The organism is Embleya sp. L77, from assembly GCF_055557415.1.
This window is the reverse complement of sequence record NZ_CM145709.1, coordinates 346,030-402,663: the sequence shown is the minus strand read 5'-3', so window position 1 is coordinate 402,663 and position 56,634 is coordinate 346,030. Positions and strand designations below refer to the sequence as shown.

At 72.2% G+C, this 56,634-nt stretch carries 50 protein-coding genes and 1 pseudogene (2 of these 51 cut by a window edge); 27 read left to right on the top strand and 24 right to left on the bottom strand.

The features are described from left to right. Positions 1 to 632, top strand: the 3' portion of a protein-coding gene (locus tag ACZOOI_RS01575; protein ID WP_465279023.1) for a helix-turn-helix transcriptional regulator. It extends 475 nt beyond the left edge of the window; the window shows 632 of its 1,107 coding nt (coding positions 476-1,107); the start codon falls outside the window, past its left edge; it ends in the stop codon at positions 630 to 632. A 914-nt stretch (positions 633 to 1,546) separates the two neighbouring features. Here ACZOOI_RS01575 and ACZOOI_RS01570 read toward each other — a convergent pair. Then, positions 1,547 to 2,170 (bottom strand): GNAT family N-acetyltransferase, encoded by a 624-nt coding sequence (locus ACZOOI_RS01570; protein WP_465279022.1) that lies wholly within the window; start codon positions 2,168 to 2,170, stop codon positions 1,547 to 1,549. 404 nt (positions 2,171 to 2,574) lie between these two features. On the opposite strand from ACZOOI_RS01570, the gene ACZOOI_RS01565 reads away from it, so the two are divergent. The 4 genes from ACZOOI_RS01565 to ACZOOI_RS01550 all read left to right on the top strand — a co-directional run bounded on the left by ACZOOI_RS01565 (position 2,575) and on the right by ACZOOI_RS01550 (position 7,240). Beyond that, positions 2,575 to 3,336, top strand: coding sequence for a globin domain-containing protein (locus ACZOOI_RS01565; RefSeq protein ID WP_465279021.1), 762 nt, complete (start codon positions 2,575 to 2,577; stop codon positions 3,334 to 3,336). Positions 3,337 to 4,058: 722 nt separating this feature from the next. Further along, on the top strand, positions 4,059 to 5,456 hold the full coding sequence (locus ACZOOI_RS01560; RefSeq protein ID WP_465281327.1) for an alpha/beta hydrolase: 1,398 nt from the start codon (positions 4,059 to 4,061) through the stop codon (positions 5,454 to 5,456). A 282-nt stretch (positions 5,457 to 5,738) separates the two neighbouring features. Next, a complete protein-coding gene (locus ACZOOI_RS01555; protein WP_465279020.1) occupies positions 5,739 to 6,566 on the top strand; it encodes an ATP-binding cassette domain-containing protein in 828 nt (275 codons plus the stop codon). Then, positions 6,563 to 7,240, top strand: a complete 678-nt coding sequence (locus tag ACZOOI_RS01550; RefSeq protein WP_465279019.1) for an ABC transporter — start codon at positions 6,563 to 6,565, stop codon at positions 7,238 to 7,240. Before ACZOOI_RS01555 ends, ACZOOI_RS01550 begins: the two co-directional genes overlap by 4 nt. 22 nt (positions 7,241 to 7,262) lie before the next feature. Here ACZOOI_RS01550 and ACZOOI_RS01545 read toward each other — a convergent pair whose 3' ends face one another. Then, positions 7,263 to 7,919 carry a pyridoxamine 5'-phosphate oxidase family protein gene (locus ACZOOI_RS01545; protein WP_465279018.1) on the bottom strand — a complete coding sequence of 219 codons (657 nt, stop codon included), beginning with the start codon at positions 7,917 to 7,919 and terminating at the stop codon, positions 7,263 to 7,265. Between the two features lie 167 nt (positions 7,920 to 8,086). On the opposite strand from ACZOOI_RS01545, the gene ACZOOI_RS01540 reads away from it, so the two are divergent. From ACZOOI_RS01540 to ACZOOI_RS01530, 3 genes are all read left to right on the top strand, one after another. Beyond that, entirely contained in the window at positions 8,087 to 9,394 is a 1,308-nt protein-coding gene (locus ACZOOI_RS01540; protein WP_465279017.1) for an aminotransferase class I/II-fold pyridoxal phosphate-dependent enzyme, read from the top strand. 172 nt (positions 9,395 to 9,566) lie between these two features. Then, a complete protein-coding gene (locus ACZOOI_RS01535; RefSeq protein WP_465279016.1) occupies positions 9,567 to 10,859 on the top strand; it encodes a sensor histidine kinase in 1,293 nt (430 codons plus the stop codon). A gap of 56 nt (positions 10,860 to 10,915) precedes the next feature. After that, positions 10,916 to 11,560, top strand: coding sequence for a response regulator (locus tag ACZOOI_RS01530; RefSeq protein WP_391585998.1), 645 nt, complete (start codon positions 10,916 to 10,918; stop codon positions 11,558 to 11,560). 139 nt (positions 11,561 to 11,699) lie between these two features. Here ACZOOI_RS01530 and ACZOOI_RS01525 read toward each other — a convergent pair whose 3' ends face one another. The 6 genes from ACZOOI_RS01525 to ACZOOI_RS01500 form a co-directional block, all read right to left on the bottom strand. Then, the gene (locus ACZOOI_RS01525) at positions 11,700 to 11,942 is read right to left on the bottom strand and encodes a hypothetical protein (RefSeq protein WP_465279015.1); all 243 of its coding nucleotides are present in this window, start codon (positions 11,940 to 11,942) and stop codon (positions 11,700 to 11,702) included. 448 nt (positions 11,943 to 12,390) lie between these two features. Then, entirely contained in the window at positions 12,391 to 13,983 is a 1,593-nt protein-coding gene (locus tag ACZOOI_RS01520; protein WP_465279014.1) for a sensor histidine kinase, read from the bottom strand. Beyond that, positions 13,980 to 14,741 carry a response regulator transcription factor gene (locus ACZOOI_RS01515; RefSeq protein ID WP_465279013.1) on the bottom strand — a complete coding sequence of 254 codons (762 nt, stop codon included), beginning with the start codon at positions 14,739 to 14,741 and terminating at the stop codon, positions 13,980 to 13,982. The genes ACZOOI_RS01520 and ACZOOI_RS01515 overlap by 4 nt, the downstream gene beginning before the upstream one ends. A gap of 195 nt (positions 14,742 to 14,936) precedes the next feature. Further along, the gene (locus ACZOOI_RS01510) at positions 14,937 to 15,689 is read right to left on the bottom strand and encodes a hypothetical protein (protein WP_465279012.1); all 753 of its coding nucleotides are present in this window, start codon (positions 15,687 to 15,689) and stop codon (positions 14,937 to 14,939) included. 333 nt (positions 15,690 to 16,022) lie between these two features. Beyond that, positions 16,023 to 18,749: an AAA family ATPase gene (locus tag ACZOOI_RS01505; RefSeq protein WP_465279011.1), complete on the bottom strand. Its 2,727-nt coding sequence runs from the start codon at positions 18,747 to 18,749 to the stop codon at positions 16,023 to 16,025. Positions 18,750 to 18,997: 248 nt separating this feature from the next. Beyond that, entirely contained in the window at positions 18,998 to 19,801 is an 804-nt protein-coding gene (locus tag ACZOOI_RS01500) for an enoyl-CoA hydratase (RefSeq protein ID WP_355538447.1), read from the bottom strand. A 264-nt stretch (positions 19,802 to 20,065) separates the two neighbouring features. On the opposite strand from ACZOOI_RS01500, the gene ACZOOI_RS01495 reads away from it, so the two are divergent. Further along, positions 20,066 to 20,770 carry a class I SAM-dependent methyltransferase gene (locus ACZOOI_RS01495; protein ID WP_465279010.1) on the top strand — a complete coding sequence of 235 codons (705 nt, stop codon included), beginning with the start codon at positions 20,066 to 20,068 and terminating at the stop codon, positions 20,768 to 20,770. Between the two features lie 11 nt (positions 20,771 to 20,781). Further along, on the top strand, positions 20,782 to 21,459 hold the full coding sequence (gene lipB / locus ACZOOI_RS01490) for a lipoyl(octanoyl) transferase LipB (protein ID WP_465279009.1): 678 nt from the start codon (positions 20,782 to 20,784) through the stop codon (positions 21,457 to 21,459). Positions 21,460 to 21,940: 481 nt separating this feature from the next. Here the strand turns inward: lipB and ACZOOI_RS01485 are convergent, their stop codons facing one another. Then, positions 21,941 to 22,474: a DinB family protein gene (locus tag ACZOOI_RS01485; protein WP_465279008.1), complete on the bottom strand. Its 534-nt coding sequence runs from the start codon at positions 22,472 to 22,474 to the stop codon at positions 21,941 to 21,943. Between the two features lie 68 nt (positions 22,475 to 22,542). Further along, positions 22,543 to 23,034: a MarR family winged helix-turn-helix transcriptional regulator gene (locus ACZOOI_RS01480; protein WP_465279007.1), complete on the bottom strand. Its 492-nt coding sequence runs from the start codon at positions 23,032 to 23,034 to the stop codon at positions 22,543 to 22,545. Positions 23,035 to 23,256: 222 nt separating this feature from the next. Between ACZOOI_RS01480 and ACZOOI_RS01475 the strand changes: the two genes are divergently transcribed. The 4 genes from ACZOOI_RS01475 (at position 23,257) to ACZOOI_RS01460 (ending at position 28,206) form a co-directional block, all read left to right on the top strand. Further along, positions 23,257 to 23,550, top strand: a complete 294-nt coding sequence (locus ACZOOI_RS01475; protein WP_465279006.1) for a YciI family protein — start codon at positions 23,257 to 23,259, stop codon at positions 23,548 to 23,550. A gap of 272 nt (positions 23,551 to 23,822) precedes the next feature. Continuing rightward, positions 23,823 to 25,508 (top strand): prenyltransferase/squalene oxidase repeat-containing protein, encoded by a 1,686-nt coding sequence (locus ACZOOI_RS01470; protein ID WP_465279005.1) that lies wholly within the window; start codon positions 23,823 to 23,825, stop codon positions 25,506 to 25,508. Further along, entirely contained in the window at positions 25,505 to 26,554 is a 1,050-nt protein-coding gene (locus ACZOOI_RS01465; RefSeq protein ID WP_391585986.1) for a terpene synthase family protein, read from the top strand. Before ACZOOI_RS01470 ends, ACZOOI_RS01465 begins: the two co-directional genes overlap by 4 nt. 362 nt (positions 26,555 to 26,916) lie before the next feature. Further along, on the top strand, positions 26,917 to 28,206 hold the full coding sequence (locus tag ACZOOI_RS01460) for an acyltransferase (RefSeq protein ID WP_465279004.1): 1,290 nt from the start codon (positions 26,917 to 26,919) through the stop codon (positions 28,204 to 28,206). On the opposite strand, the gene ACZOOI_RS01455 is transcribed toward ACZOOI_RS01460, so the two are convergent. After that, positions 28,143 to 28,685 carry a hypothetical protein gene (locus ACZOOI_RS01455; protein WP_465279003.1) on the bottom strand — a complete coding sequence of 181 codons (543 nt, stop codon included), beginning with the start codon at positions 28,683 to 28,685 and terminating at the stop codon, positions 28,143 to 28,145. The two genes, ACZOOI_RS01460 and ACZOOI_RS01455, sit on opposite strands and share 64 nt — an antisense overlap. A 163-nt stretch (positions 28,686 to 28,848) precedes the next feature. Between ACZOOI_RS01455 and ACZOOI_RS01450 the strand changes: the two genes are divergently transcribed. Next, positions 28,849 to 30,018: a winged helix DNA-binding domain-containing protein gene (locus tag ACZOOI_RS01450; protein WP_465279002.1), complete on the top strand. Its 1,170-nt coding sequence runs from the start codon at positions 28,849 to 28,851 to the stop codon at positions 30,016 to 30,018. A 28-nt stretch (positions 30,019 to 30,046) separates the two neighbouring features. Here the strand turns inward: ACZOOI_RS01450 and ACZOOI_RS01445 are convergent, their stop codons facing one another. Beyond that, positions 30,047 to 30,877 carry a helix-turn-helix transcriptional regulator gene (locus ACZOOI_RS01445; RefSeq protein ID WP_465279001.1) on the bottom strand — a complete coding sequence of 277 codons (831 nt, stop codon included), beginning with the start codon at positions 30,875 to 30,877 and terminating at the stop codon, positions 30,047 to 30,049. A gap of 184 nt (positions 30,878 to 31,061) precedes the next feature. On the opposite strand from ACZOOI_RS01445, the gene ACZOOI_RS01440 reads away from it, so the two are divergent. The 3 genes from ACZOOI_RS01440 to ACZOOI_RS01430 all read left to right on the top strand — a co-directional run bounded on the left by ACZOOI_RS01440 (position 31,062) and on the right by ACZOOI_RS01430 (position 33,068). Beyond that, a complete protein-coding gene (locus ACZOOI_RS01440; RefSeq protein ID WP_465279000.1) occupies positions 31,062 to 31,829 on the top strand; it encodes an SDR family oxidoreductase in 768 nt (255 codons plus the stop codon). 130 nt (positions 31,830 to 31,959) lie between these two features. Further along, positions 31,960 to 32,658 (top strand): hypothetical protein, encoded by a 699-nt coding sequence (locus ACZOOI_RS01435; protein ID WP_465278999.1) that lies wholly within the window; start codon positions 31,960 to 31,962, stop codon positions 32,656 to 32,658. A gap of 53 nt (positions 32,659 to 32,711) precedes the next feature. Continuing rightward, a complete protein-coding gene (locus ACZOOI_RS01430) occupies positions 32,712 to 33,068 on the top strand; it encodes a VOC family protein (RefSeq protein ID WP_391585979.1) in 357 nt (118 codons plus the stop codon). Between the two features lie 76 nt (positions 33,069 to 33,144). On the opposite strand, the gene ACZOOI_RS01425 is transcribed toward ACZOOI_RS01430, so the two are convergent. The 3 genes from ACZOOI_RS01425 to ACZOOI_RS01415 all read right to left on the bottom strand — a co-directional run bounded on the left by ACZOOI_RS01425 (position 33,145) and on the right by ACZOOI_RS01415 (position 37,155). Continuing rightward, on the bottom strand, positions 33,145 to 34,281 hold the full coding sequence (locus ACZOOI_RS01425; RefSeq protein ID WP_465278998.1) for a protein-L-isoaspartate O-methyltransferase family protein: 1,137 nt from the start codon (positions 34,279 to 34,281) through the stop codon (positions 33,145 to 33,147). Positions 34,282 to 34,381: 100 nt separating this feature from the next. After that, entirely contained in the window at positions 34,382 to 35,737 is a 1,356-nt protein-coding gene (locus ACZOOI_RS01420; RefSeq protein ID WP_465278997.1) for an NAD(P)/FAD-dependent oxidoreductase, read from the bottom strand. A 137-nt stretch (positions 35,738 to 35,874) separates the two neighbouring features. Next, positions 35,875 to 37,155 carry an MFS transporter gene (locus tag ACZOOI_RS01415; RefSeq protein WP_465278996.1) on the bottom strand — a complete coding sequence of 427 codons (1,281 nt, stop codon included), beginning with the start codon at positions 37,153 to 37,155 and terminating at the stop codon, positions 35,875 to 35,877. Between the two features lie 296 nt (positions 37,156 to 37,451). Between ACZOOI_RS01415 and ACZOOI_RS01410 the strand changes: the two genes are divergently transcribed. Together ACZOOI_RS01410 and ACZOOI_RS01405 are read left to right on the top strand one after the other, a co-directional pair. Next, positions 37,452 to 38,057 (top strand): HD domain-containing protein, encoded by a 606-nt coding sequence (locus ACZOOI_RS01410; protein WP_465278995.1) that lies wholly within the window; start codon positions 37,452 to 37,454, stop codon positions 38,055 to 38,057. A gap of 178 nt (positions 38,058 to 38,235) precedes the next feature. Next, a complete protein-coding gene (locus tag ACZOOI_RS01405; protein WP_465278994.1) occupies positions 38,236 to 38,733 on the top strand; it encodes a hypothetical protein in 498 nt (165 codons plus the stop codon). A gap of 423 nt (positions 38,734 to 39,156) precedes the next feature. On the opposite strand, the pseudogene ACZOOI_RS01400 reads toward ACZOOI_RS01405, so the two are convergent. Continuing rightward, positions 39,157 to 39,447, bottom strand: a pseudogene (locus ACZOOI_RS01400) (aminotransferase class IV); the annotation flags it as partial. A gap of 401 nt (positions 39,448 to 39,848) precedes the next feature. Here ACZOOI_RS01400 and ACZOOI_RS01395 point away from each other — a divergent pair. Then, a complete protein-coding gene (locus ACZOOI_RS01395; protein ID WP_465278993.1) occupies positions 39,849 to 40,892 on the top strand; it encodes a phosphotransferase in 1,044 nt (347 codons plus the stop codon). A gap of 501 nt (positions 40,893 to 41,393) precedes the next feature. After that, positions 41,394 to 41,972 (top strand): dihydrofolate reductase family protein, encoded by a 579-nt coding sequence (locus tag ACZOOI_RS01390; RefSeq protein WP_465278992.1) that lies wholly within the window; start codon positions 41,394 to 41,396, stop codon positions 41,970 to 41,972. Positions 41,973 to 42,033: 61 nt separating this feature from the next. On the opposite strand, the gene ACZOOI_RS01385 is transcribed toward ACZOOI_RS01390, so the two are convergent. Both ACZOOI_RS01385 and ACZOOI_RS01380 read right to left on the bottom strand, forming a co-directional pair. After that, positions 42,034 to 42,894, bottom strand: a complete 861-nt coding sequence (locus ACZOOI_RS01385; protein ID WP_465278991.1) for a hypothetical protein — start codon at positions 42,892 to 42,894, stop codon at positions 42,034 to 42,036. Between the two features lie 489 nt (positions 42,895 to 43,383). Next, complete coding sequence (locus ACZOOI_RS01380) at positions 43,384 to 44,253, bottom strand: ATP-grasp domain-containing protein (protein WP_465278990.1); 870 nt, start codon at positions 44,251 to 44,253, stop codon at positions 43,384 to 43,386. Between the two features lie 353 nt (positions 44,254 to 44,606). Between ACZOOI_RS01380 and ACZOOI_RS01375 the strand changes: the two genes are divergently transcribed. Further along, complete coding sequence (locus ACZOOI_RS01375; RefSeq protein ID WP_465278989.1) at positions 44,607 to 45,395, top strand: histidine phosphatase family protein; 789 nt, start codon at positions 44,607 to 44,609, stop codon at positions 45,393 to 45,395. A gap of 486 nt (positions 45,396 to 45,881) precedes the next feature. On the opposite strand, the gene ACZOOI_RS01370 is transcribed toward ACZOOI_RS01375, so the two are convergent. Both ACZOOI_RS01370 and ACZOOI_RS01365 read right to left on the bottom strand, forming a co-directional pair. Further along, positions 45,882 to 46,709, bottom strand: a complete 828-nt coding sequence (locus ACZOOI_RS01370) for an SDR family NAD(P)-dependent oxidoreductase (RefSeq protein ID WP_465278988.1) — start codon at positions 46,707 to 46,709, stop codon at positions 45,882 to 45,884. Next, complete coding sequence (locus ACZOOI_RS01365; protein ID WP_465278987.1) at positions 46,706 to 47,917, bottom strand: LLM class flavin-dependent oxidoreductase; 1,212 nt, start codon at positions 47,915 to 47,917, stop codon at positions 46,706 to 46,708. Before ACZOOI_RS01365 ends, ACZOOI_RS01370 begins: the two co-directional genes overlap by 4 nt. A gap of 359 nt (positions 47,918 to 48,276) precedes the next feature. Here ACZOOI_RS01365 and ACZOOI_RS01360 point away from each other — a divergent pair, with 359 nt between their 5' ends. Then, positions 48,277 to 49,962, top strand: a complete 1,686-nt coding sequence (locus ACZOOI_RS01360) for an ABC-F family ATP-binding cassette domain-containing protein (protein ID WP_465278986.1) — start codon at positions 48,277 to 48,279, stop codon at positions 49,960 to 49,962. 393 nt (positions 49,963 to 50,355) lie between these two features. Beyond that, positions 50,356 to 50,868 carry a DUF6228 family protein gene (locus tag ACZOOI_RS01355; protein ID WP_465278985.1) on the top strand — a complete coding sequence of 171 codons (513 nt, stop codon included), beginning with the start codon at positions 50,356 to 50,358 and terminating at the stop codon, positions 50,866 to 50,868. Positions 50,869 to 50,928: 60 nt separating this feature from the next. On the opposite strand, the gene ACZOOI_RS01350 is transcribed toward ACZOOI_RS01355, so the two are convergent. After that, positions 50,929 to 51,921 carry an asparaginase gene (locus tag ACZOOI_RS01350; RefSeq protein ID WP_465278984.1) on the bottom strand — a complete coding sequence of 331 codons (993 nt, stop codon included), beginning with the start codon at positions 51,919 to 51,921 and terminating at the stop codon, positions 50,929 to 50,931. A 306-nt stretch (positions 51,922 to 52,227) separates the two neighbouring features. Beyond that, positions 52,228 to 52,443 (bottom strand): hypothetical protein, encoded by a 216-nt coding sequence (locus ACZOOI_RS01345; protein WP_465278983.1) that lies wholly within the window; start codon positions 52,441 to 52,443, stop codon positions 52,228 to 52,230. Between the two features lie 530 nt (positions 52,444 to 52,973). On the opposite strand from ACZOOI_RS01345, the gene ACZOOI_RS01340 reads away from it, so the two are divergent. Then, positions 52,974 to 53,489, top strand: a complete 516-nt coding sequence (locus ACZOOI_RS01340) for an NUDIX hydrolase (protein ID WP_465278982.1) — start codon at positions 52,974 to 52,976, stop codon at positions 53,487 to 53,489. Positions 53,490 to 53,648: 159 nt separating this feature from the next. Further along, positions 53,649 to 54,446, top strand: coding sequence for an exodeoxyribonuclease III (locus ACZOOI_RS01335; RefSeq protein WP_396010193.1), 798 nt, complete (start codon positions 53,649 to 53,651; stop codon positions 54,444 to 54,446). 133 nt (positions 54,447 to 54,579) lie between these two features. Here the strand turns inward: ACZOOI_RS01335 and ACZOOI_RS01330 are convergent, their stop codons facing one another. Then, the gene (locus ACZOOI_RS01330) at positions 54,580 to 55,737 is read right to left on the bottom strand and encodes a nucleotidyl transferase AbiEii/AbiGii toxin family protein (protein WP_465278981.1); all 1,158 of its coding nucleotides are present in this window, start codon (positions 55,735 to 55,737) and stop codon (positions 54,580 to 54,582) included. A 4-nt stretch (positions 55,738 to 55,741) separates the two neighbouring features. Continuing rightward, positions 55,742 to 56,634 carry the 3' portion of a helix-turn-helix transcriptional regulator gene (locus ACZOOI_RS01325; protein WP_465278980.1) on the bottom strand. The gene runs 67 nt beyond the window's last position, so only the last 893 of its 960 coding nucleotides appear in the window; its start codon lies beyond the right edge, outside the window — the gene reads right to left on this strand; it ends in the stop codon at positions 55,742 to 55,744.

Here is a 56,634-nt window from a genome sequence, read left to right as displayed (position 1 = left end):
TCCGCTGGGCCGAGCCGCACGAGAACACGCGGGTGGTGGACCCGTACGGCGTGGTGCTCAAGGCGGGTTCCTGGTACCTCGTGGCCGGACACGGGGAGGGGCCCGTCGACGCGGGTGCGGGCTCGGGGCCGCGCAGGGGCGTGGAGGCGGTCGGGGGTGGTCCGGCCGGAGGTTCGCCGGGCGGCGGCGGAGACGGAGCGCGGATCCGTACCTATCGGGTGTCGCGGATCCTGGATGTCGAGGCCCTCGCGGAGACGTTCGAGCGACCGGTCGGGTTCGCGTTGGCGACGTACTGGGAGGACTACCTGGACCGGTTCGACCGCCGCCGACATCGCGCGTCGGCGACCGTGCGGGTGTCCCCGATCGCGATGAAGCGGCTGGCGGACGTGCTGGAGCCGGTCGTCGTACGCGCGGCTCGCACGAGCGCGACCCGGCCCGACTCCGACGGCTGGGTCGAGGTCGTCCTCCCGATCGAGTCGGTCGACTCGGCGATCACGACCCTCCTCCCGTTCGGCGGCGAGGCGGAGGTGCTCGGGCCACCGGAACTACGGGCGGGGATGCGCGCGGCCGCGGCGGCCTTGGCACAGGTGTACGGGTGTCGCGACTCGGGCGCCGGGACGCCTGGGTGGTGATCGGGCGATTCGTGAAGATCTGCCGATGCTCCGCAGAGGCCCCGCAGAGGCCCGGCCGAAGATCCGCCGAAGATCCGCCGAAGAGATGACCGCAAACCAAACGGATGCGGGACTTCCGGATATTGCATTCTTTGCCGTGGCTATACGTATCCCGGCGAGCGGGAGCCGGTTCGAGCGTGCACAATCAAGCCTTTGCCTGTCGATCATGAACGACGCCGAGCCCCGATGGGGCCGACGCTTCGTGCCGCCGGCATGACCATTTCGTGCGCAACCGACGCGTTGGCGAAGCGGGTTGTTGCTCGGAGCACAACCCGGAGTCGCGGACGACGAAGCCGGATCGTAGGGTCTCGTGCATCGTGATCCGCAACCGGCCGAGCTGCGTGCGCGGCCGGTCGGCGGGGTTGTGGAGTTGTGAGGCTTTGGAGGAACGGGGAGGCCAGGTCACCAGGAAGCCGGACGCCACTGTCGCGATGAGGTTCGGCGACACGGTCGTCGGGCGGCGGTCGATGGGCAACCGATGCAGTGGAACACCGTCGTCGGGTGTCGGTCGCGTCGGGCGAGGATCGTCGTCGGACAGCCGGCGCGCCGCTTGCCGGATTCTGCCGGATCCGGTCGGATCTCCGAGGAAGACGGGCCTGCGGTCCGGGGTGTTCAGGCCCTCGGGCCCGGTCGGGACCGGACGCCGCCGGGACGACTGGCTCGGCTGCCGGCCGATCGAGTGGATCGAGAGACCACCGGATCGCATGGTTGGACGCCGGAGTGATCAAATGTCCGAGTGACTCTGCGGGGCGCACGTCCGATCCGCCCGCGTCCCGCAGTTGGCCCGATGATCGGGCCGGGCCAGGGCCCGTCCATCCCGATCCCGCCGCGTCGCGCCCGGCGGGATCGGGGGACGGGCTCCGGTGCTTACGGCGTCATCGGGCGGGCGTCGTGGTGCTCGGCGCGGGATCGAAGACAGGCCCTGGGCCGAGATCGCGCGACCAGGCCACCTCGCGGTCGAGATGTCCGCTCGCGCGGAACAGGGCCACCTGGTGCGTGTCGGCCAGGACCGCCGCCAGCCGGGTGCGGTCGGCCGGCTCGAAGCCCAACCGCCGCCAGAACGGACCCGACCGCCGACTGAACAACCACGCCCGCCGGGCCCCGGCCGCGGCGGCGCGACCCAGTACGAAGCGAGCCAGTTCGAGCCCCAGACCTCGCCCCCGAGCATCCTGATCCACCGCGACGCTACGAATCAGCGCATGATCACCGGCGGCCGACAACTCGTACCCCGCGCTGCCGCACACCCTGCCGCCGTCCCGAAGCAGCCACAAGCGCACTCCGGCCGCATCGAGCCCACCGAGCGTGAGATCGGCCCGAACCAGGAAGTCGAGCACATCGGGAAGGTCGGCGGGAACGAAGGGCACAAGGGCGGACGCGGCGGTCCCGACGGCCGGTACACCGCCGCCGGCACACGCGGTTCCCCGGTCGGTGCCGGTTGGTCCCCCGTAGCCCCCGGCGTGGATGGCCTCGTCCGTATTCGCGGCTGCCCCGACGCCCATGTCGCCGAGTCCAGGAAGCAATCGCCGGCACGCAGCGAGCAACCCGGGGTGGCGAACGACTCGACACCGACCCCGGAACGTGTCCGCGACCGGGGCCGGAACCCCGAGGAGGGGCCGACGAGCCGCCGGATCTGCTGCTCGATATCGTCGGCGGACCGCAACTGGCGGTTGACTGTGGGCTGTTGGCGCCCGGGGGCATCGTGCGGGGTGCGCGCCTCGGGCCCGCGCGGATCGGTTCGGCGGCGGAGGCGATGATGAGCGGAGGGGGCGCGGGCGATCGGTGGGCGGGCGGGGTGGATTGCTCTACGCGGTCGGCGAAATCACCTCGCGTCGATGATCGGCGGGCGAGTGATCATGCCTATGGTTGACGCGATCGAACCAGCGTCTTGCATGGGGGACCGTTCATGATCGTCGAATACATCCGCTACACGATTGCCGAAGCGGACAGTGCCGAGTTCGAGGCCGCGTATGCACGCGCCGCCGAGTCGCTCGCGGCTGCGCCGGAGTGTGTGGACTACGAGTTGAGCAGATGTCAGGAGGAGGCGTCCGCCTACATCCTGCGGATCCGTTGGACCTCGACGGACGCGCACCTGAACGGCTTCCGCAAGGGCGAGCACTTCGCCGCGTTCTTCGCCGCGATCCGGCCGTATGTCACCGCGATCGAGGAGATGCGGCACTACGCGGTGACCGACGTGGTGGGCAAGGGCGGTTCGACCCCGACGCTGTACGAGTGGGCCGGTGGCGCGCCCGCGTTCGAGCGACTCTTCGGCACGTTCTACGAGCGGGTGGCCAAGGACGAGATCCTCGCCCCGGTGTTCGCGAACATGGACCCGCACCACGCCGAGCACGTGGCGTCCTGGCTGGGCGAGGTCTTCGGTGGCCCGTCCCGGTACAGCACCGAGTTGGGCGGCCACCGGCACATGGCCTCGAGGCACCTGGGTCGGGGGATCACCGAGACGCAGCGCCGTCGGTGGGTCGCACTGCTCCTGGAGACGGCCGACGACGTGGGCCTGCCGGCCGACCCGGAGTTCCGCGGTGTGCTCGCGTACTACCTGGAGTGGGGCACCCGGATGGCGATCCTGTACTCCGGTCCCAACCCGCCGCCGCTTCCGGAGTCGCCGATGCCGCGTTGGGACTGGGGGCAGACTCCGCCGTACCTGGGCTGACCCGATCCGGTCGACCCATCCCCGCCGGGCCCGGAACGGGCCCGGCGGGGATGGGTCCGGTCCATGCGCGGTCGCCGAGGACTGGGGCTCCTCGGCGGCCGGCACAAGACGCGTTTCCACGCGCGGCCGGCCCGCGCTCGACCCATGCAGCCGGTTCACCGCCACCCGTGCGCGGATCGTGCTCCCGCGGCGAGGGTGGTTCGGGGCCGGCCGCCGGTGGAATACCAAAGGGATCCAGGACGGATCGAACACCCGGTGGCGATCGAGCAACCCCCAGCCCAAACCTTCGGATCCGCTACACGCGTCGGCCACGGAGCGCAATCGCTCGACTCCTTGCGCAATCATCCATATATGCGGCCAAACGGGCGCGGCGCGTGGTAAACCCAAAATCTGGGTAATGGTAACCACTCCGCTTGGCAAGGATTCCCGCTTCGAGTCGACCGCCCCCTCGTCGCACCGGTCATCGACACGGCAGCATCTGCGGCGTCGATGTCACTCGTGACAGATCCGTCACATGGAGGAACACCCACGTGAAGAGACACACTCTCGTCGCGTTCGCAGCCGCCACTACCTTGGTGGGCGGGCTCCTGACCCTCGCGCCGCCGGCTTTGGCGGACGACTCGCCCGCACCCCAGGCCGAGTCCGCATCCACCCCCATTGCCTGGAAGAACTGCGGCAGCTCGAACTACCCGACGCTGGAATGCGGTTCACTCCAGGTCCCGATGGACCACAGCAACCCCGGCGGTCGGCAGATCACCATCGCGGTGTCCCGGATTCCGCACACCGCCGCGAAGTCGCTCGGCCCGCTGCTGGTCAACCCCGGCGGCCCCGGCGCGCCGGGTCGAGGGCTGGCCGGCTACGTCGCGAAGAACCTGCGCCCCGAGGTGGCCGCGCAGTTCGACGTGATCGGCTTCGACCCCCGCGGCGCGGGTGCCAGCGAGCCGCACCTGGACTGCGTACCGGGCTTCAACAACCCGGTCCGTCCGGACACCGTCCCGGACAACTTCGGTGACGAACTGACCAACATCAAGCGGGTGTACGAGTACGCCCAGGCGTGTGGCGACAAGTACGGCGACTTCCTCAAGCACATGAACACGCCGGCCTCGGCCGCGGACATGGACTCGATCCGCGCCGCCCTCGGAGCCAAGCAGATCAGCTACTTCGGGTACTCGTACGGTACTTACCTCGGTGCGGTCTACGCCAAGCTGTTCCCGAGCCGGGTCAAGCGACTGGTGCTGGACAGCATCGTCGACCCGAGCAAGGACAGCATCTGGTACGGCGGCCAGCTCACCCAGGACGTCGCCTTCAACAACAACATGAAGGCCTTCTTCGGTTGGGTCGCCAAGTATGACGCGAACTACCATCTGGGGACCGACCCGGCCAAGGTCGAGCAGGCCTGGTACACGATGCGCGACAAGCTGAGCAAGAACCCGGCCGAGGGCGTCGTCGGTGGCGCCGAGGTCGAGGACGCGTTCGCGCAGGGCGGCTACAACGACTCGACCTGGGCCGAACTGGCCGAAGGCTTCTCGGGATACGTGGTCGACAACGTCACCGCTCCGCTGCGTACCGCGTACGAGGATCTGGCGGCGGCGAGCCCGGGCAACGACAACATCAACAGCGGCTACCTGGCCACCCAGTGCCGGGACGCGGCTTGGCCCAAGGACTGGGCGACCTGGCACCGGGACGCGGTGCGGACGTACGCCAAGGCGCCGTTCCTGACCTGGAACAACGTCTGGTTCAACGCGGCCTGCGCGTTCTGGCCGACGTCGAGCCTCAAGCCGGTGAACGTCGCCAACGACAGGCTGCCCAAGACCCTGCTGTTCCAGGCGACCAACGACGCCGCGACCCCGTACGAGGGTGGCGTCACGATGCACCGCCTGCTCCGTGACTCGGCCCTCGTGGTCGAGCAGGGCGGCCGCAACCACGGCATCTCGCTCAGCGGCAACAGCTGCCTGGACGACTACCTGAACGAGTACCTGGTCACCGGCAAGACTCCGAAGGGCAGGGGCCACGGCCCGGCCGACGCGGTCTGCGGGAAGCTCCCCGACCCGGTACCGAACCCGGCGGAAGCGGACCTGAAGACCGCCGCCGCGCCGAAGCTCTCCAAGACCGCCCTGTAGGTCGGCAACACGGCAACACGGCGACACGGCGCCACGGCAACACCGCGCCACGGCACCACGAACGCCAAGGCAAGGTGCCACGGCGCCACGCCGACGCGACAACCGCACTGCGCGTACATCCGGGCCCGCCGCGAAATCGGCGGGCCCGGGTGCGTTCCCAGGCGGCCCCCGAACTCCCGCCAACCGCGCGGTGGTTCGGGCCCGCCCCGCTCGCCGGTGCGATGTTGCCGACCTCCCCTGCCGTAAGGTCTGCTGCCGAGGTTCCGGTGAAGGGGGACGGCGGTGCACCTGACGGGTGTCGGCAAGCGATATGCCCTGCGCGGCCCATGGGTGCTGCGCGGAGTGCACCTACAGCTGCCGCGCGGTGGGCTGGTCCGGGTCGAAGGCGACAACGGCAGCGGCAAGTCCACGCTGTTGCGGGTCGTCGCCGGGGTCTGCGAACCGACCACGGGCAGCGTCACCGAACGCGGCTCGGCCGCCTACGTCCCCGAACGATTCCCGCCCGAACTGCCGCTCACCGCCCTGCGATACCTCACCCACCTGGGCCGACTGCACGGTCTCACCGGCCGGGAGAGCCGGCGACGGGCCGAGGACTGGGCCGAGCGGCTGGACTTCGCGGACAAGGTACGGGCGCCGCTGCGCGGGCTGTCCAAGGGCACCTGCCAAAAGGTGGCGGTCGCCCAGGCGTTCATGGCCGAACCGGATCTGCTGGTCCTGGACGAGGCGTGGACCGGACTCGACGCCCCCTCGCGCGACGTGCTGGACGGTTGTGTCGTCGAGCGGGTCGAGGCCGGCGCGACCGTGGTCTTCGTCGATCACGACTCGCGCCGCCTGGCGGACGAGGTGACCGACACGTACCGGGTCGAGGCGGGTGCGGTCGCGCCCGCGATCTCCACCGCGAACGCGATCCGGGTGGTGATCGACATCGACAGCGGCCACCGGCCCGAACTCGACCGTCTGCCCGGCGATCCCGTCCGTGAGGAGACACGACCGGGCGTGCTTCGGCTGCACAGCACCACGGCGCACTCCGACGCGTTGTTGCGCCATCTGCTCACCGCCGTGCCCGGGGTCAGCGTGCGCGCGGTGCACCGGGAAGGAGACGGCGCGTGATCTCCGCCGTGGTGCGTTATCAGGCCGCCCTGGTGTTGCGGTCCCACCGATGGGTGCCGCCCGCGCTGGTCTACGCCGCGGTGATGGCGATCGGCGCGGCCGGCGGCGACCCGCTGCTCGCCTCGTTCGCGTGGGCCGCCGCCGCGATCATGCCGATTGCGGTGTGGCTCACGCGGGTGTCCGTCACGGTCGAGCCCGCGGCGGCCCGGCACACCACCTCGGCCGCGGTCGGACCCGGCCGTGCGCATCTCGCCGCGCTGTTGGTCGCCCTGGTCCTGACCTGTGTGCTCGCCGCGCTGTGTACCGCGGCCCTGGTCGCCTCGACCGACCGGATCGCCGATCACGCCACGCACGGCGTGAGTCGGGGCGAGGCGATCGCCGCCGGAGCGGTGGCCCAACTCGTCACCATCCTGGCGGGCGTCGCGATCGGCGCGCTGACCAACCGCCCGCTGATGCGGCGTCCCGCGTACGCCGTCCCGCTCGCGGCGCTGGCCACCCTGACCGCACTGGTGGTCACGGGCAGCCCGGCGGCGCGCGTCCTGGAGGTGGTCACCGAAGCCGCCAAGCACGACCGGGTCGCCCTGCCGATCACCCAACTCGCCATCGTGGCAAGCGTGTTCGTGCTGTCGGCCGCAGCCGCCTGCCGAGTCGCGTCCCGGGTGGAACACGACTGAGCCGCACTGTTTCGGTACCGGGTCAGGATGCGCCGAGCCACTCGGCCAGGTAGGGCGGGATCTCCTGGTCCCGGTCCGGGCGGATCGGGCCGCGGGTGGTGGTCAGCGGGACCACGCCGGCGTAGTGCGGCAGGTCGAGGTCGTCGGGGTCCTCGGCCAGGCCGTGGTCGCGGATCTTCGCCGCGACCCGGTCCAGTTCCAGTCGGAAGACCGCGGTCTGCGCGTTCTCCTTCGGGTTGGGCTGGCGGACGTCGTCGGCGCGACCCGGGACCAGGTGGTCGATGATCACCCGGTACGCGTGCAACTGCTCGTCCGGGTCGGTGACGTGCACCAGCGGGCCGTGTGCGATCACGCAGCGGTAGTCCATCGAGTGGTGCATCGCCGAGCGGGAGAGCACCACCGAGTCCACGTGGGTGACCGAGACCGCCACCGGCAGGCCCGCGGCGCCGCTCGCCCGCGCGGCCAGTGCGAGCTGTCCGCCGCTGGAGGTGTGCAGGTACAGACGCTCGCCGTCGCGGCCGAACGCGAGCGGGAGCAGCTGCGGCAGGCCGTCGAGGGTGAACGAGACGTGGGCGAGGAAGCCGGCGTCGAGGATCGCGTGTACCGCTTCGACGTCGTAGTGCATGCGGTCGCGGTGCCGATGCGGGGTGGTGGCCGCGGTGACGGGGTAGTCGGTCATCCCGAAGATCCTTTGTACTAGTTCAAAACGTTGATTGGAGTAGTACAATAGAGCGGGCTCGGGGGAGGATGTCAACGGCATAATCCGACGATCCGCCGGATGTGGAATCCGCCGCCCGGAATCCGGCAGCCGCACCCCGCAGCGCGACGCCCAGACGCAGGAGAACCATGGCCACCACCGGTCGCACCGCCGCCGACATCGCCGCATCCGTCGAACGCGACCTGCACGCACGCGAACTCGCACCCGGCGACGCGCTGCCGCCGGTGCGGGCACTCGCGGCCGAACTGGGCGTCAACGCCAACACCGTCGCCGCCGCGTACCGCACCCTGCGCGAGCGCGGCATCGTGGAGACCCACGGTCGGGCCGGCACCCGGATCCGGGCCCGCCCGGCGACCACCCGGCGCGACGACCTGGGCCCCGGCGTGCCACCCGGCACCCGCGACCTGTCCAACGGCGAGCCCGACCCCGCGCTGCTGCCGTCGCCGGCCTTTCCCGACCCGAGCGGCTGGCGACCGCTCTACCTGCACGGCGCCCTGTACGAGCCGTTCGCCGACGCCGCCCGGGCGGTGCTGCGCGCCGGCGGCGTGGACACCGCACACCTGGCCGCCACCTCCGGTGCACTGGACGGCATCGAGCGCGCGCTCACCGCGCACCTGCGGCCCGGCGACCTGGTCGCGGTCGAGGATCCGGGCTGGGGCAACCTGCTCGACCTGCTCGCCGCGCTGAACCTGACCCCGCGGCCGATCCCGGTCGACGACGAGGGCCCCGACCCGGCCGCGACCGAGGCCGCGCTGCGCGCCGGCGCCCGCGCGTTCGTGGTCACCGCCCGCGCGCAAAACCCCACCGGCGCCTGTGTGTCGGCCGAACGGGCCGCCGCGCTGCGCCCCATCCTGGCCGCGCACTCGCACGTGGTGCTCCTGGAGGACGACCACGGCAACGACATCTCCGGCCTGGACCTGCACACCCTCACCGGGATCGGCAAACACTGGGCGCACATCCGCTCGGTGTCCAAGGCATACGGGCCGGACCTGCGCTGCGCGATCCTGACCGGCGACGCGGTGACCGTCGACCGGATCGGCGGCCGCCAGCGGCTCGGCCCCGGCTGGGTCAGCCACGTCCTGCAACACGCGGTCGCGCACGCGTGGACCGACCCCGACGTGGCCGAGCGGATCCGACTCGCGCGCGAGACGTACCGGGTGCGCCGTACCCGACTGATCGACGCGCTGCGCGCCCGCGGAGTGGCCTCGGTCGGCCGGACCGGGATCAACGTGTGGATCGAGGTGCCGGACGAGACCACGGCCGTGGCCGGCCTGCTCGCCCGGGGTTGGGCGGTCGCCCCCGGCTCGCGATTTCGGATCACCTCCGCGCCCGGCCTGCGGATCACCGTGTCCACCCTCAGCGCCGAGGAGACCGAGCGGTTGGCCGACGCGGTGGCCCTGGCGGTACGGACCGGGACCCGGCGGCAGACGCGGTGAATCCTCGGGGCGGGTCATCGCGAGGGCGAATCATCCGATATGAATCCGGTCTGAGAGGTGGGGCAAACCGAACCACCAGGTCGGGGGGTGTCACCCTCGATCCGGGTGCCCCGCGCCGGGGAGCATGAGCACACTCCACCATCACGACCGTTACGCCCCCGAGGATGCCCCCATGCACACGTTCCTGAAGGCCCCGTTCACGAGACGAACGTGGGCCGAGGCCGGCTACGCGATCCTCACCTTCCCGCTCGCGATGTTCGGCTTCGCCGCGATCTTCCTGTTCGCGGTGTTCGGGGTCGCGCTGACCGTCACCCTGGTCGGCCTGCCGATCCTGGCCCTCGCGGTGATGGGTGCCCGGGCCTGGGGCGGTGTGCACCGGGGGCTTGCGCGCGCCATGCTCGGGGTCGAGACGCCGCCGCTGCGAACGTTCCGGCCCAAGCGCGGCCCGCTCGGGCTGCTGGGTTCCTCGCTGGGCAACGCCGAGGGCTGGCGGGCGATCGCCTACCACGTGCTCAAGTTCCCGCTGAGCGTGCTGACGCTCCTGGTGACCGGCACGTTCTGGTGCTACGGGCTGGTCATGCTGGCGTACCCGCTGCTCCTGGTCGTGTTCGACCCGCACACCACCGACGCGCACGGCGTCGATCGCCGCTCGGGCATACAGATCAACGAGCTGTACTTCGACACCTGGCCGCTCGCGCTGCTGGTGAGCCTGTCCGCCATCCCGATCCTGCTCATCGCCCCCTGGGCGGTCCGCGGGGTCGTCCACCTCGATCGGCTGCTCATCCCCGCCCTGCTCGGGCCGACCAAGTCCGCGCAGCGGGTGGCCGATCTGGAGGAGACCCGGGCGATCGCCGTCGACGACTCGGCCGCGACGCTGCGCCGGATCGAACGCGACCTGCACGACGGCGCGCAGGCCCGACTCGTCGCGCTCGCGATGAACCTCAGCATGGCCAAGGAGAAGTTGGACACCGAGGACACCGAGCGACCGATGGACGTGGACCGCGCCCGCACGCTCGTGGACAGCGCGCTGGGCAACGCCCGCGAGGCGATCGTCGAACTGCGCGACCTCGCCCGGGGCATCCACCCACCGGTCCTGGACCAGGGCCTGGACGCCGCGCTGGCCACCCTGGCAGCGTGCAGCGCGGTCCCGGTGCAGGTGCACACCGACATCGACGTGCGTCCGCCCGCCACGATCGAGACCATCGCGTACTTCTGCGCCGCCGAACTGCTCACCAACGTCGCACACCACTCCGGCGCGAGTGTGGCGACGGTCGAGGTACGGGTCCGGGACGGCCTGTTGCGCATGACGGTCACCGACAACGGCAGCGGCGGGGCGAACGCGAGCAAGGGAAGCGGCCTCACCGGCCTGGTCGAACGCGTACGCACGGTGGACGGCTCACTACGGATCGTCAGTCCGCCGGGCGGGCCGACCGAGGTGACGGTGGAACTGCCGGCCCGCGGGTGAGTACCGGCCGGGATATCGGGACCGAGGGGTGGTCGGGGCATGGGACGATCGAGCCCATGCGCATCGTCATTGCCGAGGACGCCGCGATCCTGCGGGACGGCCTGGTTCAACTGCTCCTCGACCGCGACCACGAGGTCGCGGCCGCCGTCGCGGACGCCGACGCCCTGCGGGCGGCGGTGGTCGAGCACAAACCGGACGTGTGCGTGGTCGACATCCGGATGCCGCCGACCCACACCGACGAGGGCCTGCGGGCCGCGATCGACATCCGCCGGAGCCACCCCGGCATCGGGGTGTTGGTCTTCTCGCAGTACATCGAGACCCGATACGCCGCACAACTGCTCGGCGGCAACGCGGCGGGCGTGGGCTACCTGCTCAAGGAACGCGTCGTGGACACCCGGGACTTCACCGACGCGCTGGAACGGGTCGCGGCCGGCGGCACCGCGCTGGACCCCGAGGTGGTCACCCAGCTGTTCGGCGCCGGACTGCGCAGCGGCGGCCTGAGCACGCTCACCCCGCGCGAGCACGAGGTGCTCGGGCTGATGGCCGAGGGCCGGACGAACGCGGCGATCGCGAAGAAGCTGGTGGTGACCGAGCGCGCGGTGGAAAAGCACGTCGGCAACATCTTCACCAAGCTCGACCTGCCGCCTTCGGACACCGATCATCGCCGGGTGATGGCGGTGTTGCGCTACCTACAGCTCTGAGCGCCGGCCGGCTCCGAGCGCCGGCGCCGTGGTGGAGCGGTGTGGGATGTCCGGATCGCCCCCTCCGTGATCCGCGCATCCCACGCCGTCCTCTGGCCGAGCGCGGCATCGGCCGCAGCGGCCCCCGGGGCGGATCTCCTCAGGGCAGTGCCGGTTCCGCGACCCGCACGTCGGCCCTCGTACAGTCGACCGCGTTCCGCGCGCCGAGCACGATCGAGGTGAACGCGGCCGGTCCGGGGCCGGCCGCGGGCGTGATCGTGCCCACCTCGTGCGTGCCGAAGCCGGTCTCGTCCGCACCGTCCGCGCTCAGTGCGACGATCGCCGACACCAGCGCCGCCAGGATGCCCGCCGTCGCCGCGGGCACGGCGAGTCCGCGAGTCACCCGACCGCTCTCACCGGCCGGGCGGCACGCCACGCCCCGCGCACCCGTGTAGCGGTGCTTCGCCGCCGCCACTCCGGCGCCGAATGCCAAGGCGTGGCCCGGTCGTTCCGGAGGCAGGTCGCCACCCCCGGCCGGATGTGCCGCTCGTCCGTCGCGCTCCACCAGGGGATGCGCGCCATCGAACCCGTGCCGCTCGGGTCGCCGTCGAACCTGGTCGGCGCCGTGGCCGGCTGCGGGTCCCGCCGCAGCAGCCGCGAGCACGGGGCGGGCGCCCGGTGGCCGCCGCCACCGGGCGTTCCCGCATACGCCAAGGGCGCGCCAAGCCGCGCCCCCGTGGGCACCGGATCGGTGGGAGCCACGCTTTCGCTGCGGTCGAATACACGCATGCGCGACCTCCCCCGAAACGCCGTGCCCGCCCCACCCCGGGCGGGCACGGCGTAGCGCGAGGCTAGGGCCGTTCCTTGTGGGTTTCCTGTGAACGGGCCGCCGGGGAAGGGATTTTCCCGGCGGACCGGGGCGCCGCGCGGGATCTGGGTACGTCGGCGCGCGTCCGGGACACGGCCGACGCGGGCCGGGTGTCCGACGCGCCGGGCGTGGGCGGATTCGCCGGCCCCGGGGTCCGGATGCCCAACCAGGCGCGCTCCCGGGCCGCGACCGGGTCGGCCCGCAGCGGCAGGACCACCTCGATCCGGGTGCCCCGTCCCGACGGCGGTACCCCGACGGTGACCCGGCCGCCGTGCAGCGCGACCTGCTGGGCCACCAGGGTCAAACCCAGTCCGGCGCCGGGGCTGTTCGGGCCGCGCCGAAAACGCTCGAAGACCACCTCGCGCAATTCCGGTGCGATGCCGGGCCCGTCGTCGTCCACGCACACCACGCCGCAGTCCATCCCGGGCAGCACCTTCACCAGCACCCGACCCGCCCCGTGCACCAGCGCGTTGCCCACCAGGTTGTCCACGAGCAGGCGCAGCCCGGGTGCGAGCCCGTACACGACCACCTCGTGTGGCGCCTCGACCCGCACGTCGACCGTCTCGGGGGCGGTCGACTCCTCGGCGCCGGGCCGGCGGGTCGGCGCGGCCCGGACCGCCGCGTGCGCGATCTCGCCCAACTCGACCGGCCCGAAGGCCGATGCGTCCACCAGATCGCCCTGGGCGAGTGCGCGCAGCGCGGTCAACACCGACAACACCCGTTCGTGGCCCACCCGTAGGTCCGCGACCACGTCCTCACGCTCGGTCGAGGCCAGATCCGGATAGGTGGCCAGCACGTCCAGATCGGTACGCATCCCGGTGAGCGGGCCGCGCAGTTCGTGGTCGACGGTGGCGGCGAACGAGCGTGCGGTCTCCAGCGCTTCGCGGGTGCGCGCGGTCTGCGCCGCGTACCGGCCCAGCACGTCGTCGAGGGTGCGGCCGAGTTCGTCCACCTCGACCACGCCGGACGGCACATGCACCGCGTCGTGCGCGCCGTCGTCCGGATCCAGCCGGGCCGCCCGGCGGCGCAGCGCGCGCAGCGACCGGGTGGCCGCGGCGCCGGCGGCGAGTCCGGCCAGCCCGGACAGCGGCACCGTGAACGCGGTGACCACGTACACCCGGCGGCGCAACAGCGCGGCCTGCGCGGCCGGTTCTCCCGAGGGCACGAATACGTACAACGAGCCGCCCGGCAGCGGCCGGGTCACCATCCGCCACGAACGCCCACCCGCGTGCACCGTCACCGGGGACGGCGCACGCGCGGGCAACTGCGCATCCTCCGGCGGCTGGGGGCCCACCAACAGCGGCCCCTGCGGGGTGTCGAGGCGGAGGCCGACGTCCAGGGCCAGGCCCAGGATCCGGTACTGCCGGGTGCGGATCGCCTGTTGGCGATCGTCCAGGTCGGCCCGGGCCAGGATCCGTGCGGGTGGGGTCAGGCGGTCGGCCCGTTGCTGGAGCTGCTGCTCCTGACGTTGCATCAGGTCGTGTCGGGCCCAGCGCACCACGAGGGTTCCCGCGCCCAGCACGAGCAGGGGCACCAGGACGGCGACCGACAGCGCGACCCGGGTGGAGAGCTTCATCCGGAACCGCCCGAGGCACGCAGGACGAAGCCGACCCCGCGCACGGTGTGCAGCACGCGGGGTCGGCCGCCGGCCTCCAACTTGCGGCGCAGGTAGCTGACGAACGTGTCGACCACGTCCGTGCGCACATCGAAGTCGTAGCCCCAGACCCGGTCCAGCAGTTGATCCCGGGTCAGCACCAGGCCGGGGTTGCGGGTGAAGACCTCCAGCAGCGCGAACTCACGGCGGGTCAGCTCCAGCGCGGCGCCGTGGCAGGTCGCGACGTGCGCGGCCACGTCCACCGCGACCGGGCCGACCCGCAGGACCGGCTCGCCGGCGCCGACCGCCGGGCGCCGGCGGAGTAACGCCCTTAATCGAAGGTCGAGTTCGCGCAGATCGAAGGGTTTCACCAGGTAGTCGTCGGCGCCGCTCTCCAACCCCGCGATGCGATCGGCGGTCTCGTCGCGCGCGGACAACATCAGGACCGGCGTCTCGGTGCCCCGGGCCCGCAGCGCCGCGCACACCTCGATGCCGCTGACGCCGGGCATCGCCACGTCCAGGACCACCACCTGCGGGTCGAGCGTGCCGGGCGGGATCGACGCGGCGGGCACGATCGGCGGTGCGGGCGCGATCAGTTCGAGTGCGCGGCCGCCGTCGGGAGCCAGGCTGACGCGGTACCCGGCCAGGCGCAGGCCACGCTCCAGGGCACGCCGGATGGAGGGGTCGTCGTCCACGACCAGGACGTGCGGCGGCTGGTCGGTGTCCGGTTCCGCGGTCACCGGGTCGCGGCCTCCGTTTCCGCGGCGGATGCATGCGGTATATGCCGCCGGCCGAACGCCTCGATGCGATGTGTGCTGCCCATGTCGTCGGCTCGACCCATGTCGTCCCCCGGAAGGCTGTTGCCGCTGTCGCCGAAGTTGTCGGTGCACAACCTATGGCGGGAAAGCATGTGCTGTACGGCGAATGACGGCTCGTCAACGAGGTGGTGGGGAAGGGGCGTCGGGGTGGTCGGGGGGTGGTGTGGGGGGTGGGGCGGGCAGGGTCGCCCGGGGCGTGTCCGTCGCCGTGGCGGACATCCAGCGGAACCAGTTCGTGCGGGTGATCGGGATCTGCGGGTTGTGCAACAACCACAACACGTGCCCGGCCTGATCCCGGGTCCACGGCTCGCCGGAGACCTGCGCCTTCGCCAACCGGGCGCGCAGGTCCTCGCCGTCCACCACGCGGGCGATCCGCGAGTACTCGCGGTCCTTGCAACGATGCCGGCGGTACAGCACGAGTTCGACGAGGTCGATCAGGCGGGCCCGGGCCGCGGCGTGGTGCCCGGGGACGGCGAGCAGCCGGATCAGCCGCTGCTTGGTGCTCCAGACCTTGGCGTGCCGGGTCCATTCGACCGGGTACCGGGCCTCCCATTCCAGATAGGTCAGCGCGTACGGCAGCCCGCCCCAATCGGGCACCTCGGCGGGCTCGGGCGGCTCGGCGAGCAGGGCCGCGGCGGGCGTGCGCAGCCACGCGGTGCGAAAGCGCCGCCAGGCCGCCTCCTCGGCGGTGACCGAGCGGGGTACCCGCAGCACGATCGCGTCGTAGGCGGCGCGGGCCTCGCGGGTTTCCCGGGTCACCTCCAGATACCGGTCCAGGGCGCGTCGGTGCGCGATCTCGTCGTCCGACACGAGCGCGCGCATCCAGCCCAGCCGGGTGTCCCAGTCCTCGATCGCGCCGCGTTCCGTCACGCCGACGATCTACCCAGGTGTCCGCAGAACAAGTCCGCCATCGGGCGAGCCGCGCCGGGGAACTCGTCGCGATGGATCACGGGGTGTCCGCCTCGACGGGTCTCGGGGGCCCGGGCCGCGGCGCGTGCGGTGCCCACGGCGCCGGATGTGTCCGCTTCGGAGCCCGGTGAGCGGACGATCGCCGTGCGTGAGGGTCGGCGGTCCGGCCGCCGAGGGCTCGGAGCCGATGCGCCGGCGGGGGTGCTCGGGCGGTGGGTGCTCGGGCGGGGCGCTCGGCGGGGTGCCCCGGCGCGGGCCGGGGTGGTGATGGGATTCGCCGGCCCGGCGGCCGGGTCAGGCGCTGCCCGTGGCCAGTTGGGGGGTGCGGGTGATGCGGCCGGTGAGCGCGAGCGGTGGGGTGTTGGGGTGGGTGGGGCGCGGGGGGAGGGCGGCGACGCCGGAGCGGTTGGGGCCGGCGGTGGCGAGTTCGGCGCGGATGCGCACCTCCATCAGGGCGCCGGCGGGTGCGGCCAGTGCCTTGGCGAGGAGTTCGCAGGCGGCCTCGGTGCGGCCCTCGGCGCGTTCGACCACTGCAAGCGCGTAGAGCGCGTAGGCGCCGACGGGGGTGAGCCCCTTGGTGCCGGTCAGCCGCAGGGCCTGCCAGGCCCCGTCGCGCGCCTCGGCGATCCGGCCCTGGGTGGTCGCGGCCATCGAGAGCGCGGCCAGGAACCACGCGGCCAGCGTCCCCTGCCCGGTGGAGCGGGCGAGCCGCAGGCCCTCGGCGGCGTGCGTCTCGGCCTCCACGGCCCGCCCGGACAGCGCGCCGGCCACCGCGAGCGGCATCAGGGCCGCGGCGAGGGCGCCTCGGGCGCCGTGGGTGCGCAGTACCGCGGCCTCGTCGAGGAGGACCTCGTAGGCGGCCTGGTCGGTGGCCGCCGCGTGGACCGCCAGCGGGGTGACCTCCCACAGCGCGATGCCCAGGCCGTACAGCCGGGCCCGGGTGGCCGGGGCGACCATCGCGGGCGAAACGCCGTCGGCGCCGAGTGCGGCCACGACGGTGCGCAGCGGGTCGTCGTCGGCCAGGGGGAGGGCGGACAGGGCGGCGCGGGCCTGGGTGGTCCGGGCGCGGTCGCCCGCCTCCCATGCGGCGCCGGTCGCGGCGAGCAGGAGCGCGGCGCGACCATGGGCCGCCTCCAAGAGCAGTGCTCCCGCTTCGGAGCGGTGTCCTTCGGCGTGCCGCAGGGCGGCGCGGAGCCGGATCGCGGTGCCGGACGAGTGCGCCGAGGCGCCCTCGTCGACGACGCCGGCCAGATCGGTGGCGTCGGCGGTGTCGAGCAGGGTGCGGGCACGGGCCGGGAAGCCCGCCTCCCATGCGGCGTAGGCCGCGGCCACATAGCGGCGGCGGGCCACGGGGGCGTCCGAGGTCAGTCGGGCGGCCTGCTCCCAGGTCGCGGCGGCGGCGCCCGCGCCGAGTTCGCGGCGAGTGCGGCCGGCGCCGGCTTCCAGGGCGGCGGCGAGGTCGGCGTCGGGGCCGGTGGCGAGCGCGGCCAGGTGCCACGGTCGCCGGTAGGCGAGAGCACCGCTCGCGGCGTAGACCAGTGCTCCGTGCAGTGAGCGGCGCTCCGCGGGGGTGAGCGAGCGGCGCACCTCTTCGCGTGCCGCCGCGTTCCGGAACCGCACCCGGTGTTCGGCGGCATCGACCAGCCCGGCCCGCAGCACCGCGAGCCGAGCGCCCCGCCCGATGCCGATCCGGCGGCCGGCGACGGCCAACTGGTCCAGGTCGGCGGCCGGTTCGAGCGCGGCCAACGCAAGCAGCCGACGCGCATCCTCGGGCAACGCCGCGAACGGCACGTCCCCACCCGCGACCGCCGCACCGGAACCCGGCCGGCGCGCCCCCGCCCCGGCGGCGCCCCGGGAGGTCTCCGTCGCCGGCCGCGCTGCCGCAACCGCGTCGAAGTGCCCGACGCCGTCCGGGAGTCGCCTGCCTGCGGCGCCGACTCCGTCGCCGGCGGCCACCGTTGCCTGCTCGGCGGCGTCGGGGGCGGGGGCGGGGAACACGCCGTCCGCCGCGCGGGTTTCCGGCCGACCGCGACGGGTGTCTGCTGTCGGGTGGCTGGTCACGGGGTCCGTCGCGCGGGTTGTGCGGTCGGTGGCGGTGGCGGTGGGCGTGTTGGTGTCGGTGGTGTTGACGGTGGCCGTGGCCGTGGCGGCGTCGGTGCCGGTAGCGGTGCCGGTGTCAGCGGCGGTGCCGGGGCCGGAGGGCAGGCCGGTGGAGGCCGCCCCGTCCGCGGCTGAGCTGTCGCCGACCCTGCGGTCCGAGGCTGCTCGTTCGGCTGCACCGGGCTCGACCCCGCTGCCATCGGTCGCGCTGCTGCCCGCCGCGCTGCCGACCATGGCTCCGGGCGTGCCTTCGCCCGCGGTGCGCGCGGTGCCCGCGATGCCCGACGCGCCCGCCAAGTCGGCGATCCGCTCGCCCGCGCCTTCGCCCGACGCGCCCCCCGGCGCCGGCGCCTCCGCCACGCCCGCGCCGCTCGCGATCCGCTCGCCCGCGCCCCCGGCCGGCTTCGCCGCTGCCGAGTTCGCGTCCGCACCTTCCCGCGTCGCGCGAAGGACGGCGATCGGCACACCCTCGGCGCGCCGCGCGATGTAGGCGACGACCGCCGCCGAGGCCGCGTCGAGCCAGTGGGCGTCGTCGACGAGGACCAGGACCGGTTGTTCTCGGGCGGCGATCAGGACCAGCGAGCAGGCCGCCGCGGCCACCACACCGCGATCGGCCGCGCCGAGAGCCAGGCCGAGCGCGATGCGCAGCGCCTGGGCCCGGGTGTGTGGGAGTCGGCCGATTCTCGGGTGCAGGCCGGCCAGCAGTTGGCGCAGTGCGGTGTAGGGGAGGGCGCCCCCGCCGCGCGGTCCGGCCGTGCGCAGCACGGTCATCCCCTTCGCCTGCCACATCGCCTCGCCCAGGAGCGTCGTCTTGCCCGCCCCCGCGGCCCCGCGCAGCACGACCGCTCCGCCGTCACCGGCGCGCGTCCGTTGCAGCAGTGCCGTGACGGCGGCCAGTTCGTCGTTCCCTCCGTGAAGCACGGAAACTCTCCTCGCATCTCGCTCACACCCCCGTGGTGTGGCCGGCGGCCCCGCCGGATCCGGCCGGACCGCCGCACTATGAGCCTGAGCTTGCCCGTTCCCGGTCAACACATGTTCAACATTCACTCAACGTGTGAAGTCCGGACCAAGTAATTACGGACATGTGACACCGACATGGGGTCGACGTCACGCCGGCATCCGGCTGAATATCCGTCAGTCTTTCGGCTGAAGGTCCGTCCGAATGCCCGTCAGTCCTTGTACTCCGGTCGTCGCTTGTCCTTGCGGGCCCGAATGGCCTCCTCGAAGTTCTCCGTCGTCAGTCGCACGTACAACTGGGCGTGCCCCTCGTGGTCCATGTGCGAGTGCATGCTGCCCGCCTCCATGCCGGACCACAGCAACCGTTTGGTCACTTCCACCCCCACTCGACTGAACCCGATGATGCGCTCGGCGAGTTCGTACGCGTCGTCGAGCAACTTCTCGCCCGACACCACGCGCGACACCAGTCCGATCCGCTCGGCCTCGGTCGCGTCCACGTCCCGTCCGGACAACATGATCTCGAATGCCCGAGACGACCCGATCGCCCGGGGGAGCAAATAGCTGATTCCGAGCTCGCTCGCGGTGAGCCCGTTGTTGATGCCGGCCGCCCGGAAGTAGGCCGTGTCGGCGGCGATTCGGATGTCGGTGGCGGTGGCGAGGCAGAAGCCGCCGCCGATCGCCGGGCCGTTGATCGCGCCGATCACCGGTTGGTGCATCCGACGCAGTCCCAGGATCACGTCGTCCAGGATCTCCATCGAACGGCGGGCGATGCTGGTTCGGGTCAGACCCTTGATGCCGGGGATCCGGCCGGAATTCTCCAGATCCGCACCGGAGCAGAAACCCCTCCCGGCACCTGTCAATATGACGACACGCGTATCGTTGTCGGCACTCACGGCTTCCAGAGCCTCACGAAAGGGGACCATGACGTCGAAGGCCATGGCGTTCATGCGGTCCGGTCGATTGAGGGTGATGAGCGTGACATGGGGGCGGGGCTTGTCGACGAGTACGAAGGACATGGGGGCGTCATCCTCGGCATGATTGAGGGGCAAAGGGCTTCGAGTCGCACGGTGTCGGACCGGGCGATCGGGGAACCGAAGAGTGCGAATCCGGTTCCGGTGCCGCCGATCGGGACGAGTCGCCCGATCGTCGACCGGGCGGTCGAGCACGAACCGGCCGACGCGACACGTTCGGCGTCGCGTCCATGGTTCGGGGCGCGTGCCCGGTCCGCGGTGCGCGCCTGGTTCGGGACCCGCACGTGGTTCGGGACACGCAAGCCATTCTTGACCAAGTCAATGAAACCGCTCAAGGCCGATCCGCGGCTCTTCGACGCCTTCGCGGGCGACTACGACCGCTATGCGGGACTGTGCGACCCCCTCGGCGAGTGGCTGGCCGGGCTGCAACTGACCGGTGACCGTGCGTTGGACGCCGGCTGCGGCTCCGGCCGACACGCACTTGCCCTGGCCGGCTCCTACACCGACGTGCTGGCCGCGGACGTGAGCGCGCCACTGATCGAGGTCGCCCGGGTGCGCCGCCCGCACGAGCGGATCCGCTACGAGGTGGCCTCGCTCACGGACGTACACGACGGCGAGGGCTTCGACCTGGTGCTGAGCATGGGCACCCTGCACCACCTGCCGGACCTGGGCGCGGCGTTGGCGCACCTGAAGTCGCTGGTCCGACCCGGCGGCGAGATCGTCCTGGTCGACAACGTGGCCACCGTGCCCGCCGCGACACGCCGGCAGTACATCGCCGGTGCCGCCCGCGAACTGGCCCGCGACCTCCGTCACATGCGCGCCCGGGACGCCTGGTGGTTGTACCGCTTCCGGACGGGCGCGGCATGGCTGGACCACCTGATGTCGGATCACTATCTGACCCGCGCGCAGTATCGGGCCCGCTACGGTGCGGTCTTCCCGGGCGCGGACTTCGTCGACCTGTCCTTCGCCACCGCGATGCGCTGGCGCCGGGCCGACGGCCGGACGGCGGGATAGGGGTCGGCGCGATGCCCGGACAGGACACGAATCCGACCTCGTTGGTGCGGGTCGACCTGGGCGCCGTGGCATACCCGACGGCGCAGGTCGAGATGGCGCGCTGGGTCGCCGAGCGGCAGCAGGAACTCGCCCCCGACCGGCTCTTTTTGCTCTCCCACCCGCCGGTGATCACCTACAGCGCACGCACCCCGGCCGCCGACCTCCCGGATCCGGCGTCGCCGATCCCGCTGGTCGAGGTGGACCGTGGCGGCCACGCGACCTATCACGGACCGGGTCAGCTGATCGGCTACCTGATCGTCGACGTGCGGGCACTGGGCCCCGGCGACCTGGTGCGCCGGGTGGAGAACGGCCTGCCGGCCGCCCTGGACGCGCTCGGCTTCCCCGCGATCCGGCGGGAGACTCCACCGGGCGCGCCGAGCCTGGTCGGCGTCTGGACGCCCGACCACCGCAAGCTCGCGTCGATCGGAATGCGGATCCGACGCGGCGTCAGCAGCCATGGCTTCGCGCTCAACATCGACCCCGACCTGAGTGTGTTCAGCACGTTCACCGCGTGTGCCCTCCCGGACACGACGATGACGTCCCTGGCCGAACTCGCCGCCCAAGCCGGCCGCGCGACGCCGACCCCGACCGAATCGGCGGTCCGGGATGCGGTGGCCGGCGCCCTTGCTGAGGAACTTACGCGTCGTTAGGCGTTTTGGCTTGGCTTGGTTTGGCTTGGTTTGGCTTGGCTCGGGCGGTGGGTCGGGCGGTGGGTCGGGCCTGGCAAAGGAGTTGGCACGTGTTGTTCGTCCGCTACGCGCGGGCGGGGTTTGGGTTCGGTGCTTCGTATTCGTGTTGCTTGTCCGCTACGCGGGCGGGGTTTGGGCGGTGCTTCGCGTCCGTGTTGCTTGTCCGCTACGCGGCCGGACATGCCCTGGTCGGCTTGGCCGGCTCGGGGTTTGGGTTCGGTGCTTCGCATCCGTGTTGCCTGTCCGCTACGCGGCCGGCGATGCCCTGGTCGGCTTGGCCGGTTCGGGGGTTTGGTTCGGTGCTTCGTATTCGTGTTGTTCGTCCGCTACGCGGCCGGACATGCCCTGGTCGGCTTGGCCGGTTCGGGCTCGGTGGCCTATCCGGCCTCCACCCTGCGCCCGCCGCCCAGCATCCGTCGGGTCGGTGGCGGCCGAAGGCGGGTCAGTCGGCGCGGATGCCGGTGACGTCCCACAGGTGGTGGATCGGGTCGTGGATGAAGTAGCGGGCGAAGGATTCGACGGTGAAGATCGTGCCGTCGCTGCGGTTGCCGGTACGGGTCCACTGGTCTTCGGCGACCGCCGCGAACGCGTCGGCCAGTGTGGCGCCGGCCGTCGCGAGGTCGGCCGCGACCCGTATCGGGTCCTGCTCGGCATAGCGCGACTCGACGGCCGTGGCGTCCTGGTCCCAGTTCGCGAAGTCCGGGCCGTCCTGCGTCAGCATCAGCCGCAGGCGCTCGTCGAACAGGACGAACACGTCGCGGACATGGCATGCGTACTCGGTCGGAGACCAGGTGTCCGGGTTGGGTCGGATGCGCAGTTCGTCGCCGCCGGAGACGAGCAGCTCGTGCCATGCGGCGGCGTTCGCGCGGGTCAGGGCGGGGACTCGGGCGCGCGGGACGGCGGGGGTGTCCAGGCCGCAGTCGGGACAGGCCGACTCGAGGACCCACGTCCAGCTCTTGGTCTCGGGAGTGATCATGCGCCGAGAATGGCCCACCCGACCCGGCTCGAACAAGGCATTTCCCTGCGAAGGCCACCGTTCGCTGACTACCGGTCCGCCGTGGGGCCGGCGACGTTCGTGATCATGCGTCGCAGGACACGCACGGTGGTGGCGTAGTCCGCGTCCGAGATGCCGTCGTGGATGTGGGCGCGTACGGAGGGGCCGATGGCCTTGATCCGTAGCCGGGCCGCTTCGCCTTCCGGGGTCGCCGCCAGCAGGTGGTCCGGCGTCTCGGCGAGCCAACCGCGGGCGACGAGCGCGGCCGACTCGGCGGCGAGGTCGTCGCCGGGCAGCAGGTACTCGCTCATGGCCTCGGTGAGGTCGGCCACGGAGCGCGGCTTGCCGTCGGGTGAGAGGTCGTCGGTGGAGAGGTGGCGCAGCAGCCAGAACTGTGGCTGGGTGAGGCCGAGCTCGGCCTGCCGGCTGCGGATGTAGGCGATCACCTCACGGTGTGCGAGCCCGGTCCAGTAGCCGACGGGCTGTCCGGCGAGTTCGGTGTCGGTTTCGGTGACGGTCGCGGTCGTGGCTTCGGTGTTCATTGGGGTGTCCCTTCCGGTCTGGGGTGATCATGAGGCCCTGTGGTGATCCGGAGACTAATCCGCACTAGGGAGCGCCGAATCCGTAGTGCCACGGGGTTCCACGGTGCTGCCGGCATCGACCGCGGGACCGGCGGGCGGTCGGGGCGCTGCCCGGGGGTGATTCGTGCCGTATGCGGACGGCCCGCCCTTGCCCGGCTGTCGGCACGCCCTACGATCGGGGACATGTTCGTGATCACGTTGACCTACGTCGCCCCCATCGAGGACATCGACGTGCTGCTGCCTCGGCACCTCGAATGGCTGGACCGGCACTACGCGACCGGCATGTTGCTGGCCTCCGGCCGCCGGGTGCCCCGTACCGGTGGAGTGATCCTGGCGCGTGCCGCGGATCGGGCCGCGCTTGACGCCGTGCTTGCGGAGGACCCGTTCCGTCGGGAGGGCGTGGCGACGTACGACGTTGTCGAATTCGCGCCCACCAGGACCGCGCCGGGGCTCGAAGGGCTGCTTTCGGCGGTCTGAAGTGCCGTCAACAGCCGTTCATTTCCAGCGCATTTGATGGCGATTACTCACTTATTCAGACAACAAACGAGTACAGGCTTCCGCATTCACGCCTTCGGGTGATTTCGTGTTGAGAACACACCCGGGGCGATGGACGGCGTCCACCCGCCGGGGCGTGCATTCCGCGCCGGGTACCCCAACCGCAGCACCCCTTCTCCGCTCGGCGCCATACCCGGGTACACCGGACACGACGGCACAGCTTGCGACAGGACGTGTGGGGGAGGCGCTGACCGATGCGCGTGCGAGATACCCGACTGCCGGGGTGGCCTGCGGAATTGTTCGCCCCCGAACTCCCGGTGGCCACCGCCCGGCTGCGTCGACGGGTCGCCGACTCGGTTGGCCCCGACGGCGCGGTGCGCGGTCCGTGCCGCAGCCGTGTGCTCGAATCGGCGCTGTTGCTGCGCCTTCTGGAGCGCACCGGTATCGAAGCCGATCACCACCGTCGGGTCGCCGGTTTCCTGACCGATTGCCTGGCCGGCGCCGAACCCCTCGACCGGTTACTCGCAACGATCGCTTTACGCCACGTCGGCGACACCTCCGAACACGGCGCCGGCGACCTGCTCGACCGATTTCTGCGCCGGGCGCCGGCGTTTCTCAACGCCCGCAAGCGGGTCATGCTGGAAACCGTGCTGTCCCTGCTCGGCCCACCGCGCCGGGCCGCCCGCCGGCCGTTCGACCCGAACGCCTTCGAAACCGGCAACCTGCACCCGTGGGCGCACGTGCAGACGGTTGCGCTCAAGGTCGCGCTCGCCGACCTCACCGGTCACGCGGACGAGATCACCCCGGCCGAACTGCGCCTGCTCGTGGACACCCAGCAGGGCCCGGGGGTCTGGGAGGGCAACATCCTGGTGCACCTGCTGGTGCTGCACGCGCTCGCGGACCGGCCGCATCTGGACGCGCTGCTCGTCAACGGCGTGGCCAAGGCACTGGCCCACCAACGTGCCGACGGCGGAGTGCCGTTCGTGACCGACACCGACACCTGGTGTGCGGTCACCGCGGGCGTCGCGCTGGATGCCTCCGGCGCGCCGTACGAGGTCCGCCGGCGGATCGGCGACCACCTTGCGGCGGGCCAACGGCCGGACGGCGGTTGGTCGTACACCGACGCGGCGGCGCTCGCCGACGTGGACGACACCTCGGTGGCGATCGAGTTCCTGCACGCCACCGACCCGGTGCGCTACCGGCGCACCATCGACGTCGGCCTGCGCGCGCTGTGGTCCTATCAGGGTCCGGACGGCGGATTCCCCACGTACATCGCCGGCGCGCCGTCGGAGGCGTGCATGACCGCCGCCGCGGTCAACGCGCTGAGCGTACGCGCGTCGCGACACGTGCAACGGATCACCGCCGGGCGCCGGTTCCTGGCCGCCGCGCAATACCCCGACGGCACGTTCGAACCGGACTGGAGCCGCAGCCGCTACCACTCGATCTTCCGCGCCCTGCTGGCCATCGACGCCTGCGGCCCGGACGCCTACCGGGCCACCGCCAAGCGGGCGCTCGTCGCCATCCGCGAGGGGCAGAACCCGGACGGCGGCTGGGGCCAGCAACCCGGCGACCCCAGCGACGCGATCAGCACCGCCTACGCCCTGATCGCATTGTGTCGGCAGAGCGACCCGCGCCCGGTGGCGCGCGGCGTCGAGCGCCTGCTGGCCGCACAACGCGGCGACGGCGGGATCGAGTCGGTACCGGACATGCTCGGCACCAGACCGTTCCTGTACGTGATCCCGTGTCTGGCCGACCACTTCACCCTGCTGGCGCTGGGTCACCTCGGCAATCGACTGGCCCAGCGCTCGCATCATCGTTCGGACACCGGCGCGTCGGCGGCGCACACCACGACTGTGCGCGCCCCCGCGCCCGGCACCGCCGGATTGCCCGGCGGGGGCAGGAACACTCCGACGCAGACCGGCGAAAGGAGCCCGGCGTGAGCACACCCACGGTCGTCGACCTCCCGATCAGCTTCCATCTGCCGAAGCTCGCGAACCTGTTGCCGATGACGTTCCATCCCGAGACCGACCGGCTGATGCGCGAATCCCGCTGGTGGGCGCACCGGCACCTGGGCTTCGCCTACGCCGGCGACGCGGCTCGGATCGACAAGAATGTGGACGGGACGCTGCTGGTGTCGTTGTCCGTTCCGCACGCCGACTACGAACTCGCCCTGACCACAGCCAAGGTGATGAACTACCTGATCGGCATCGAGAACAGCCTGGTGGACAAGGCGGGTCTGGGCGGCAGTTCGTTCGCCACCCGCAACGTCTTCGGCCGCTTCATGTCCGACCTGCTCGGCTGGGGGGACGGCTCGACCCCGCTGCGCGAGGACTTCTCCTGGTTGCGCGAACGCATGCCGCCCGCCCGCTGGATTCGTTTCGTGTCCTACATGGAGGACTTCGCCCACGGCTTCACCACCGAGCTGGAGAGTTGGCGCGACGCCGGGATATCCGACTACGACACGTACATGGACGACCGTCGGCACAGTCTGGGCGTGCGCTGGTTGTTCGGCTTCGCCGAGGAGGGCGTGCCGGGTGTGGCACTGTCCCAGGAGGCGTTTCGCACCGCCGAGATGGTGGCCCTCCACGACACCGCGATCGACGGATACACGCTGATCAACGACCTGGTCTCGTACCGCAAGGAACTGGTCATGGACGACCGGGTGAACCTGGTCTACTACCTCGGCGAGGCCGAGGGGCTCGACCTCGAAGGCGCGATGAACAAGATCTGCGGGCTGATCGACGCCACCGAACGCAAGTTCCTCGACCTGCGCGATCGCATCCTGGCCGGCCCGCACGGCGGCGAACCGGGGATGCGGGCCTACCTCGACGAGGTCGGCCACGTGATGACCTCCAACCTGTGGTGGGCCACCGTCAGCAAACGCTACGAACCCGGCGGACTGGGCTGGGACGGCTCGACCGCCGGCACCATGACCTTCCACCGGGACCGCGCCGTGTTCGTCCCGGATCCCCAGCCGGGCGGGTGAGCGGCCTCTCGCCACACGCCCCCCGCAGCCGGGCTCCTGCCGTGCCCGACGGCCGGCCGCGTGCGACTCGCGTCGACCCGTTGCCATTTCCGTCGAACCCTCCGCCGACGCGCGTCCTGCGCGCGTCGGCGGACTTTGCCCGAACCTGACACAACGTCGAGGGTGCTTCGGGGCGGCTTTCATCATTCACTCATGTAGCACGTCCATGCTGCCTACATGGACTTTCCGCGTTGTGGCACCCCGCGTCCTGCGGTTCGATCCGGCTCGCACCCCGCACGGAGGGCGCGACCGCCGGTCGCGCCCCGGCGAAATCGGCGGGCCCGCGGCGAGGTGATCGCCGGGTTCGGGGCAGGCGCTTGTTGATGGCCATCTCCTTCGACGACAGGCGGACCCGGGAACCCCGTCCGACCCGGGCGCCGAAACCCACGATCGGCCCGTACGCCGCCGGCCGCCGGCCGCACCTGCACCGGATCGACCTGATCCGTGACATCGCCTTCCTGTGCGTGATCGTGGTGCACGTCATCGGCGTCACCTACCCGTTCCCGGGCGAGGGCCCCGCGTTCACCCAACTCGTCCTGCACGCCACGCGCGCGGTGTTCTTCTTCGTCAGCACGTTCGTGCTCTTCCACAGCGCCTACGGCCGCCCGCTGCGGGTCCGCGCCTTCCTCGGCAAGCGCTTCAAGCTCCTGGGCGTCCCGTATCTGCTGTGGTCCACCGCCTACTGGGTGCTGGGCGACCACGCGCGGATCCGGCACGACCTGCCCGGCGCGCTGACCGATCTGCGCGGCGGCATCGTCTGGGGCGGCTCCTGGTACCACCTGTACTTCCTGCTCGTGTCGCTCCAGATCGCCGTCCTCCTCCCGCTGCTGCTCAAGCTGGTCCGAGCCTGCGCCGGGCGGCACCTGCTGCTGCTCGTGGTCGCCGGCATCGGGCAACTCGCGGCGCTGGTGGTGCTGTTCCACGAGAGACCGCTGAGCGGACCGCTGGAGTGGTACCGCATCCACGGCGGCATGCTGCTGCCCACCTACGGCTTCTTCGTGCTGGCCGGCGCGCTCGTCGCGGTACACCTGGACGCCTTCCACGCCTGGGTCCTGGGCCACACCCGGACCATCTGCGTGGGCACGCTCGCGATGCTCGCGCTGACCTACGCGTGGTACCGGCACAGCGTGGCCGCGGGCCGGGACACCGCGACCGCCTCGATAGCCACCCAGCCGGTGAGCCTGCTGTGGGGGCCGGTCGCGGTGCTCGCGCTGTACGCCGTGGCCACCCGCTGGGAGCGCGCCCGCACGCCGATCCCGGGTCGGCGCGCCGCCGCCCGCGGAGCGCAACTGGCCTTCGGCGTCTACCTCGCCCACCCGATGATCCTGCGGCTGCTCGAACTGAACGGGTTCGTCGCCGCGTTGCCGTGGTCGCCCGCCGTCGACACCGCCGTACTGGCGACCGTGGTCGCGCTCGCATCCGCCGGATTCGCCTGGCTGGTCGCGCGGACCCCGCTGAGCCCGTGGCTGATCGGCCGCGAGCGGGCGCGGGGTCGGCGGGCGACCCGGTCCACCCGGTCCGCCCGCCGACCCGGGCCGGCGCCCGCGGGTCAGCAGACGGGCAGCAGATCCTTCGCCGAGCCGGTGGTCTCCAACCACGCCTCGGGCGCGTAGCCGGCGCCCTGGCCGGTGGTCACGAGTACCCACTGATCGCTCTTGCCGCCGCGCCAGCCGTACACGTTCGCTCCCTTGGCCCGGCAGGTCGCGGTCAGTCGGGTGCCCGCGCTCACCTCGGCGACGGTCTTGCCCCCGCCCGGCTTCTCGCGTATCTCCAGACCGATCGCCTGGCGTGCGATGACCGCCATCTTGACCGTCGAGGTGGGCGAGGGCACCGACGAGCCACTCGGCCGCGCGGACGGATTCCCCGTCCCGGAGGCATTGGGCAGCGCGGTCGCCGCAGCCGACTTCTTGCCGTTGTCACTGCCCCCGGAGGACAACAACCACCACGCCAGGATCACGATCGCGCCGACGATCACCGCCCCGATCACCAGACCGTTCCCGGTCCTCGGCGGGCGCGGACCACCCGCGCTCGCCGCCCTACGGGCGAGCGTCATTCGACGCCAATCGAACCGGGACGATCCCGCAGACGGCATGGTGACTCCTTCACACGGACGTGCGGTGGTACGGGGGAACTCGGTACGTGCCCATCGGTACTCGATTCTTCCGTGTACCGACCCCGTCACGGTAAAGCGATCCGGAATCGCCGCGCCGTATGATTCCCGGCCACATGTCGCATCCGACCCCTATGGTCGGCTCATGACCTCTGCGTTGCCACGGATCAGCGACGATGAACGACGAGCGCGTTTGGGCATTCGGCATCGCCTGGCGCCGGGCGCACGGGCCGCGAACGCGGAGGACGCGGCCCGCGCCGTGCTCCTGCTGCACGCCACCGACCCCGCCACGGTGTACGTGTCCACCTGCGCGCGCCTGGCCGAGCCGTCGTCGGCCGAGGTCGAACGTGCGCTCTATGACGACAAGTCACTGGTCCGGATGCCCGGCATGCGACGCACCGTCTATGTGGTGCCGCGCGAGATCGTGCACGTGGTCCAGCGCTCCAGCACCGACGCGGTCGCGATCACGCAGCGCCGGGTGATGCTCCAGTTCCTGGCTTCGGGCGGATACGACGAGGCGTGGCTGGACGAGGTCGAGACCGCGACCGTGGCCGCGCTGACCGAGTTGGGCGAGGCGACGGCAATGCAACTGGGCGAGGTGGTACCGCAGTTGCGCACCCAGATCCGGGTCGCGATCGGCAAACCGTACGAGGCGAACCAGGGGGTGTCCACGCGGCTGCTGTTCACCCTCTCGTGCGAGGGCCGGATCGTCCGGGCCAGGCCGCAGGGTTCGTGGTTGTCCAGCCGGTTCCGCTACGCCATCGCACCGCCGCTGCCGGAGATCGGCAGGACCGAGGCCAAGGCCGAACTGGTGCGCGGGTGGCTGGCCGCGTTCGGGCCCGGCACGTCGGACGACCTCAAATGGTGGACCGGCTGGACGGTGGCCGACACCCGCCACGCCCTCGCGGCGGTGCGTGCGGTGGAGGTCGCGTTGGACGACGGGAGCGTCGGCTACGTGCTGCCCGGCGACGAGGAGCCGGGCCAGACGCCGGAGCCGTGGGCGGCGCTGCTGCCGGCGCTGGACGCCACGCCGATGGGTTGGAAGGGGCGGGACTGGTACATCACGCCCGAGCTGCGCGAGCGCCTGTTCGACCGGATGGGCAACATCGGCCCGACCGTGTGGTGGAACGGCCGCGTCGTCGGCGGGTGGGCCACCCGGGCGGACGGAGAGGTGGTCTGGCAGGCACTGGTCGACCTCCCACCCGAGGCGAACAAGGCCATCGAGGCCGAAGCCGCCCGGCACACCTCGTGGTTGGCCGGCACGTGTGTGACACCCCGCTTCCGGGTGCCCCTGGAGCGCGAGCTGAGCGGGTAGGCCGGGTCCGGCGCGGCGTCGCCCGGGTTCAGGGCCGGCCGGCCGTCGCGGGCAACTCGGTGACGGTGCGGGCGGCGCGTGGAGCGGTGGTGTAGACGATCAGGAGCAGGTCGGGGTCGCCGGGAAAGGACAGGCTCTCGTAGGCGGTGTCCAGCACGCCGCCGTCGGCGGTGCGCAGGCGCTTGGTGCCGTGGGTCTTCTCGGCCACCTGGTGGGCGTCCCACAGCGGCCGAAAGCGCGGGTTGCCGGCCGACAACTCCTCGACGAGGGCGGCCATCCGCGCGTCCGCGGGGTGCCGCGCGGCCTCCAGACGCAGGAACGCGACCGTGTCGGCCGCGACCTGTTCCCAGTCCGGATAGAACCGACCCGCGTCCGGCGACAGGAACGTGTGCCGCGCCATGTTGCGCTCGTGCGGCGCCATCGCGCTCAGCCCCATCACCGCGTCGGCGGCCGCATTCCAGGCCCGCACGTCCATGCACGGGCCGAGGACGAAGGCGGGCGCGTCGATCCGGTCCAGGAGCACCTGTACCCCCGGCCGCGCCGTCGACGGGGCGACTCGCCGCGCGCTCGCCCGGGCCGGCCGGGCCAGATCCCACATGTGCTCGTACTCGGTCGGATCCAGCCGCAGCACGCGCCCGATCGCATCCAGCACGGCGTCCGAGACGTGCTGTCCCCGGCCCTGCTCCAGCCGCACGTAGTAGTCCACGCTCACGCCCGCGAGCTGCGCGACCTCCTCGCGCCGCAACCCGACCACCCGACGCTTGCGCCCGAACACCGGCAACCCGACCTCCTCGGGCCCGACCCGGGCCCGACACGCACGGAGGAAGTCACCCAGTTGTTCGAACGACGCATTGCTCATGCCCGGACTCTAATACCGTGCCCGGCACCGCGCCCCACCCGCACTTTTCCCGCCGACCGGTCCCGAGGGTGGTACGGGCAGACCCAGGAAAACGCGGGCTCTGGGTGTGCGTCGCGGGCGCGGGCAAGGTTGGCCGGGTCGGCGGGGAACACGCCTCGCCCACCGCTTCCACTGGAGTCTTCCCATGAGCTACACCGCGCTTGCCGGTCGGATCGCCGTCGTCACCGGAGCCGCCAGCGGTATGGGCGCCGAGACCGCCCGGCTGCTCGCCGCGCACGGCGCGCACGTCGCGCTGCTCGCCCGCCGCGAGGACCGGCTCAAGGAGCTGGCCGCCGAGATCACCGCGGCCGGCGGCACCGCCCTGGCCGTCGTGGTCGACGTCACCGATCAGGATTCGGTGGACGCCGGCGCGGCTCGGATCCGGGCCGAGCTCGGCCGGGTCGACCTGGTCGTCAACTCGGCCGGGGTGATGCTGCCCAACCCGCTCGACGACGGCCGGATCGACGAGTGGACCCGGATGATCGACACCAACGTCACCGGCGCGCTGCGGATCATCCGCGCGTTCACCGCCGACCTGGTGGCCGCCGCCGCGGACGGGCGGGCCGCCGACCTGGTGGACATCTCCTCGATCGGCGCCCACGTGACCTTCCCGAACTACGCGGTGTACGGCGCGACCAAGGCCGCGCTCACCCACCTGTCCGCGTCCCTGCGCAGCGAACTGGGCCCGCGCGACGTCCGGGTCACCAACATCGAGCCGGGCCTGACCGACACCGAACTCGGCTCGCACATCGACAACGTCGACCTGGGTGAATCGGGCCAACTGGGCGCCATGTTCGATGCGATCGGCAGCCTGGCCGCGAGCGACGTGGCCGACCTGGTGGCATACGCGGCAACCCGGCCGCGCCACGTCAACCTGCGCCAGATCGTGATCCTCCCGACCCGCCAGGCGTGAACCGCGACGCGGCGGACCGACTCCGGCTGCGATCGCGCCGGTTCGGCCCGCCGGGGTGATGTTGCGCCGGCCGGGGGGTGTTGACTATGACTTGTCAGGCCCGCCCGCCACCCCGTACGAGGAGCCTTCCGTGGCGTTGTTTCGTCGCCAGTCCCGCAACCAGCAGAACGCCGCCTGGGGGCAGGACGTGCGCGGCGTCCTGATGAGCGCGCCGCCGGATCGCATCCGCCAGGATCTGCGGCTGATCATCAGCCGACCCGGCCCGCACCTGGGCATGCAGGGCATGGTGTGGCCGTTGGGCGATCGCGGCGAGATCGTCGCCGTGGCGTGCGTCAAGGGTCCGGACGGCGCCGCCGTCACGGTCGAGACGCCGATGGTGCAGCACTGGGGGATGGCGGTGGAGGACGTCTGGCTCCAGGCCGCGACGAACCTGCGGATGGAGGGCTACGGCGGCACGCCGATGGACATCTCCACCGGCAGCACGCTGCATTCGCTGCTCGGCCAGGGCTGGCCCGGCTCCGCCCAGCTGTTCCGGCTCGGCGAGGCGATCGGGGACCCGCTGCGGGCGGGTGCGCTGGTGTCGCTGCCGGTGGACAACTGCCTGCTCGCGCTGCCACTGACCTCGCAGCGCACCGTGGGCATGGCCGGCTTCGTCCTGAAGACCGCCCAGGGGCTGACCCGGGACCAGCAGGCCCTGTCCACCGGGATGTTCTGGTGGCACGAGGGCATCCTGGAGGAACTCGAAGTCAACTGGCAGGGGCCGGAGCACGCCACGCTGACCGGATCCGCGCGATTCGGGCAGGTGGTCCGGGCCCTGCCGCCCCAGTGAGCGATCCGCACCGACCCCGCTCCCGCCGTCCCACTTTCCACCGAGGTGCCGTCATGCCCGCTGTGTTCTCCGAACTCGTCGTCGACGCGAACGACGTGCCCACCCTCGCCGAATTCTGGCGTCGAGTGCTCGACTGGGACCTCACCGTGCAGGGTGAGGACATCGAACTGAACGCGCCCGACGGGTCGCTGCCCACGATCCTGTTCGTGCCGGTCCCCGAGGGCAAGGCGGTCAAGAACCGGCTGCACATCGACGTCAGCCCGGCGATCGGCTCGGACCAGGAGAGCGAATTGGCCCGCTTGCTCGCCCTCGGTGCCAAGCCCGCCGACGTCGGCCAGGGCGAGCAGAGCTGGCACGTGCTGACCGACCCCGAAGGCAACGAGTTCTGCCTGCTGCGCACCCCCAAGTAGCCCGGCACGCGCGATCCGCCGCCCGCCCGGCCACGTTCCGTCGCGGGCACGGGCGCAGGCACGCGGCGCCTCCGGCTCACGTCTCGGTCAGCCGGTACCGGTAGTGCTCCCGCTCCACCGTCCACGTCCGGGCGCCCGGTTCCGCCGCGTCCGGGAAGGCGGTGCCCGCCGGGACCGCCTCCAGCCGCAGCCGGTCGGCGTTCACCACCGGCGCGCCGGCCACGCCGTAGTACAGCTCGACCGCCGCGTCACGGTCGCCGTAGACCAGGATGCGGTCTTGGACGAGCACCGCGAGCGCGGGCCGCTCCGGGTCGAACAGGCCCCACGTCATCGCGTCGCCCGGATGCCCCAGGAACAACACCGAGCGCGGTTCGGCCAACGCGAATCCGGTCACCCGCACGTCCACCGGACCCAGCGCCGGGCCCGCGTCCACCGCGCCGTGGTCGAGCAGGTCGCGCAACACGTCCAAGGCGGCCGGCGGCAGATTCTCGCCGATCACCGCGAGATCGCCGGTCAGCGCGTGGGCCCGGCCCGGCCCGGCGTGCGGGCCACGCAGTTGGAGGAACCCGCAGCGGGCCACCGACGCGCTGATCAGCGTCCCGTCGGCGGTCCGCTCCCACGCGACGGCCAACTCCAGGCCCGGTCGCAGCCACATCGGGGCGACCATGACGCCGTCCGGCGCGAGCTGCTCCACCCAGGCCGGCGGCAGATCCGGCACCCCCACCGTGGCCTCGATCCGGTCGAACGGCGCCCGGTCCGCGACCCCGGCCCAGCCGTCCCCGGTTCGTACGTCCACGTGCGTGCCGAGCCCGGCCAGGCGCCGTGCGGCGGAGCCCGCCAACTCGGCGGACACCTCGATGCTGACCACCTCGCCCTCCGGGCCGGTCAGCCGGGCCAGCAGGGCCGCGTTGTACCCGCTCCCGGTACCGATCTCCAGCACCCGCATCCCGGGTCGCACGGCGAGCTGTTCGAGCATCAGCGCGACCATCGCCGGCTGGCTGACCGTGCTGTCCGGCAGCCCGCGTTCGTCGGTGGACAAGACCACGACCCGGTCCTCGTAGGAGCGAGCCGGCGAGGTGGCCCCGGGGGTGAACAGTTCGCGCGGCACCTGCGACATCGCGTTCGCCACCGCCTCGGTGCGTACGCTCCCGGTCAGCCGCAGCCGCTCCACCAGCGCCATCCGCAGGCGGGCCGCCGTGCGCTCGTCGCTCATGGCCCCGGTGTACCCGCCCGAGCGGGTGTCGGCACCCGGTACGGCGCTTCGGTGCCCGCGGCGCGCCCCCCGGCTCGGGTCGTGCGCCCCCGCGGTGTGCTCACGGGTGGGCGGCGCGGGATCCGGTGCGGGCGGCGATCTCGTTCGTGGACAGGTAGGCGTCGGTCTTCTCCAGGTTGCCCATCCGGCCGTCCAGATCGGACATGAAGCCGAGGCGGACCAGGTCGTCGCCGGCGAACGCGTGCTGCACCCAGTTGGACAACACCCGGGTGCGCGCCCGGATCGAGGGCACGGTCATCAGGTGGTATCCGCGGGTGATCGCCTGGGCGGGCAGGCCGCGCATCTCGTAGCCCAGCGGCCGGGCCACCGCCTGGGTGCCGCCGAGGTCGACGACCAGGCCCAGGTCCTTGTGTCGGAACGGGCTCAGTCGCCCACCGCGCAGCGACGCGACCACGTTGGCCGCGGCGATCTTGGCCTGCCGGTGTGCGTACTGCGCGGTGGGCGGGCAGATCGCGCCGTCGCCCTTGGCCAGGTCGGGCACGGCCGCGGCGTCGCCGAGGGCGAACACGTCCGGGTGGCCGGGCACGGCGAGATCGGCGGCGACGGCGAGCCGGCCGCGGACCAGTTCGGTGCCCACCGTGCCCACCAGCGGGCTTGCGGTGACGCCCGCCGTCCACACCAGCGTCCGGCAGGGCAGCTTCTCGCCGGTGGTCAGCGTCACCGAGTCCTCGGTGATCTCCTGCACGCTGATCCCGAGCCGCACGTCCACCCCGCGCTTGGCCAGCATCTGCAAGGTGGCCTTGCCCAGGTTCTCACCGAGTTCGGGCATCAGCCGCGGGGCCACGTCCACGATCATCCAGCGCACCTGCGCCGGGTCCAGGCGCGGGAAGTGCCGGAGCGAATTGGTGGTGAGCATCTCCAGGCACGCGGCGGTCTCCACGCCCGCGTAGCCGCCGCCGACCACGATGAACTGACAGCGCGACGCGCGCTCGGCCGGGTCGGTGCTGGAGTTGGCGATCTCCAACTGGGCGATCACGTGGTCGCGCAGGTAGACCGCCTCGGCCAGGTTCTTCATGCCGTGCCCGTAGGTGGTCAGCCCCGGGATGTCGAAGGTGCGGGTCACGCTGCCCGGGGCCAGGACGAGCTTGTCGTAGTGCTCGTTGGTGATGTCGCCGGAGATCTTGCGTACGACACACACCTTGGCCGCGAGATCGACGCCGATCGCGCCGCCGGGCAGGACGTGGGTGCGCTTGAACATCCGATGCAGCGGCACCGCCGTGGTGCGCGAGGACAGTACACCGGCCGCGACCTGCGGCAGCAGCGGTCGGTAGACCATGTAGTCCATCGGACTCACGAGCACGATCTCGGCCTCGCGCGGCCCGAGGGTTCGTTCCAGTTTGCGCACCGTCTCGAACCCGGCGAATCCTGCTCCGACGACGACCACCCGCTGCACCATGGTTGCCCCTTCCGGGAAGGCTCGGACAGGAAGCCCGAGACCATTTGGCACATTTTGTCCAAACATATGGGGATCATTGGTGGGGCACGACCGGGGCGGGCCATCCGGGGCGGCGCGCCGGCGAGGGCTCGGACGGCTCAGCCGGCCGGGCGCCGGGATCGACCCAACGCGAAGCCGGCCGCGACACACAGGACCGGGGCGGTCAGGAAGCCGGCCACCAGGTTGAGGCCGCCGTAGCCGGCCAGGCCCAGGACCGACCCGGAGGCCGCGCCGCCCGCCGCACCGGCCAGGTTCATCAGCAGGTCCGACACGCCCTGCACCCCCGGTCGCTCGCCCGCCGGCACCGATTCGCCGAGCAGCGCCGACCCGGCGACCAGACAACACGACCAGCCGAAGCCGAGCAGGATCAGGCCGACCATGGTGCGCCACGTGGAGTGGCCGGAGGTGCCCGCGACGAACACGGCGAGCAGCAGCACGAACTGGCCGCCCAGGATCACCGGGATCCGGCCGAACCGGTCGGCGGCCCAGCCGACCACCGGCGACAGGGCGTACATGCCCGCGATATGCAGGCTGATGGTCAGCCCGACCAGGGTCAACGCGGTGCCGTGGTCCTTCATGTGTACCGGCGTCATCGCCATCACCGACACCATCACCACGTGCCCGAACGCCACCGTGGCCAGCCCGAGCATCGCCCGCGGCGCCCGGCGGATGACGGTCAGCGCACCGCGCAGGTCACCGCGCGGCTGTTGCCGGTCGCCGAGGTCGGCGCGGGCGATCAGCAGCGGATCCGGGCGCAGCGCGACCCACAGGATGCCGCCCGCGCCGGCGAAGGACACGATCGAGAACAGGAACGGCCCGGCCAACTCCGGCAGGCCGAGGGCACGCCCGATCACGGCGCCCGGCTCGTTCAGGTTGGGGCCCAGGACCGCACCCACGGTGGTCGACCACACCACGATCGACAGGGCCTTGGCCCGGCCCGCGTCGTCGGCGAGGTCGGTCGCGGCGTACCGGGACTGGAGGTTGGCGGCGGTTCCCGCGCCGAACACGAGCAGCGCGGCGATCAGCAGCGGGAACCATTCCAGTACGGCCGCCAGGATCACCCCGCCGGCCGCGAGCGTCGCGAGCCCCCAGCCGGCGGTGAGCGCGACCCGGCGCCCGTGACGGGTCGCCGCCCGCGACATCGGGATCGCGAACACCGCCGCGCCCAGGGTGATCGCGGTGGTCGCCAGGCCCGACCAGCTCTTGGAGCCGGACAGGTCCTCGGCGAGCAGCCCGCCGACGGTCAGCGCCGACCCCATCCCCACGCCGCCGACCACCTGCGCGGCGATCAGGATGCGCACGGTCCGCCGCTGAAGCGCCGATCGGTCGACCCGCTCGGGGTCGGCCGACTCGGATATGGCCGGATCCAAGTCGGTCATGCCGGTTCACCACCAGATCTGGGAGGGATGCACGAACCACAGCGTGACGGACGGGCTCGGGTCACCCCAAGCCGGGGCGATGGTGACCCGGACGCCGGGGTGATGGTGACCAGGTCGCTGGCTGATGGTGACCCGGTCGCCGGGGTGATGGTGACCAGGCCGGGGTGATGGTGACCAGGTGGCCCGGCCGGTGTGGATCGTTGCGAGGAGAAGATCATTCCACTGGAGCAGGTGGGCGGTCGGCTGCGATGATGCGGGCGTTCCGGTGGATGGTCGACGATCGTGGGGGAGCAGATATGTTCATCGCCGAGGTGGGCGGAGTCGAGGCGCCGGATACGGCGACGGCGCGGGCCGCGTACGGGGTCTGTGCGGAGTACGCGGAGATCGGGCTGCGCAACCACTCGGTGCGGGCGTACTTCTGGGCCGCCTCGGTGGGAGCGGCCCGAGGGATCGGGTTCGACGCCGAACTGCTCTACGTCGCCGCGCTGATGCACGACCTGTCGCTGACCGCCCCGTTCGACAGCCACACGCTCGCGTTCGAGGAGGCGGGTGCGCAGCTGGCCCGGGTGTTCGCGGCGGGGGCGGGCTGGGCGGGGCCGCGCCGGGATCGGCTGGCCGAGATCATCGTGCTGCACATGCGCGACGCGGTGCCGGCGGAGGTGGACCCGGAGAGTCATCTGCTCCAGATCGCGGTGGGGGCGGATGTGTCCGGGCGGGCCCTGGACTCCTTCGATCCGGACTTCGCCGCGGCGCTGCTGACGGCGGTGCCGCGGGCCGGGTTCGCGCCGGCCTTCCTGCATGCCGCGCGCGATCAGGCCGAGCGGAAGCCGACGAGTGCGGCGGCCGAACTGATGCGGAACGGATGGGCCGAGCGGATCTCCGGGAATCCGCTGGATCGCTGACGTGGGGTTCGTACGGGAGACGCGGCCGGGGGTGGCCGGTTGCGGGCCGGGGCGTGCGCAGGCGCCGGCGGGTGGGCCCGGTTGCGGGCCGGCGCATTCCCGCCGGGCGCGGCCGGGTGTGTTCGGCCGTGGCCCGGGGTATGCGCAGGCGCCTCGGACCGCACGGATCGGCTGACCCATGACGTTGCTCGACGAAGACCAGGCCTGGGCGCTGCTGCGTGCCCTGGACGACCCGGAGCATCTGGCGGCTCCGCCGGACTACGACCCGGTCGCCACGCGCGAGCGTTTCGACCGACTGGTCGAGCGATTGGAGGCGGACTTCGGGTGTCGCTGTCCGGTCGAGGGCACGGCCCGGGCGGCCAGTCGACACGGGGCGATCGTGGTCCCGGCGGCGGCACTGGCGGGGACCGGGCGGATCACCCTGGTGGTCAGCAACTTCGGCGACCTGGTCGCCACGAGCGTCGACGCGCCGGACGATCACCCCGTGGGCGCGGCGCCCGCGTACGTGTCGGCGGCGGATCGGGAACGGGTCGAGGCCGCGCTCGACGACCTCGGCTATCGGGTCGTGCCGGAGGATCTGTTGCGGACGACGTACGACGGGACGAGCCGGCTCGCGGACCACTACACGGTCGAGGACGGGCCGACGTGGTGGATCAGGTTCTTCGACTACCCGTGACCGGGGTGCGGGTGCCTCGAGTGCGGGCTCTGGCGAGGCCGCGCGGAGTTGTGCGGAGCTGCGCGGGCTGCGTTGGCCACAACGGGCGTCGGGGAGCGCGGGGTTGGTGTGGGCGAGGGTGGTCGGGTGCGCTCTCGTAGGGCCGCGCGGAGTTGCGCGGACTGCGTCGGTTGCAACGGGGCGCCGGCAAGCGCGCGGCAGGTGTCGGCGAGGGTGGTCGGGTGCGGGTGATCGGTCGGTGGTCCGTGCTTGCCGACGGCGTTGATCGGGCGTGGGCCGATCGCCGGATTGGTGGTGAACGCGGCCTGGGACGCGCTGAGTTCGTTGATCCTCGGGGACGGGTCGAGGCGGCGTGCCGGGCCTGGAGCAGGGTGGCGGTGATGGCACGCCATGCCACGCCGCGCGGGCACGGGCGTCGGGGTGCGTCAGGTGGTTGCGGAGCATGAAGCCGATGTTCGACGTCCCGCCCTCGGTGATTCGGTCGTCCGGCTCGACGAACAGCGCGTCGTCGTAGCTCGCAGGCATTGCCCGACGCCGACGCCGCGACCGGCCGAGCAGGTCCGGGTGCTTGACCTCCGGTAGGTCGCGGCGGAAGACCATGGGCAATACCCGTGTCGTCGGCAGCGTCGTTGGCCCGGCCGGGCGAGTGGTGATCAGGATGTGCGGCGTGGTCGGGGCGTTCGGATCGGCCGGGCGGATCGCCGGATCGAACACGGTCACCCGCAGCACGAAGGCTCCGCCGGGGGTCGGCGGCGACCCGCCGGGCGCGGGCCGGCACGCGTTCCGGGTCGAGTTCGGCGTCGAACGCGGCTTCGAACGCGGCTTCGACAGTCCCGGAGCACGCGAGCCGGGTGTAGGTCCAGGCCCGCGCACCCGGCCATCGGCGACGCGCGTCGAGGTGAAATGCCCGTTGTCGGACAGGCCGGCGCGCCTAGGTCGTCGGGATGGGCGGGCGGGGCGCCGTAGATCTCCCCCCGCCCCGCCCCCGGTGAGTCGGCCGGCTCGGACGGCCGTGGCGGGATCGGGGCGCCCGCCGCCGTGGGGCCTGCCGGCGGCCCGGTCCCGGGGGAGTGGGTCGTGGCGGTCCGACCATGCCTGGCTATGGTGTCTGTTCCATGACGCTTCAGGTGCCGATCGGCGACACGTTGCGGGCCGTGTTCGGCCCACCGAAGAAGGCGAAACTCCTGGACAGCAGCCCGCGTTCGCGGGTGTGGCAGGTGGAGTTCGGCGGTGAGCGGGCGATCGTCAAGCAGATCACCGACGCGGGCGACAACCGGTACGGCGCGCCCGAGCGGTTCGCCCGCGAGGTCGCGGGCCTGCGGCTGGCCGCCCGAGGCCCGGTCGGCCCCCGCGTGCTGGGCGCCGACCCCGACAGGTGCGTCATGGTGCTCGAATACCTCGACGACCTGGGCCGGACGGACGACTGGATGCCCGGCCACGCCGAGGCACTGGCCCGGCTGCACGCGCTCACCGGCCCGGCGGACGCCGCGGAACTGCCCGCGTGGCGACCGCCGAGCGAGGCCGACGCGGAATCGTTCCTGGCGCTGGCCACGACCCTCGGCGTACCGATCCCGCCGGGCGTACCCGACGAGTTGGCCGCGCTGCTCACCCGGCTGGATCCGGCCGGTCGGTATGCCCTGCTGCACGGTGACCCGTGTCCGGGCAACGACCTGCGGACCGTCGACGGGGTGCGCTTCGTCGACTTCGAACAGGCCGCGCTGGGTGACGGTCTGGTCGAACTGGCCTACTTCCGGATCGCGTTCCCGACCTGTTGGTGTGCGATGTCGGTGACGGGGGCGCCGTTGGCCGAGGTCGAGGCGGTATACGCGTCGACGTGGCGGACGCTGACCGGGCAGGCCCCGGACACGGAGGCGGGGATCGCCGACGCGTGCGCGGGCTGGCTGATCCGCGGCGACGCGCTGGTCGAACGGGCGCACCGGGACCAGGCCGACCAACTGGCCCGCGTGCCGGTCGCGGACTTCACGTGGGGTCCGGTCTCGGCCCGCGAGCGACTGGTCCACCGGCTCGATGTCGTCGCCGCCACGACATCCGAACCACTCCGCGAACTGGCCACCCTGGCACGCCGATTGCACCACCACCTGCTCACGGCGTGGTCGACCCTCCGCCCCTTGCCGGGTCCCGAAACACGCCCCTGGTAACGCCGCGCCGGGGTTCGCCCCACCGGGCCACGCCGCGCCTTGCCCGGCTCTGCGGATACTTCAGCTCCACTGCGCGCCGCCATGCCTGGCTCGATGGCCCCGTGCTCCGCCCCGCTGCGCCGTGGTTCGGCCCCGCGCTGTACCCGTCCCGCGTCGCTGCGCCGTTTCGGCATGCCACGTTTCGCTTCGCCTCGCTCTGCACTCCGCCGCCTCGCCCCGTTCCGGGCCCGCAGCACGCCGCGCCGCGTGTTCCGCCCGGCATCGTCTCCGCGCCTCACCCGGCACGCCTGCCCCGCCCGGCGCCACGCTGTGCCTTGCTCTGGGCCGCCTCGCCCCTTGCTCCCCGCGGACCGGCGTTGCTCCGCCGCCGCGTCCCACTCCGCCGTGCTTCGGCCCGCTGCACGCGATGTTGGGTGGCTTGCGACCACTACATGTGAAGTACTATAAATGTAGTCGTTGATGGATGTCGTCAGCGAACATCGCCACAAGAATAGAGACCGCATGCGAAAGCTCACGTACCTCATCGGCGCGACCCTCGACGGCTTCATTGCCGACAAGGACGGCAATTTCGACTTCTTTCCGGTGGGCGAGGACGTCCTGAGGCACCTCGTTGCCGAGTATCCGGAGACGATCCCGGCGCATGTCGCCCCACACGTGGGGGTTGCATCCGACGCCGAGTTCCGGCACTTCGACACGGTCGTGATGGGCCGGGCCACGTACGAACCGGGGCTGCGGGCCGGGTTCGCCGATCCGTACAGCCACCTGCGTACGTACGTCGTCACCGGCAGCATCACCGAGAGCCCCGATCCCGGGGTGACCCTGGTCGCCGGCGACCCGGTCGCCAAGATCCGCGAGTTGAAGGCCGAGCCGACCGGCAAGGGCATCTGGTTGGCCGGCGGCGCGCGTCTGGCGGGGAGCCTGATGGGTGAGATCGACGAACTCGTGATCAAGACCTACCCGATCCTGATCGGCACCGGGATCCCGATGTTGTCCGGCGGGTTCGACGTCACCGCGTTCACCCGCACGGGCGGCACGGTGCTCGCGGGCGGGATGTCCATCGCGACCTACGTCAGGACGTGACGGGACGGCGGCCGTGCCCATGTCGCACGCGCGTCGGAGGCGCGGGTCGTCGGGGCCGGGGTCAGTCGAGGGCGAGTTCGAAGTCCAGGACTCGGTGTTCGATGCGTAGGCCGGCGAGGGGCAGGGCCTGGCGTACGGCGCCCTCGGTGTCGCCGTCGAACTCGAACACCGCGAGTTCGCGCACGTCCGGGTGGTCCCGGCGGATCGACTCCACCAGTTCGGCGATCAGGGCGCCGAGGATGTCGGGTGCGACACCGGGTGCGGTGATCGCCTCGCCCGCGTTGAGGTACGCCCGGTCGTCCTCGACCGAGACGGTGAGCTCTGCGCCCTCGCCGATCAGGCCGACCCGGGGCGGCGGCAGCGGGCGTACCCGGACGGCGGGCAGTCCGCCCGGTGCCCACCAGCCGCTCGGGTCGACGGTCCAGATCCGGGCGATCTCGCCGGTGACCCGGGCCGCGAGCGCACGGGCGGCCGCGCCCTCCGGCCCGGTATCGGTGCCGCTCCAATGCAGCACCCGTGCGCCGACGGCGCGAGCCTGCTCGGCGGCGCGCCGGTACATCCGCACGAACGCGTCCCGCTCCTCGGCGGTCGCGGGCGCGTCCCCGGCGTAGGACCCCCGAACCAATCGGCGCGCGAGTCGATCGGCCCGCTCGCCCTGGGCGGTGACGCCCGCCTCACCGTCGCCGTCGATGCTCACCCAGCCGAGCAGCCGGCCGGCGCGACGTGCGGTGACCGTACCGATCCGATCGCCGGACGCGCTCGCGTCGAACTCGGCATCGACTTCGGCGTCTGCGTCGGCGGCCGAGGAGGTCCGCGACGGCGGCGCCGGTGCGGGAAAACCCGCCGACGCGTACACCTCGGTGGCATGCCGCTCCCCGACCGCAGGATCACTGTCCCATTCGAGGGAAATGTCGCGCTTCATGGACCCATCGTGCCCCGACCGGGCGGGCCGCACAGATCGGATACGGCCGTCCGGTCGGGCCGATTCGGCCCGACCGCGTGCGGGTCAGGGGCCGCCGGTCGGCCTGCGCCGTCGATGAGCCGACTCGCCCGCTCGCCGCTCGGTCCGGAGCAGCGAGGCGGTATCGCCCCTTCGGCCCGGGCCGTGGAACAGCGTGGGATTTCCCGTTGTGCTGTTCACCGGACGGACGGATGGACGGCGTTGGTCCGATTATGTGCTCCGACCAAGGTGCACCGATCGAAATGGAGGCCGTGAAGGTGAGTCTGCGGACCACGGGTGCCGCCACGACCGTCTACGTTTCCCCCGGTTCCAGCCCGGTCGAGCGGCCCCGCACCCCGGGCGTGCTCCTGAGCCCGACACCGCTCGAACGAAGCGGCCTCCGGGGAGCGTCCCGGCCCCGGCCCTCCGTCGTGGGAGCAAGGAAGGGGGCGGGGCGTGGACGCGTGGGGGCTATGGCTGGAGTGCGGTCATGATTGCGTCCGCGAAGCGGTCGGCGGAGCCGTCGGCGTAGGCGAGGAACAGGGACGGCTCGGTCAGCTCCAGTTCCAGCAGGGTGGGCGTGCCGTCGGCGGCCGGGATGAGGTCGACGCGCGCGTACAGCAGGGGGCCGACCGGGATCTCGGTCAGCACCCGGGCGGCGACGGCGAGTTCCGCGGCGGAGGGTTCGCGTGCCTCGATCCGTTCGCTGCGATACAGGTCGCCGACCGTTTCGGCGGTGCCGTCGAGCATGGGGCCCTTGCGGACGGCGTGGCTGAAGACGCCGTCGAAGTAGACGAGTGCGGTTTCGCCGACGGTGTCGACGGCCTCCAGGTACGGCTGGACCATCACGGTCCGGCCACTCGCGAGCAGGCTCGTGGCGTGCCCGGCGGCGAGTGCGCGCTGTTCGGGCGAGGCCAGGTCGTAGCGCTCGGTGTCCAGGGAGCCGGCGCTGATCGCGGGCTTGACCACATGCAGGCCGGACGTGGGCAGCGTGACGGTCGAGTCGGGCTCCAGCCACATCGTCTCCACGACGGGCAGGCCGGCCCTGGTGAGGTCGCGCAGGTAGGTCTTGTCCGTGTTCCAGGCCACGATCGACGCCGGGTTGGCCAGGCGCGGCACGCTCGCGGCCCACTCGATGAACTCCTTGCGGCGCGCCGGGTAGTCCCATACCGAGCGCAGGATCACCAGGTCGAAGCCTGCCCAGTCCACCGCCGGGTCGTTCCACACGGCGGCCTCGGCGTGGATGCCGCGAGCTGCCAGCGGTTCGAAGAGCAGGCGCTCGTCCGGGTCGAGGTCCGGCAGCTCGGCGCAGGTGACGAGGGCGACGCGAGGTTCGATCATGCGGTCAGATTATCCGGACACGCGGATGGAAGATCACACAAGTCCTGCCGTGTCTCGTATGAACGAACGACGAGTTGGTCGATGCGATCTTCCGACGGCCGGCAGTGCACCGCGCAGGGCGGCCGCGCCTGGGGTGCACTGCGGAGCCGGAGCCGGAGCCGGAGCCGGAGGCGGAGGCCGAGGCAGGGACGGGCGGCGGGCGTCGACGGCCGGTGACGGCCGGGCGACCCGCTCCGGTGCGCCGGCCCGGCGATCGGATCCGGGATGGTGCCCGATGGTCGGGTCCGCCGCGGGGCGTTTCGGTGCGTCTGCGGTGGTGAGAACCATGACAGGGATCAACGCTTGGGGGCACCGTGGTCGGCACGTCGGACAACGCGCCCTTCGGGCCCGCCGAGATCGTCGCCGTACGCCACGGCGAGAGCATGGCCAACGCGGCCTTCGCCGCCGCGGCCGAAGCGGCCGAAGCGGCCGTCCGCTCCTCCCCGGCGGACGGGGTGCCCGAAGCGGGCGACGGGATGAACGGGTTCGATCCCGCGACGGTCGGTCGGGACGCCGACATCGCGCTCACCGCGCGGGGCGAGGACCAGGCCGGTGCGGTCGGGCGACGGCTCGCGCTCAAGGGCGAGACGCCGGACGTGGTCCTGGTCTCGCCGTACCGCCGGGCGCGTTCGACGATGCGCATCATCGCCCGCGAAGCCGCCCGGCTGGGCCTGCTGTTGCCCGCGCCGCGTCGTGACGAGCGGCTGCGGGATCGCGAGATGGGGGTCCTGGAACTGCGGACGGCCGCCGCGATCGAGCGGCTCCACCCGGAGGAGGCCGAGCGTCGGCGCCGGGTCGGCGACCTGTACTACCGCCCACCCGGCGGCGAGTCGCTCGCCGACGTCGCGCTGCGGCTGCGCACGCTGCTCACCGACCTGCGGCACGAGGCGCCCGGTGCGCACGTGCTGATCGTCGGGCACGACGCGACCGTACTGATGCTGCGTTACATCCTGGAGGGCCTCACCGAGACCGACGTCGACCGCCTGATCCGGACCGACCCGGTGGGCAATGCCTCGATCTCCCGCTGGCGCGTTCGCGACGGGCGGCTGCGTGCGATCCGCTACAACGACATGCGGCATCTGCGCGGGATCGACGTGCGCTGAGCGGGCACGGGTCGCACCGGCGACCGAGGATCGGCGGTCGCGGTCGCGGTGCTCGCGGCGGCCGGCGGTCGGGCACGGGGGAGTGGGCCCGACCGCCGGCGCCTTGATACCCACGGGATGCGGCTGCGCCGTCGCGCATTGGGGGTGTCAGGTCCCCTCCCGTCCCGTTCGGTGCCCTCTGGTTTCCCCTCTGAGAGGCCGGAAAACCGTCTCCGATCGAAGAGGTCGAACCCGGCCGGACCAGGCTGCCAACCGATCGCGCACACGTCCATTCGGAGGCGATAGCGCCATTACCGAACAGAAACTTGACGATGCGTCAGTATCCGGAAGAGGAACCCTCGCACCCCATTTCGCCGCTGATCAGCCGCTTGATCACCGATCGGGCGCCCCGCTCCAAACGGATCGAGCCACCCCCGTCACGCCTCGACAACCGTCCGGTCGTCGGCCGCGCGTTCGGGCCGCCGGCCGGCCGCCCCGGCGCCGCGGTCACTCCTTCGACAACCGCTCCAGCGCGCCGATCAGGTCCGGGTACCGTCGGGTGCGGGCGCCGCCGTCGACGCCGTACACGCTGCCGGAGACGAACGAGGCCTCGTCCGAGGCCAGGAACAGAACCACGGCCGCCACCTCCTCGGGTTCCGCGAACCGACCCAGCGGGGCGTTCTCGACGTATTCCTCGACCACGCCCGGGACATGCCACATGCCCGCGGTGGCCTGCGTGCGGATCAGGCCCGGCGCCACCGCGTTCACCCGGATGCCGGACGGTCCCAGTTCGAGCGCGGCCACCTCGGTCAGGGCGACCACGCCGGCCTTGGCCGCGCAGTACGCGCCCATCCCACGACCGGCCTGGACCGCGTTGAGCGAGGCCAGGTTGACGATCGAACCGGCTCGGCCGTCCTGGGCGCGCATGACCCGGCCGGCGTGCTTGACGGTCAGGAACGCGCCGTTCAGGCACAGGTCGACGACGCGGCGCCAGGCGGCGTAGTCGTGGTCGGCCAGTTCGGCCGCCGTACCGCCGCCCGCGTTGGCCACCGCGATGTCCAGGCCGCCGAACTCGTCCACGGCGGCCTGTACCAGCGCCGCCACGTCGTCCTCGACGGTCACGTCGGACAATCGGGTGACGCACCGCTCGGCGCCCAACTCCTCGGCGAGCGTCGCCAATCCGGCCGCATCGATATCGCCCGCGACCACGTACGCGCCCTCGGCCGCCAAGCGGTGTGCGACGGCACGCCCGATGCCCGCCGCCGCCCCGGTCACCAGCGCCACCCTGCCCGCGACGCGTCCCGCGCCGACACCGCCGTCGATCCGCGTGCTCACGCCGTGGTCCCCTTCGTGTTCTCGTAGTCCTTCACGGCCCCGCCGACCGCCTGCGCGGTCTGGTCGCGCCAGGTCCCGGACAGGCCCACCTGCCAGTCCTGGGAGGCGAGCGGGCCGTGCGCGGCACCGGTGAAGTACGGGATCACCTCGCGCGCGATCAGTTCGTAGGAGCGCTTCGTCGCCTCCGGGTCCGCGAAGTCGGCGCCCATGAACAGGTAGGTGCCGAAACCGCCGGACTTCTGCCACAACCGCTCGATCTGACGGATCGCCATCTCGGGCGTGCCGCAGATGAACGAGCCGGTCCGGTTGCCGTGGTCGATCCGCTCGGCCAGTGGCGTGGTGGTGTCCAGCGGGATCGGCAGCACCTTGGCCTGGTAGTTCTGGATGCCTTCAAGCCCGTACGCCACCTCGCGGCGTGCCTGCTCCTCGGTCTCGGCGATGTGCATCATGCCCATCAGCCGCCACTTGGACCGGTCCATGGTCTGCCCGTAACGACCCGCGACCTCGTTCGCGATGCCCCAGTGCGTGCCGAGCGCGTCGAAGCCGCCCTCCTGGCTCGCGGCGATCGAGAGCATGCCCGCGCCGAACCGCCCGGCGGTGCGCGGTCCGGCCGGGGAGAAGGTCGCGGCGACGGCCAGTTCCAGCGACGGGTGGGTGTACGGCCGCAACTGCAGGCGGGCGTCGCGCAGCGTGAACCAGTCGCTCTCCCGGGTCACCGGTTCGCGGCCGGCGAGCAGTGCGACGATCGCCTCCAGCGACTCCTCCATCATCGCCCGCTGCCGAGCGGTGTCGATGCCCAACATGTGTGCGTCGGACGCGAGTTGTCCCGGGCCGACGCCGAGCATGACCCGGCCTCGGGTGAGGTGGTCGAGCAGGACCAGCCGATCCGCGACGTGCAGCGGGTGGTGATAGGGCAGCGAGACGACGCCGGTGCCGAAGCGGATGTGCCGGGTACGGGCCGCGGCGCTCGCGATGAACAACTCCGGCGAGGCGACGATCTCCCAGCCGCCGGAGTGGTGCTCGCCGATCCAGGCCTCGGCGTAGCCGAGCCGGTCCAGGTGCTCGACCAGGGCCAGGTCCTGTTCCAGCATCAGGGTCGGGTTGCGCCCCGCCTGATGGAACGGGGCCAGGAAGACCCCGAACCCGAGCGGACTGCGCTCGCCCAGGGCGACCTGCCGGGCGATCTGCTGCGGTTCCGTGTGTGCCACCGCGACTCCTTGGATATCCCCGAAACTGATGAGCCGTCACCGTTCCAGGTCGCGATGCGCGAATCAATAGATGCACTATGCGAAAGGTATCGGCCCGTGCGCGCCCTCGTCGCCGGTGTGATGGACACTCCGTCCCGTGGCATCGGCACTCCTTCCGGTGGCATCGGCACTCCTCGCGGTGCCGTCGGCACTCCTGCCGGCGTGTCCCGTGCCTCCCTCGCGGCGCGCTACCGTGCGGGGAGCCCGAAATGCGTTGGCCCGGTCGGCGTGGAGCGGGTAGGAAGGGTTGTCACCCTCGGAACGCCCGGGGAGACCACCCTCGGATCCCCCCGACCGCAGGACGAAGGACGCGCCACGCCATGGGCTACATCGATGTCAATACCGTCGGATTCACCTTGCCCGACGGGCGTGTCCTGCTCGACGAGGTGTCCTTCCGCGTCGGTGACGGCACCACCGTGGCGCTGATCGGTGCGAACGGCGCCGGCAAGACCACGCTGCTCCGGATCATCACGGGTGAGCTGAAACCCGACAGCGGCGCGGTCGCCCGAACGGGAGGACTCGGCATCATGCCGCAGTTCGTCGGCCGGATCCGGGACGCGTCCACCGTGCGCGACCTGCTCGTCTCGCTCGCCCCGCCGCGGATCCGGGACGCGATGCGCGCCGTGGACGAGGCCGAGCTGGCGCTGATGGAGAACGACGACGAGAAGCACCAGATGCGGTATGCCACGGCGCTCGCCGAGTTCGGCGACGCGGGTGGCTACGACATCGAGCCCGCCTGGGACCAGTGTTGCCAGGCGGCGCTGGGCACCACCTACGACGGGGCCAAGTGGCGCGAGGTGCGCACGCTGTCCGGCGGCGAGCAGAAGCGGCTCGCCCTGGAGGCGCTGCTGCGCGGCCCGGACGAGGTGCTGATCCTCGACGAGCCGGACAACTATCTCGACGTCCCGGGCAAGCGCTGGCTCGAACAGTCGCTGCGCGAGAGCCAGAAGTCGGTGCTGCTGGTCTCGCACGACCGCGAACTGCTCGCCCAGGCCGCCGACCGGATCGTCACGATCGAACTCGGCGCGGCGGGCAACACCGTCTGGATCCACGGCGGCTCGTTCGGCACCTACCACGAGGCCCGGCGGGCCCGGTTCGAGCGCTTCGAGGAGTTGGGCCGGCGCTGGGACGAGGAGCACGCCAAACTCAAGGCGTTGGTCTTGATGTACAAGAACAAGGCGGCGTACAACGACGGTCTGGCCTCGCGGCTGCAGGCCGCCCGGACCCGGCTGCGCAAGTTCGAGGAGGCCGGGCCGCCGCAGAACATCCCGCGCGAGCAGGACGTGAAGATGCGGCTGCGCGGCTCCCGTACCGGCAAACGCGCGGTGATCGCCGAGGCGCTGGAACTGACCGGCCTGATGCGGCCGTTCGACGCCGAGATCTGGTACGGCGACCGGGTGGCGGTGCTCGGCTCGAACGGTTCGGGCAAGTCGCACTTCCTGCGCCTGCTCGCGGCCGGCGGCACCGATCCCGAGGTCGAGCACGAACCGGTCGGTGACACGGTGATCGCGCCGGTGGCGCACACCGGCCGGGCCCGGCTCGGGGCGCGGGTGCGGCCCGGTTGGTTCGCGCAGACGCACGACCACCCCGAGTTCGCGGGCAGGACGCTGGTCGACATCCTCGGCCGGGGCGACGAACACCGCAGCGGGCTGGGCCGCGAGGGCGCCGCGAAGGTGCTCGACCGGTACGAGCTCGCCTACGGCGCCGAGCAGCCCTTCGACACCCTCTCCGGCGGCCAGCAGGCTCGATTCCAGGTGCTGCTGCTCGAACTCTCCGGCGCCAACCTGCTGTTGCTCGACGAGCCGACGGACAACCTGGACCTTGTCTCGGCCGAGGCGCTCCAGGACGCGTTGGAGGCGTTCGACGGCACCGTGCTGGCGGTCACCCACGACCGGTGGTTCGCGTCCTCCTTCGACCGCTTCATGGTCTTCGGCCAGGACGGGCGAGTCCGCGAGACGGACGGCCCGGTATGGGACGAGGGGCGCGTCGAGCGCGCCCGCGGCTGAGCGAAGCAGCCGGGTGGGGGCGGGAGTTCCGTGCCCACCCGGACTCGGCGCCCACCCGGGCCGGCGTCCACCCGGACTCGGCGCCCATTCGGACCGGAGCCCGCTCCGGGCTCGGTACACCCGACCGGCACCGGTGCTCACCTGGAACCCCGTGCCCACCCGGGTCGGCGCCCACCCGGACCCGCTCCCACTCGGGCCCGGTGCCCCTCCGGGCACGGCAGGCTTTCGCGGACGGCAGGCGGGAGTTCGTGGGGTCGCTGATCGACCGGCGCCCGCCGGGCGTCCTGTCCCCGCGCCGGGGTCGTCCACACGTACACCGGAGCGATCGCTTCGATGGCCGGGTGCCGGTAACCGGAATGACGTCGACGGACGCTCTGCCCTACGGTTCGGCGGATGCATCCCCACTTCGACGCGGCGAACGAATCGAACGAGCCGACCGGATCGCCCGACCCGAACGACGTGATCATCCGGTGCAACGACCGTCCGGCCATTCGGATTCGCCTGCGCGACGCGGTCAGCCCGGACGACGAGGTCGCCGCGCGCTACCCGGCATCGCGGCTCGTGCACTACACCGTCGAGATCCAGGCGCCCGGGATGGCCGCGCATCTCGATCGGGTGGTCGGCTGGACCGGCGAGGCCAGGGAGATAGACGGCTTCCTGACCGATCTCGCCCGTGACTTCGGCGGCTGGGACGGCGAACGCCGCTGGCACACCGACGATCACGATCTCACCGTCACGGCGGCCTTCCGGTCCGGCGGGCGGGTCGAACTGACCTGGGAGCTGCGACCGCGGCGACTGGGCGGCTGCGGTTGGGCGGCCTCGGTGACCCTGGTGGTGGAGGCGGGCGAGCAGATGGCGGCGCTCGCGGCGGACGTCCGCCACTTCCTGTCCTGTCCGGGCGGATGAACGCAGACCCCGGCTCGACCCCGTGCGGCCCGCTCCGGCACGGCTCGTCGGGCCTCCGACTCACCCGTGCTCGGTGAAGGCCGCGGCGATCGCGTTGCGGTCGCTGCCCGAGGCGATGAGCAGGCGCAGCAACACCCGCGCCTTGTACGGGTCGAGCAGGCCGGCGTTGAGCAGGCCGCGGCGTTGCAGGTCGGTTTCCGAGCCCGGCGCGCCGTAGGTGTGCCGCAGCACGGAACCGGCGCCGGTACGCGAGGTCAGTACGACGGGGATGCGCGCGGCCAGTTCGCCGAGCACGGGCGCCAGCCCGGCCGGCACGTGGCCGACACCGAATCCGGCAACCACCAGGCCCCGTTGGTCGGTCGGGAAATCGGCGAGCAGCGCGCCGTCGTCGTCGAGGGTGACCGAGTACAGCGCGACCCGGGCCGAGGTGAGCGCGGCCGGCTCCGGGATCGGCAGCGGCGCGTGTACCGGCGGTGCGGCCAGGATCCGTACCCGGCCCTCGACCACGATCCCCAGTGGTCCGGTGTCGGGCGAGCGGAACGTGGCGGTACTCGTACTGTGCGTCTTGCGCACCCGGCGCGCGGCGTGGATCTCGTCCCCGAACACCACCAACGCGCCCAACCCGCACGCCGGTTCGGCCACCGCGACCCGGGCGGCGGCGAGCAGGTTCGCGGGGCCGTCGGGCCCGGCCAGTGTCGGGTTGCGCATCGCGCCGGTGAGCACGAACGGCTCCGGGTGCGGCCAGACCAGGTCGACGAGGTAGGCGGTCTCCTCCAGCGTGTCGGTGCCCTGGGTCACCACCACTCCGGTCGCCCCCGCGGCGACCGCGTGCGACGCGGCGGCGACCACGTCCAGGACCTGGATGAACGTCAGACTCCCGCTGGGCACCGCCTGTACGTCCCGCACGTCGAGTGCGACACCCAGATCCGCGAGGCCCGGCACGGCGGCGGTCAACTGCGCGCCGTTCAGGCGGGCGACGACCGTACCGGCATCCTGGCCGACCGCACCGGCCATCGCGATCGTGCCCCCGAGTGTGAACAACGCGACGCTCATCGGCGAAGCCTCCTCATCGATTCCTTCAGCGAACGCCGCCAAGGTAGCCGCCCCCGACGTCGGCCGATGGCCGGCGCCGTCCCGAGCGACACCCGTGCGTCGCCGGCTGCGCCGGGGACGCGGTGGCCCGGCTTCGAACGGGCCCGGACGTGCAGCGACCCCGAGGGACGGAGGTCCACTCGGGGTCGCCGGGGGATTTCTGTGTTGCCCTGCCGCCGTCCACTGCCCGGCGGTGCCGCGTGCCGTTCGGCCGGTGGTGACATCGTCCGGTCGGTCCGGATCGTGCGTCGGGGGTCACCGTCGCCGTCACCGGGTGAGCAGCTGCAGGTTCCGACGCATGCGTACCGATTCGACCGCGGCGGCGCTCTGCACCACCTCGTGGGCCACCCGCTCGGCACGCCGGGCCTTGGCGGCGGCGCGCCGGGTGCGCAGGGCCGTCATGACCAGGCGGTCCTGCTCGGCACCGGCGAGAAGCTCCTGCTGACGGGTCTTGTAAAGCTCGTACTCGATCACTGTGTCCACCTTCTGTTACTTCGACCCGGTCTCCCCGGCTCGTGGTAACAGCTTCTCGCCCCAGTGGGGGTCCGGACATGAGGCGGATGCCGCATCTATCCCGCCCCCCGAACCCGGCCCGATACCTAAGCCGCGGCAAGGAGCCCTAAGGCGAAGTAAGGCAGCCTAAGGCGGCCTAAGGCACCCCCTGAGGCCCCTGAGCCGGCCCGGTCCGCGGGGCCGAGCGGTGGTGCGGGTGCGGCCCGTTTGCGACGGGTGGACGGCCGGCCGATCGATCGTATGCGGAGGTAGACCGCCGTTCCGCGCGGGGGGACAACCGCCGTGGGCGGTGTCCCGGCCGACCGAGGCGGGCACGCACGCGGACGCGGCCGGGAGCACGTGGCGGGCGGGGCGACGGGTCGAGGAGGGGAGATGGCGGTACCAACGCGCGTCGGGCGGGACGCGATACGGCCGAGATCGGCTCCGCCGTGCTTTCCGGGGCGGCACGCGGGCTCGACCCCGGGCCCGCTCTCGTCGCCCAGCCCGCGAGGATGGCGGTCATGGCGTCAACCGTGCTCGCATCGCTGACTGTGCCCTGGATCTCCACCGCGCACCGGATGGATGTACTGCGCTGCGCCGACCCGCCCGAGGGCTACACCGTCACCACCGCCTTCGTCCTCGCGTTGGACGGTCTCGGGCGCACGCTGCTGACCCGGGTGGACCGGCCGGGACGCGGCTGGGAGGTGCCGGGCGGGCACCTGGACCCGGGGGAGACTCCGGCCGGGGCGGCGGCGCGTGAACTCGCCGAGGAGGCCGGGCTGCGGGTGGCCGCCGAGCGCCTCACCCTGTTCGGTGGCCAGCTGATCACCCTCCTGGACATGCCGCCGGCCGACTACCGCTATCCCACCCGGACGTTCCAGGCGTTCTTCACGGTGCGGCTGCCGGATCCGGGCGCGCCGACCCGGCCCGACCCCGGGTCCGAGTGCGACGCGGCCGAGTGGGTCGAGCCGGCCGAGGTGGCCGCGCGCTGCCCCGGCGCGGCCTGGCGGGCGCTGCACGCTGCGCTGCTCGGCTGAGACGTCCGCGGCCCGGCGCCGTCGTATGGCCGGGCGGCCGTACGGTCCGGCCCGCCGGTCCGGGGTCGCCCGACGACGTACGGCCCGCCCCCGCCCGCCGATCCCGGGCCGTCGCACCCCCCGACTTCGCACCGACCCGAAACGGGCTAATCTGCACCGATGATCACCGTCTCCACCGCCAACGTGAACGGCCTGCGTGCCGCCGCCGGCAAGGGCTTCACCGAATGGCTGAACACGACCGAGGCCGACGTGGTGTGCCTCCAAGAGGTGCGGGCCACCCCCGACCAGCTCGCCGACGAGGTGCGCGACCCCAAGGGTTGGCACGCCTACTACGCCCCGGCGACGGCCAAGGGCCGGGCCGGCGTGGCCGTGTACAGCAGGGTCGAGCCGACCGCGGTGCGGATCGGGTTCGGGTCGGCCGAGTTCGACGCGGCCGGGCGGTGGATCGAGGTGGACCTGCCCAAGGTGACCGTGGCCAGCCTGTACCTGCCCACGGGCGAGGCGGAGACGCCCAAGCAGGAGGAGAAGACCCGGTTCATGGCCGACCTGGTCGCGCACCTGAAGGTGATGCGGGCGACGGCGGCGATCGGCGGGCGCGAGTCGTTGGTGTGCGGGGACTGGAACATCGCGCACACCGAGCACGACATCAAGAACTGGAAGGGCAACGTCAAGAAGTCCGGCTTCCTGCCGGAGGAACGGGCCTGGCTCGACGCGTTGTTCGGTGCGGCCGACTGGCACGACGTGGTCCGCCGGATCCACCCCGACGGCCCCGGGCCCTACTCGTGGTGGTCCTATCGCGGGAAGGCGTTCGACACCGACGCGGGCTGGCGGATCGACTACCACGTGGCGACCCCGGCCCTGGCGAACGCGGCGGTAACCGCCGTGGTCGAACGCGCCGACACCTACGCGGAACGCTGGTCCGACCACGCGCCGGTGACCGTGGCCTACGACATCTGAACCGCCCGAGGCAGCCGATCCCGCAGCGATCCCGGACCGGACCGCCCGCCGACCGGGCCGGGTCCATTCGCGGGGCCCGGTCAGGAACCCGCTCGCTCGGCGCCCGGTCAGGGATCCGGTCGCCCCGCCCCGATCAGGCAACCGGGCGCGCCGGGCCCGATCGGCGAACCGGGCGCGCCGGGCCCGGTTGGGGACCCGGGCCGGGTCGGCCCGAAATCGCGCCCAGCGCGTGCCCGAGCCGGGCCAACCAGGCCGCCTCCGGCTCCCGCGCCGACGGATGCGCCGCGCGGAACCCGTCCCAGTCCGCCACCGGCCAGGACGCGACCTCGCCCGGGGTGACCGGCACCCCGCCCACGACCCGACCCAGCAGCTCCGGGCGCAGCCGGATGTGCGGCGATTCGGCGAGCAGGACCGCGTCGTACAGGTCCTTGGCGAAGACGCCGGCCTCGGCCGCGTCCCTGCGCAACCAGCGCAGCTTCCAGGCCAGGGACAGCGCCCGGCTCGCCGCCGGCACCACCACCGGCGGCCCGCCGCCCGCGCGCGGGATCGCCGTCCAGCGCGCCGGCTCCGGCACCCACTCGTCGAAGGCGTAGTCGACCCGGATCGTGCCTTCCGGCAGCCCGTCCGCACGCCAGGGGACGATCAACCGCACGCCGCGTGCGCCGCCGTCGTCGTCGCCGTACGAACCCCCGCCCTCGGAGTGTGCGCGACCGGGGTCCAGGACCACACCGGCGCCCGCATCGGGGCACTTCGCCAGGGCCTCCACGAGTTCGTGGTGCGGTGACTCGCCCACGTCGGCCCACTCGTCGTCCCAGTGGTCGTGATACTCGTCGTCGTACGGGTCGTCGAAAAGGGCGTCGACCTGCACCCACGTGGTGCCCTCGGGCGGTGGGCAGGCCCGGATGCCCCGCGTGTCGAACTCCTCGTCGCACCACAGGTCACCCGTGCCCGCGCCCGCGAACACCTCGGGCCACTGTTGGACCACGGCACGCTCCGGGACGTGCGGGTGTGGGCGATCCGGCCGGACCGGCCGGATCGGCGAGGGCGACACGACCCAGTCCAGATCACCCGGCTCGCGCGCCGCCGCGCCCAACCACGCGATCAACGGCATGCTTCCGCGCAGCACCAGCGCGCCGGCCGAGGCGCCCTCCGTACACAGCCACAGTGCGTGCTCCAACGCCCGCCGTCGAGCGGCCCACCAGCGCCGATGCTGCATCGGATCGGCGAACGTCGGCACTTCGATCCCGCGCCCGCGATCGGAGACCGCGCCGTTCGATGTGCTCGCGGTCACCCGCTCACCCGCTCACCCGGGCGGCGGGGAGCGCGGTCGCCGGGTCGTCGGTCCGGTCCGTCGTCATGCCGAGTGCCGAAGTGGGGTGGCTCCAGCGGGACTTCCGCCGGCAGCGCTCGCAGCACCAGTGTGTGGTCGTCATCGCCATCAGCTCGGCCATCCGCTCGCGCGTGACGTCGTCGGCCGGGGTGTACACCATCATCCGGGTCTCCGGCACGCTCGGCAGCAGCTTGGTGCCCGCGAATTCCATCCGGCCCAGCTGGTTGTGCATGATCCGCTTGACGTGCCGATTGCCCGAGCCGACCTCGCGGCGCGCCCACAGCCGGGCGAACTTCGGACTGCTGCTCGCCAGGCGTCGCACGAACGACTCCCACTCCGGTTCGCCCACGTGCCGGGCGAACGAGGCCTGCAACTCGGCGACCATCCGCGGTTCTTCGAAATCCCGGTCGAGGAACGGGTTGCACTGGTCGGGCGACATGAACGTGGCCCAGATCACGTTGCGTTCGTCCGCCGCCTGCTCGACCAGGCCGGGAAACAACTTGTGGTACGCCTTGTTCCAAGCCAGTACGTCGTACCGGGCGTTGTACACGGCGGCCGGATTCGGGACCAGTCCGTCCAGGATCTCCTGGATCTCCACCGGCAACGTCGTCCCCGACGGCGCCTCGATCTCCCACGGCACCTGGGCGAGTCGGTACAGGTGGGTGCGCTCGGCCGCGTCGAGCCCCAGTGTGCGGGCCACCGCGTCCAGCACCTGCACGCTCGCGTTGATCGGACGACCCTGCTCCAGCCACGTGTACCAGGTCACCCCCACACCGGCGAGCATCGCGACCTCCTCGCGGCGCAACCCGGGGGTGCGCCGGCGCAGGCCCGGCGGCAGGCCGACGTCCTCCGGGGTCC

Bases quoted from the DNA above. Each gene is read 5' to 3' on its own strand.
- ACZOOI_RS01380 (WP_465278990.1), bottom strand. From the start codon at position 44,253: ATGATCGAACCTCGCGTCGCCCTCGTCACCTGCGCCGAGCTGCCGGAC.
- ACZOOI_RS01500 (WP_355538447.1), bottom strand. From the start codon at position 19,801: ATGTCCTTCGTACTCGTCGACAAGCCCCGCCCCCATGTCACGCTCATC.
- ACZOOI_RS01410 (WP_465278995.1), top strand. From the start codon at position 37,452: ATGTTCATCGCCGAGGTGGGCGGAGTCGAGGCGCCGGATACGGCGACG.
- ACZOOI_RS01360 (WP_465278986.1), top strand. From the start codon at position 48,277: ATGGGCTACATCGATGTCAATACCGTCGGATTCACCTTGCCCGACGGG.
- ACZOOI_RS01405 (WP_465278994.1), top strand. From the start codon at position 38,236: ATGACGTTGCTCGACGAAGACCAGGCCTGGGCGCTGCTGCGTGCCCTG.
- ACZOOI_RS01530 (WP_391585998.1), top strand. From the start codon at position 10,916: ATGCGCATCGTCATTGCCGAGGACGCCGCGATCCTGCGGGACGGCCTG.
- ACZOOI_RS01535 (WP_465279016.1), top strand. From the start codon at position 9,567: ATGCACACGTTCCTGAAGGCCCCGTTCACGAGACGAACGTGGGCCGAG.
- ACZOOI_RS01520 (WP_465279014.1), bottom strand. From the start codon at position 13,983: ATGAAGCTCTCCACCCGGGTCGCGCTGTCGGTCGCCGTCCTGGTGCCC.
- ACZOOI_RS01385 (WP_465278991.1), bottom strand. From the start codon at position 42,894: ATGAAGCGCGACATTTCCCTCGAATGGGACAGTGATCCTGCGGTCGGG.
- ACZOOI_RS01430 (WP_391585979.1), top strand. From the start codon at position 32,712: ATGCCCGCTGTGTTCTCCGAACTCGTCGTCGACGCGAACGACGTGCCC.
- ACZOOI_RS01565 (WP_465279021.1), top strand. From the start codon at position 2,575: ATGATCGTCGAATACATCCGCTACACGATTGCCGAAGCGGACAGTGCC.
- ACZOOI_RS01350 (WP_465278984.1), bottom strand. From the start codon at position 51,921: ATGAGCGTCGCGTTGTTCACACTCGGGGGCACGATCGCGATGGCCGGT.
- ACZOOI_RS01450 (WP_465279002.1), top strand. From the start codon at position 28,849: ATGACCTCTGCGTTGCCACGGATCAGCGACGATGAACGACGAGCGCGT.
- lipB (WP_465279009.1), top strand. From the start codon at position 20,782: ATGCCCGGACAGGACACGAATCCGACCTCGTTGGTGCGGGTCGACCTG.
- ACZOOI_RS01560 (WP_465281327.1), top strand. From the start codon at position 4,059: ATGGACCACAGCAACCCCGGCGGTCGGCAGATCACCATCGCGGTGTCC.
- ACZOOI_RS01570 (WP_465279022.1), bottom strand. From the start codon at position 2,170: ATGGGCGTCGGGGCAGCCGCGAATACGGACGAGGCCATCCACGCCGGG.
- ACZOOI_RS01445 (WP_465279001.1), bottom strand. From the start codon at position 30,877: ATGAGCAATGCGTCGTTCGAACAACTGGGTGACTTCCTCCGTGCGTGT.
- ACZOOI_RS01335 (WP_396010193.1), top strand. From the start codon at position 53,649: ATGATCACCGTCTCCACCGCCAACGTGAACGGCCTGCGTGCCGCCGCC.
- ACZOOI_RS01545 (WP_465279018.1), bottom strand. From the start codon at position 7,919: ATGACCGACTACCCCGTCACCGCGGCCACCACCCCGCATCGGCACCGC.
- ACZOOI_RS01395 (WP_465278993.1), top strand. From the start codon at position 39,849: ATGACGCTTCAGGTGCCGATCGGCGACACGTTGCGGGCCGTGTTCGGC.
- ACZOOI_RS01455 (WP_465279003.1), bottom strand. From the start codon at position 28,685: ATGCCGTCTGCGGGATCGTCCCGGTTCGATTGGCGTCGAATGACGCTC.
- ACZOOI_RS01390 (WP_465278992.1), top strand. From the start codon at position 41,394: ATGCGAAAGCTCACGTACCTCATCGGCGCGACCCTCGACGGCTTCATT.
- ACZOOI_RS01480 (WP_465279007.1), bottom strand. From the start codon at position 23,034: ATGAACACCGAAGCCACGACCGCGACCGTCACCGAAACCGACACCGAA.
- ACZOOI_RS01485 (WP_465279008.1), bottom strand. From the start codon at position 22,474: ATGATCACTCCCGAGACCAAGAGCTGGACGTGGGTCCTCGAGTCGGCC.
- ACZOOI_RS01415 (WP_465278996.1), bottom strand. From the start codon at position 37,155: ATGACCGACTTGGATCCGGCCATATCCGAGTCGGCCGACCCCGAGCGG.
- ACZOOI_RS01440 (WP_465279000.1), top strand. From the start codon at position 31,062: ATGAGCTACACCGCGCTTGCCGGTCGGATCGCCGTCGTCACCGGAGCC.
- ACZOOI_RS01475 (WP_465279006.1), top strand. From the start codon at position 23,257: ATGTTCGTGATCACGTTGACCTACGTCGCCCCCATCGAGGACATCGAC.
- ACZOOI_RS01355 (WP_465278985.1), top strand. From the start codon at position 50,356: ATGCATCCCCACTTCGACGCGGCGAACGAATCGAACGAGCCGACCGGA.
- ACZOOI_RS01460 (WP_465279004.1), top strand. From the start codon at position 26,917: ATGGCCATCTCCTTCGACGACAGGCGGACCCGGGAACCCCGTCCGACC.
- ACZOOI_RS01340 (WP_465278982.1), top strand. From the start codon at position 52,974: ATGGCGTCAACCGTGCTCGCATCGCTGACTGTGCCCTGGATCTCCACC.
- ACZOOI_RS01425 (WP_465278998.1), bottom strand. From the start codon at position 34,281: ATGAGCGACGAGCGCACGGCGGCCCGCCTGCGGATGGCGCTGGTGGAG.
- ACZOOI_RS01540 (WP_465279017.1), top strand. From the start codon at position 8,087: ATGGCCACCACCGGTCGCACCGCCGCCGACATCGCCGCATCCGTCGAA.
- ACZOOI_RS01470 (WP_465279005.1), top strand. From the start codon at position 23,823: ATGCGCGTGCGAGATACCCGACTGCCGGGGTGGCCTGCGGAATTGTTC.
- ACZOOI_RS01420 (WP_465278997.1), bottom strand. From the start codon at position 35,737: ATGGTGCAGCGGGTGGTCGTCGTCGGAGCAGGATTCGCCGGGTTCGAG.